The sequence below is a fragment of the Candidatus Binataceae bacterium genome (assembly GCA_035500095.1).
GTDB lineage: Bacteria > Desulfobacterota > Binatia > Binatales > Binataceae > JAKAVN01.
This window is the reverse complement of the sequence record DATJXN010000147.1, coordinates 1-55,764: the sequence shown is the minus strand read 5'-3', so window position 1 is coordinate 55,764 and position 55,764 is coordinate 1. Positions and strand designations below refer to the sequence as shown.

General features: G+C 64.8%; 58 protein-coding genes (1 of these 58 only partly in view). 44 read left to right on the top strand and 14 right to left on the bottom strand.

The window, feature by feature from the left end:
* Positions 1 to 221, bottom strand: the beginning of a protein-coding gene (locus VMI09_16635) for an HAD family hydrolase (GenBank protein ID HTQ26317.1). It extends 436 nt beyond the left edge of the window; 221 of the gene's 657 nt are visible here — the first part of the coding sequence; the start codon lies at positions 219 to 221; its stop codon lies off the left edge, out of view.
* A gap of 139 nt (positions 222 to 360) precedes the next feature.
* Between VMI09_16635 and VMI09_16630 the strand changes: the two genes are divergently transcribed.
* From VMI09_16630 to VMI09_16620, 3 genes are all read left to right on the top strand, one after another.
* Positions 361 to 1,329 carry a quinone oxidoreductase gene (locus VMI09_16630; GenBank protein HTQ26316.1) on the top strand — a complete coding sequence of 323 codons (969 nt, stop codon included), beginning with the start codon at positions 361 to 363 and terminating at the stop codon, positions 1,327 to 1,329.
* Positions 1,330 to 1,367: 38 nt separating this feature from the next.
* Positions 1,368 to 2,096 carry an SDR family NAD(P)-dependent oxidoreductase gene (locus VMI09_16625; GenBank protein HTQ26315.1) on the top strand — a complete coding sequence of 243 codons (729 nt, stop codon included), beginning with the start codon at positions 1,368 to 1,370 and terminating at the stop codon, positions 2,094 to 2,096.
* A gap of 162 nt (positions 2,097 to 2,258) precedes the next feature.
* Positions 2,259 to 2,759: a CAP domain-containing protein gene (locus VMI09_16620; protein ID HTQ26314.1), complete on the top strand. Its 501-nt coding sequence runs from the start codon at positions 2,259 to 2,261 to the stop codon at positions 2,757 to 2,759.
* 27 nt (positions 2,760 to 2,786) lie between these two features.
* Here VMI09_16620 and VMI09_16615 read toward each other — a convergent pair whose 3' ends face one another.
* On the bottom strand, positions 2,787 to 3,494 hold the full coding sequence (locus tag VMI09_16615; protein HTQ26313.1) for a glutathione S-transferase family protein: 708 nt from the start codon (positions 3,492 to 3,494) through the stop codon (positions 2,787 to 2,789).
* Between the two features lie 199 nt (positions 3,495 to 3,693).
* On the opposite strand from VMI09_16615, the gene sufT reads away from it, so the two are divergent.
* The 9 genes from sufT to rsfS all read left to right on the top strand — a co-directional run bounded on the left by sufT (position 3,694) and on the right by rsfS (position 10,825).
* Positions 3,694 to 4,230, top strand: coding sequence for a putative Fe-S cluster assembly protein SufT (sufT, locus tag VMI09_16610; protein ID HTQ26312.1), 537 nt, complete (start codon positions 3,694 to 3,696; stop codon positions 4,228 to 4,230).
* Between the two features lie 141 nt (positions 4,231 to 4,371).
* Positions 4,372 to 4,689: a 50S ribosomal protein L21 gene (gene rplU, locus VMI09_16605; protein ID HTQ26311.1), complete on the top strand. Its 318-nt coding sequence runs from the start codon at positions 4,372 to 4,374 to the stop codon at positions 4,687 to 4,689.
* 64 nt (positions 4,690 to 4,753) lie between these two features.
* Positions 4,754 to 5,071: a 50S ribosomal protein L27 gene (gene rpmA, locus VMI09_16600; GenBank protein HTQ26310.1), complete on the top strand. Its 318-nt coding sequence runs from the start codon at positions 4,754 to 4,756 to the stop codon at positions 5,069 to 5,071.
* Between the two features lie 127 nt (positions 5,072 to 5,198).
* Positions 5,199 to 6,221 carry an LLM class F420-dependent oxidoreductase gene (locus tag VMI09_16595; protein HTQ26309.1) on the top strand — a complete coding sequence of 341 codons (1,023 nt, stop codon included), beginning with the start codon at positions 5,199 to 5,201 and terminating at the stop codon, positions 6,219 to 6,221.
* Positions 6,222 to 6,261: 40 nt separating this feature from the next.
* Entirely contained in the window at positions 6,262 to 7,287 is a 1,026-nt protein-coding gene (gene obgE, locus VMI09_16590) for a GTPase ObgE (protein HTQ26308.1), read from the top strand.
* On the top strand, positions 7,275 to 8,420 hold the full coding sequence (gene proB, locus VMI09_16585; protein ID HTQ26307.1) for a glutamate 5-kinase: 1,146 nt from the start codon (positions 7,275 to 7,277) through the stop codon (positions 8,418 to 8,420). Before obgE ends, proB begins: the two co-directional genes overlap by 13 nt.
* Before the next feature lie 12 nt (positions 8,421 to 8,432).
* Positions 8,433 to 9,686, top strand: a complete 1,254-nt coding sequence (locus tag VMI09_16580; protein ID HTQ26306.1) for a glutamate-5-semialdehyde dehydrogenase — start codon at positions 8,433 to 8,435, stop codon at positions 9,684 to 9,686.
* 19 nt (positions 9,687 to 9,705) lie between these two features.
* A complete protein-coding gene (gene nadD, locus VMI09_16575; GenBank protein ID HTQ26305.1) occupies positions 9,706 to 10,344 on the top strand; it encodes a nicotinate-nucleotide adenylyltransferase in 639 nt (212 codons plus the stop codon).
* Between the two features lie 91 nt (positions 10,345 to 10,435).
* Positions 10,436 to 10,825, top strand: coding sequence for a ribosome silencing factor (gene rsfS / locus VMI09_16570; protein ID HTQ26304.1), 390 nt, complete (start codon positions 10,436 to 10,438; stop codon positions 10,823 to 10,825).
* A 57-nt stretch (positions 10,826 to 10,882) separates the two neighbouring features.
* Here the strand turns inward: rsfS and VMI09_16565 are convergent, their stop codons facing one another.
* Positions 10,883 to 11,710: an alpha/beta fold hydrolase gene (locus tag VMI09_16565; GenBank protein ID HTQ26303.1), complete on the bottom strand. Its 828-nt coding sequence runs from the start codon at positions 11,708 to 11,710 to the stop codon at positions 10,883 to 10,885.
* A 174-nt stretch (positions 11,711 to 11,884) separates the two neighbouring features.
* On the opposite strand from VMI09_16565, the gene VMI09_16560 reads away from it, so the two are divergent.
* Complete coding sequence (locus tag VMI09_16560) at positions 11,885 to 12,721, top strand: class I SAM-dependent methyltransferase (GenBank protein ID HTQ26302.1); 837 nt, start codon at positions 11,885 to 11,887, stop codon at positions 12,719 to 12,721.
* Positions 12,705 to 13,490, top strand: coding sequence for a methyltransferase domain-containing protein (locus VMI09_16555; protein ID HTQ26301.1), 786 nt, complete (start codon positions 12,705 to 12,707; stop codon positions 13,488 to 13,490). The genes VMI09_16560 and VMI09_16555 overlap by 17 nt, the downstream gene beginning before the upstream one ends.
* Before the next feature lie 183 nt (positions 13,491 to 13,673).
* Here the strand turns inward: VMI09_16555 and VMI09_16550 are convergent, their stop codons facing one another.
* On the bottom strand, positions 13,674 to 15,086 hold the full coding sequence (locus tag VMI09_16550) for a THUMP domain-containing class I SAM-dependent methyltransferase (protein HTQ26300.1): 1,413 nt from the start codon (positions 15,084 to 15,086) through the stop codon (positions 13,674 to 13,676).
* 331 nt (positions 15,087 to 15,417) lie between these two features.
* On the opposite strand from VMI09_16550, the gene VMI09_16545 reads away from it, so the two are divergent.
* From VMI09_16545 to VMI09_16510, 8 genes are all read left to right on the top strand, one after another.
* On the top strand, positions 15,418 to 16,476 hold the full coding sequence (locus tag VMI09_16545; protein HTQ26299.1) for a radical SAM protein: 1,059 nt from the start codon (positions 15,418 to 15,420) through the stop codon (positions 16,474 to 16,476).
* A gap of 122 nt (positions 16,477 to 16,598) precedes the next feature.
* Positions 16,599 to 17,603, top strand: a complete 1,005-nt coding sequence (locus VMI09_16540) for an alcohol dehydrogenase (GenBank protein ID HTQ26298.1) — start codon at positions 16,599 to 16,601, stop codon at positions 17,601 to 17,603.
* A gap of 54 nt (positions 17,604 to 17,657) precedes the next feature.
* Complete coding sequence (locus tag VMI09_16535) at positions 17,658 to 18,542, top strand: class II fructose-bisphosphate aldolase (protein HTQ26297.1); 885 nt, start codon at positions 17,658 to 17,660, stop codon at positions 18,540 to 18,542.
* Between the two features lie 92 nt (positions 18,543 to 18,634).
* Positions 18,635 to 19,114, top strand: coding sequence for a DoxX family membrane protein (locus VMI09_16530; protein HTQ26296.1), 480 nt, complete (start codon positions 18,635 to 18,637; stop codon positions 19,112 to 19,114).
* A gap of 16 nt (positions 19,115 to 19,130) precedes the next feature.
* The gene (locus VMI09_16525; GenBank protein ID HTQ26295.1) at positions 19,131 to 19,823 is read left to right on the top strand and encodes a glycosyltransferase family 2 protein; all 693 of its coding nucleotides are present in this window, start codon (positions 19,131 to 19,133) and stop codon (positions 19,821 to 19,823) included.
* Between the two features lie 41 nt (positions 19,824 to 19,864).
* Positions 19,865 to 20,503 (top strand): TIGR04282 family arsenosugar biosynthesis glycosyltransferase, encoded by a 639-nt coding sequence (locus VMI09_16520; protein ID HTQ26294.1) that lies wholly within the window; start codon positions 19,865 to 19,867, stop codon positions 20,501 to 20,503.
* Entirely contained in the window at positions 20,503 to 21,774 is a 1,272-nt protein-coding gene (locus VMI09_16515) for a glycosyltransferase 87 family protein (GenBank protein ID HTQ26293.1), read from the top strand. The genes VMI09_16520 and VMI09_16515 overlap by 1 nt, the downstream gene beginning before the upstream one ends.
* A gap of 107 nt (positions 21,775 to 21,881) precedes the next feature.
* On the top strand, positions 21,882 to 22,604 hold the full coding sequence (locus VMI09_16510) for a hypothetical protein (protein HTQ26292.1): 723 nt from the start codon (positions 21,882 to 21,884) through the stop codon (positions 22,602 to 22,604).
* A 91-nt stretch (positions 22,605 to 22,695) separates the two neighbouring features.
* Here VMI09_16510 and efp read toward each other — a convergent pair whose 3' ends face one another.
* Both efp and VMI09_16500 read right to left on the bottom strand, forming a co-directional pair.
* A complete protein-coding gene (efp, locus tag VMI09_16505; protein HTQ26291.1) occupies positions 22,696 to 23,259 on the bottom strand; it encodes an elongation factor P in 564 nt (187 codons plus the stop codon).
* A 148-nt stretch (positions 23,260 to 23,407) separates the two neighbouring features.
* A complete protein-coding gene (locus tag VMI09_16500) occupies positions 23,408 to 25,162 on the bottom strand; it encodes a hypothetical protein (protein ID HTQ26290.1) in 1,755 nt (584 codons plus the stop codon).
* 132 nt (positions 25,163 to 25,294) lie between these two features.
* On the opposite strand from VMI09_16500, the gene VMI09_16495 reads away from it, so the two are divergent.
* The 9 genes from VMI09_16495 (at position 25,295) to VMI09_16455 (ending at position 32,750) form a co-directional block, all read left to right on the top strand.
* Positions 25,295 to 26,341 (top strand): glycine cleavage T C-terminal barrel domain-containing protein, encoded by a 1,047-nt coding sequence (locus VMI09_16495; protein HTQ26289.1) that lies wholly within the window; start codon positions 25,295 to 25,297, stop codon positions 26,339 to 26,341.
* Between the two features lie 176 nt (positions 26,342 to 26,517).
* Positions 26,518 to 26,661, top strand: coding sequence for a hypothetical protein (locus VMI09_16490; GenBank protein HTQ26288.1), 144 nt, complete (start codon positions 26,518 to 26,520; stop codon positions 26,659 to 26,661).
* Positions 26,662 to 26,758: 97 nt separating this feature from the next.
* Positions 26,759 to 28,312 carry an amidohydrolase family protein gene (locus tag VMI09_16485; GenBank protein HTQ26287.1) on the top strand — a complete coding sequence of 518 codons (1,554 nt, stop codon included), beginning with the start codon at positions 26,759 to 26,761 and terminating at the stop codon, positions 28,310 to 28,312.
* A gap of 30 nt (positions 28,313 to 28,342) precedes the next feature.
* Positions 28,343 to 29,173: an enoyl-CoA hydratase/isomerase family protein gene (locus tag VMI09_16480; GenBank protein ID HTQ26286.1), complete on the top strand. Its 831-nt coding sequence runs from the start codon at positions 28,343 to 28,345 to the stop codon at positions 29,171 to 29,173.
* Positions 29,170 to 30,723, top strand: a complete 1,554-nt coding sequence (locus VMI09_16475; protein ID HTQ26285.1) for an AMP-binding protein — start codon at positions 29,170 to 29,172, stop codon at positions 30,721 to 30,723. Before VMI09_16480 ends, VMI09_16475 begins: the two co-directional genes overlap by 4 nt.
* Before the next feature lie 34 nt (positions 30,724 to 30,757).
* Entirely contained in the window at positions 30,758 to 31,495 is a 738-nt protein-coding gene (locus VMI09_16470) for an enoyl-CoA hydratase/isomerase family protein (GenBank protein HTQ26284.1), read from the top strand.
* 48 nt (positions 31,496 to 31,543) lie between these two features.
* Entirely contained in the window at positions 31,544 to 31,663 is a 120-nt protein-coding gene (locus VMI09_16465) for a desulfoferrodoxin (protein ID HTQ26283.1), read from the top strand.
* A gap of 118 nt (positions 31,664 to 31,781) precedes the next feature.
* Positions 31,782 to 32,420 carry a polysaccharide deacetylase family protein gene (locus tag VMI09_16460; GenBank protein HTQ26282.1) on the top strand — a complete coding sequence of 213 codons (639 nt, stop codon included), beginning with the start codon at positions 31,782 to 31,784 and terminating at the stop codon, positions 32,418 to 32,420.
* 81 nt (positions 32,421 to 32,501) lie between these two features.
* Positions 32,502 to 32,750, top strand: coding sequence for a GlsB/YeaQ/YmgE family stress response membrane protein (locus VMI09_16455; protein HTQ26281.1), 249 nt, complete (start codon positions 32,502 to 32,504; stop codon positions 32,748 to 32,750).
* A 152-nt stretch (positions 32,751 to 32,902) separates the two neighbouring features.
* Here the strand turns inward: VMI09_16455 and VMI09_16450 are convergent, their stop codons facing one another.
* Positions 32,903 to 34,201, bottom strand: coding sequence for a sodium:proton antiporter (locus VMI09_16450; GenBank protein ID HTQ26280.1), 1,299 nt, complete (start codon positions 34,199 to 34,201; stop codon positions 32,903 to 32,905).
* 518 nt (positions 34,202 to 34,719) lie between these two features.
* Between VMI09_16450 and VMI09_16445 the strand changes: the two genes are divergently transcribed.
* Both VMI09_16445 and VMI09_16440 read left to right on the top strand, forming a co-directional pair.
* On the top strand, positions 34,720 to 34,863 hold the full coding sequence (locus VMI09_16445; GenBank protein HTQ26279.1) for a hypothetical protein: 144 nt from the start codon (positions 34,720 to 34,722) through the stop codon (positions 34,861 to 34,863).
* Positions 34,864 to 34,887: 24 nt separating this feature from the next.
* On the top strand, positions 34,888 to 35,091 hold the full coding sequence (locus VMI09_16440; GenBank protein HTQ26278.1) for an STAS/SEC14 domain-containing protein: 204 nt from the start codon (positions 34,888 to 34,890) through the stop codon (positions 35,089 to 35,091).
* Positions 35,092 to 35,411: 320 nt separating this feature from the next.
* Here VMI09_16440 and VMI09_16435 read toward each other — a convergent pair whose 3' ends face one another.
* Positions 35,412 to 36,449, bottom strand: coding sequence for an LLM class flavin-dependent oxidoreductase (locus tag VMI09_16435; protein HTQ26277.1), 1,038 nt, complete (start codon positions 36,447 to 36,449; stop codon positions 35,412 to 35,414).
* A gap of 155 nt (positions 36,450 to 36,604) precedes the next feature.
* Complete coding sequence (locus VMI09_16430) at positions 36,605 to 37,447, bottom strand: radical SAM protein (GenBank protein ID HTQ26276.1); 843 nt, start codon at positions 37,445 to 37,447, stop codon at positions 36,605 to 36,607.
* 100 nt (positions 37,448 to 37,547) lie between these two features.
* Here VMI09_16430 and VMI09_16425 point away from each other — a divergent pair, with 100 nt between their 5' ends.
* Complete coding sequence (locus VMI09_16425) at positions 37,548 to 37,991, top strand: hypothetical protein (GenBank protein ID HTQ26275.1); 444 nt, start codon at positions 37,548 to 37,550, stop codon at positions 37,989 to 37,991.
* An 81-nt stretch (positions 37,992 to 38,072) separates the two neighbouring features.
* On the top strand, positions 38,073 to 38,474 hold the full coding sequence (msrB, locus tag VMI09_16420) for a peptide-methionine (R)-S-oxide reductase MsrB (protein ID HTQ26274.1): 402 nt from the start codon (positions 38,073 to 38,075) through the stop codon (positions 38,472 to 38,474).
* A 50-nt stretch (positions 38,475 to 38,524) separates the two neighbouring features.
* Here msrB and VMI09_16415 read toward each other — a convergent pair whose 3' ends face one another.
* Positions 38,525 to 40,660 (bottom strand): acetate--CoA ligase family protein, encoded by a 2,136-nt coding sequence (locus tag VMI09_16415; GenBank protein ID HTQ26273.1) that lies wholly within the window; start codon positions 40,658 to 40,660, stop codon positions 38,525 to 38,527.
* A 124-nt stretch (positions 40,661 to 40,784) separates the two neighbouring features.
* On the opposite strand from VMI09_16415, the gene VMI09_16410 reads away from it, so the two are divergent.
* Complete coding sequence (locus VMI09_16410; GenBank protein ID HTQ26272.1) at positions 40,785 to 40,997, top strand: dodecin family protein; 213 nt, start codon at positions 40,785 to 40,787, stop codon at positions 40,995 to 40,997.
* 177 nt (positions 40,998 to 41,174) lie between these two features.
* Positions 41,175 to 42,179 carry an MBL fold metallo-hydrolase gene (locus VMI09_16405; protein ID HTQ26271.1) on the top strand — a complete coding sequence of 335 codons (1,005 nt, stop codon included), beginning with the start codon at positions 41,175 to 41,177 and terminating at the stop codon, positions 42,177 to 42,179.
* Positions 42,180 to 42,242: 63 nt separating this feature from the next.
* Here VMI09_16405 and VMI09_16400 read toward each other — a convergent pair whose 3' ends face one another.
* The 3 genes from VMI09_16400 to VMI09_16390 form a co-directional block, all read right to left on the bottom strand.
* Complete coding sequence (locus VMI09_16400) at positions 42,243 to 42,857, bottom strand: hypothetical protein (GenBank protein HTQ26270.1); 615 nt, start codon at positions 42,855 to 42,857, stop codon at positions 42,243 to 42,245.
* 374 nt (positions 42,858 to 43,231) lie between these two features.
* Positions 43,232 to 43,879: an LON peptidase substrate-binding domain-containing protein gene (locus VMI09_16395; GenBank protein ID HTQ26269.1), complete on the bottom strand. Its 648-nt coding sequence runs from the start codon at positions 43,877 to 43,879 to the stop codon at positions 43,232 to 43,234.
* 142 nt (positions 43,880 to 44,021) lie between these two features.
* Positions 44,022 to 46,235 (bottom strand): kelch repeat-containing protein, encoded by a 2,214-nt coding sequence (locus VMI09_16390; protein HTQ26268.1) that lies wholly within the window; start codon positions 46,233 to 46,235, stop codon positions 44,022 to 44,024.
* A 483-nt stretch (positions 46,236 to 46,718) separates the two neighbouring features.
* On the opposite strand from VMI09_16390, the gene VMI09_16385 reads away from it, so the two are divergent.
* The 6 genes from VMI09_16385 (at position 46,719) to VMI09_16360 (ending at position 53,735) form a co-directional block, all read left to right on the top strand.
* Positions 46,719 to 48,194, top strand: coding sequence for an aldehyde dehydrogenase family protein (locus tag VMI09_16385; protein ID HTQ26267.1), 1,476 nt, complete (start codon positions 46,719 to 46,721; stop codon positions 48,192 to 48,194).
* Between the two features lie 25 nt (positions 48,195 to 48,219).
* Positions 48,220 to 49,137, top strand: coding sequence for a hypothetical protein (locus VMI09_16380; protein ID HTQ26266.1), 918 nt, complete (start codon positions 48,220 to 48,222; stop codon positions 49,135 to 49,137).
* A gap of 1 nt (position 49,138) precedes the next feature.
* A complete protein-coding gene (locus VMI09_16375; protein HTQ26265.1) occupies positions 49,139 to 50,026 on the top strand; it encodes a dihydrodipicolinate synthase family protein in 888 nt (295 codons plus the stop codon).
* Positions 50,026 to 51,468 (top strand): 4-hydroxyphenylacetate 3-monooxygenase, oxygenase component, encoded by a 1,443-nt coding sequence (gene hpaB / locus VMI09_16370; GenBank protein ID HTQ26264.1) that lies wholly within the window; start codon positions 50,026 to 50,028, stop codon positions 51,466 to 51,468. The genes VMI09_16375 and hpaB overlap by 1 nt, the downstream gene beginning before the upstream one ends.
* Before the next feature lie 44 nt (positions 51,469 to 51,512).
* On the top strand, positions 51,513 to 52,148 hold the full coding sequence (locus VMI09_16365) for a hypothetical protein (protein HTQ26263.1): 636 nt from the start codon (positions 51,513 to 51,515) through the stop codon (positions 52,146 to 52,148).
* Positions 52,149 to 52,244: 96 nt separating this feature from the next.
* Positions 52,245 to 53,735 carry an outer membrane protein assembly factor BamD gene (locus VMI09_16360; GenBank protein HTQ26262.1) on the top strand — a complete coding sequence of 497 codons (1,491 nt, stop codon included), beginning with the start codon at positions 52,245 to 52,247 and terminating at the stop codon, positions 53,733 to 53,735.
* A 96-nt stretch (positions 53,736 to 53,831) separates the two neighbouring features.
* Here VMI09_16360 and VMI09_16355 read toward each other — a convergent pair whose 3' ends face one another.
* A complete protein-coding gene (locus VMI09_16355) occupies positions 53,832 to 55,136 on the bottom strand; it encodes a M20/M25/M40 family metallo-hydrolase (GenBank protein ID HTQ26261.1) in 1,305 nt (434 codons plus the stop codon).
* Between the two features lie 146 nt (positions 55,137 to 55,282).
* Here VMI09_16355 and VMI09_16350 point away from each other — a divergent pair, with 146 nt between their 5' ends.
* A complete protein-coding gene (locus tag VMI09_16350; protein HTQ26260.1) occupies positions 55,283 to 55,615 on the top strand; it encodes a GFA family protein in 333 nt (110 codons plus the stop codon).
* The last annotated feature ends 149 nt before the right edge of the window (positions 55,616 to 55,764 follow it).

Here is a 55,764-nt window from a genome sequence, read left to right as displayed (position 1 = left end):
AGCATCGCCGCGTCCTCGCGCGCGCGCAGCTCGAAGACCGTCATCGCGGCCATGAAAATGCACGTGCGCTCCTCCTCGAGGTTGAGCGGTGGCTCGCCGATCGCGGAAAAAATCGCGTTGTAGTACGCGACGTTGGACTCCGCCGATTCAAACAAGACGCCGTCGGCGTCAAACATGACCAGTTCGAGTATCGCCAGTTCCTTCGCCCTCCTTTTGCGCAAGGACGGCCCCCAACGCCGCCCGTCAATCAATCATATCGCATGACGCAAGCGCAGTCGCGGTTGCAACACGGAACCCGATTTGCTCCAAGAGAATTAACCGACAGCGGTGTCAACAGATGGTTCGAAAGGAGCGCATCAGGTGAAAGCGATTGTCTTTGAACAGACCGGCGACCCGAGTGTGCTCAAGTACGCCGACCTGCCCAAACCGCAACTCATGCCCGGCACCGCACTGGTCAAGGTGCATGCCGCCGGAATCAACTTTGCCGACACTTTCTTCATCCGCGGCGAGTACATGATCAAGCCGCGGCTGCCCGATACGCCGGGAATGGAAGCGGCCGGAGTGATCGAGGAGGTCGCGCCCGACGTTACGGACCTGAAGCCCGGGATGCGCGTGACTTCGATCACGCTCAAGGCCTACGCCGAGTACTGCCTGATTCGCCCGTCGCAGACGCTCCCGCTACCCGACTTCATCAGTTTCGAGGAGGGCGCCGCCTTTCCGATCCAGGTGCTGACCGCGTGGCACATCCTGCACACCTCGCATCAGACGACTCCCGGGCAGACCGTGGTGGTGCACTCGGCTGCGGGCGGCGTCGGAATCGTCGCGGTGCAGATCGCCAAGGCGGCCGGCGCCCGCGTAATCGGCACGGTGTCGAGCGATTCCAAGGCCGCGCTGGTCAAGGAGTACGGCGCCGACGATGTGATCAACTACGAAAGCTCGGATTTCGCCGCCGAGACGATGCGCCTGACGGGCGGGCGCGGCGCCGATTTGATCCTCGACGCGGTGGGCAAGCCGACATTCGAGGCGGGCCTCAAGTGCCTCGCCCCATTCGGCCATCTGCTGCTCTATGGACGCGCGGGGGGAGCGCCCGACCCGCTTAACGTCTTTCGCCTGTTCGAGAAGGCGACCAAGGTGAGCGGCTTCGTGCTGCCGGTGGTGGTCGGGATGCCCGCGGTGATGCGCGAGGGAATCGAAAAATCTTTCGCCCTGATGCGCGAAGGGAAGCTCAAGCTGCTCGTCGGCAAGAGTTTTCCGCTCGCCCAAGCCACGGAAGCGCTCCGCCTGCTGCAATCACGTCAATCGGTCGGTAAACTGGTGCTCGTGCCGTAAATCGTAAGCATCGGCCGGCGCCGTTGGGGAGATACTTCATGGCCCCGCAAGCAAATCACCCAGGAGTCGCGATCGTGGTCGGCGTCGGCCCCGGCCTGGGCGACGCGCTTGTGCGTCGCTTCGCCCGGGGCGGCCATCCGGTCGCGCTGGTCGCGCGCTCGCGCGAGTTCATCCAGTCGCTGGCGGCCGAGATCACCGCGGCCGGCGGGCGCGCGCTGGCGGTCAGCGCAGACGTCGGCGATGCGGAGGCGGTGGCCCGCGCGTTCGACACGGTGCGAGCGAAACTCGGGCCGCCCGAGGTTCTGCTCTACAACGCCGGCAGCGGCAAGTGGGGCAGGATAACCGAGATCACACCCGCGCAATTCGAGGAATCATGGCGGACCAACGCCTACGGCGCGTTCCTGTGCGCCAAGCAGGTGGTCTCCGAGATGATCAAAAATGGGCGCGGCGTGATGCTGTTTACCGGCGCGACCGCGGGCGTCAAAGCGGGCCCGCTGTCGGCCGCTTTCGGACCGGCCAAGTTCGCGATGCGCGGGCTCGCGCAATCGCTCGCGCGCGATCTCGGCCCGCGCGGAATTCACGTCGCCTACGTCAACGTCGACGGCATGATCGACATGCCGCACGTCCGCTCGCAGATGCCCCAGGTCAAGAACGAGGACCTGCTGAAGCCGGCCGCGATCGCCGAGGCCTACTGGCACCTTGCCAACCAGGACGCGAGCGCCTGGACGCAGGAACTCGACGTGCGCCCCTTCAAGGAGAAATTTTAGGAAGACGGAGCGTGGGGTCGGAGCAACAGCCTTGAGCGGGAAAACGCGATGAGTGTCCATTCGGCAGACGGGCGGAGGTCGGCGCGGATCCCCAAGGGTCCGGCCAAGGTGATTCAATTCCCTGCGGGCCGGCGGCGCCGAAGGAGCTATCGGCGCTCGGCCGTGATTGGCATCGCGTCGATGGGACTGGCGGCAGCAGGCGCCGCGCTCGTATGGATCTATCTCGTGCCGTTCATCGGGCTTGCGCCGGATCTGACCGCCGGGATGAGCGCGCAGGAGGCGGAAATCCTGCGGCTGGTCAACGACGAGCGCAAGCGCGCCGGCGCGCCGGCGCTCAAGTCCTCGCAGCGCCTGATGCTGGCTTCGCGCGGACACAGCTACGACATGGCGCTGCGCAACTATCTCGGCCACAAAGGCCCCGCGGGCGACACGCCCGCCGAGCGCGTGCGCGGCGTCGGCGTCGATTCCGCGGCGTTCGGAGAAAATCTGTACCTGGACCGCGAAGCGGATCGCGCGAGGCTCGCCGAGCGCGCCGTGCAGGAATGGCTGCGAAATCCCGAGCATCGAGCCAACCTGCTCTCGCCCGATTTTGCCAGCACCGGCGTCGGAATCGCGCGCGCGGCCGACGGGACGGCCTACGTTACCCAGGATTTTGCGAGGTAGATTGCGGCCACGCATCCCGCAAAATAGTCAGCCGATAGCCTCAAACGTCCGTGCGAGCCACTTCATCACTTTGGCGTGCGCGTGAATCTCCGCCTCGGCGACTGGCGTGAACGGGATATTGAGCGCGTCAACCTGGGCCGCGACCGCGACGTCCGCGATCGAAAATTCGCCTCCGCAGAGAAACTGTCCGTCGATCATTACCTCCAGCCAGTCGAGCGCCGCCCTGAACTTCCCGCGCTGCTCGTCGAGTCCAAGCCGTCCCAGCCCCTGCCCGCGCAACTGGCCGCGTGTCTGCCGCCCCAAGAGCATCCGAACCATCGGCCGCACCGCCGCCGGCACCGGGCCGAAGACGACCTCGGCGAACCTTGCGAACTGTTCGGGCACTTGCCATCGTTCGTACACGACGTGCCAGTAGAGCGATTCGTCGGCCCAGTCCTCGATCATCAGGGCCATTGCGCGCGTGCGTGGCTCCTGCGGATAGAGGCGCGGCTCCGGATGGCGCTCCTCGAGATGACGGATGATGTCGGTCGACTCGACAAGCTTTACGCCGTCGTCGATCACGACCGGCAGCTTGCCGCGCGGATTGAGCTTGCGTACCTGTCCGGGCGAGGTGGCGTTGATGGTATCGAACTCGAGGCGCTTGTAGCGCATCGCGTTGCGCACCTTGACGCAGAATGGCGACACCGATTCCTGGTCGCCCAGCGGCCCGAACTGGTAGAGTTCGATGTTTCCCATGGCGCGAACCTCCGGCCGCCGGCTTCAGTGAATCGATCGAACTACTCTTTGGGGCAGGGCCGCGGTTCCCAGGCTCGGCTAAATTCCTATCACGGCCGGCGCGTCCGCCCGAACCCGATTCCGAGGCAACTGGCGCTTCGACCCCCAAGCGCTTACAATGGAAGTTTGCGGAAACAGCGGAACGAACAAGGTAACAGCGATGGAACGAGTTGAACTCACCCGCGAATGCGAGGCGGTCCAGGTGCCGCTCGGCAGCCCGATCACGCTCGAGAAGGGCCTCGAGGTCTTCGTCACCCAGGCGCTCGGCGGCAGCTTCACCGTGCAGGTGCCGGCCTACGGAGGCCTCTATAGGATCGCCGGCAAGGACGCCGACGCGCTCGGCAAAAGCTCCGAGGATGCCGTTTCGCCGGCCTCTGTCTCGGGCGACCTTGAAGCGATGGTCTGGGAGCAGCTAAAGACCTGTTACGACCCCGAGATTCCGGTCAACATCGTGGACCTCGGCCTGGTCTATGCGATGGAGGTGGCCCCGCTTGACGGGGGCACCAAGCGCGTCGACGTCAAGATGACGCTTACCGCGCAGGGCTGCGGGATGGGCGCGTCGATCGCTATCGATGCGCGCCAGAAATTGCTTTCGCTGCCCGGCGTCGCCGAGGCCAACGTGGACCTGGTGTGGGATCCGCCGTGGACTCCGCAGATGATCTCTCCCGAGGGCCGCGAACGCCTCGGCCTCGACTGAGAAAGCGGGCAATCCGGACGGCAAGGCCTTTTGCGCGCCGGATCGTTGCCTCGCTTTCGTTGGCGGGGACGATTGTGTGGTCCCCGCGCTAAATTGACATCGCCGCCCCGCTCCGATAGTTAAAAGGGTTCGGACCAGAGCATGTTTGCAATCGTAAGAACAGGCGGAAAGCAGTACCGCGTCGGCGTCGGCGACCAGATAACCGTCGAACGTATCGAGGGCGAAGTCGGTGCGCATGTCGAATTGAGCGACGTGCTCGCGCTCGGCGGCGATGAAACCGTGATCGGCACGCCTACCGTTGCCGACGTGGCCGTGCGCGCGCGAATCGTGCAGCAGCCGCGCGGAACGAAGATCATCGTTTTCAAAAAGAAAAAGCGCAAGAACTACCGGCGCAAGCGCGGGCATCGCCAGGAACTGACGGTTCTGAAGATCGAGGAGATCAAGCGGGGCGCGGCCTAGCCCGGCCCGCATCGTTGATTTTTCGCCGGCCGACGCGCCGGCTTTATGACAGGGAGACAGGCTCGTGGCGCACAAGAAGGGACAAGGTTCAACGCGCAACGGCCGCGACAGTCCGGGACAGCGCCGCGGCATCAAGGTCTACGCCGGCGAAACCGTTCGCGCGGGCAATATCCTGGTCCGCCAGGTCGGCACCCGGGTTCATCCGGGAAACAATGTCGGGATGGGCCGCGATTATACCCTTTACGCGCTGGTTGACGGGGTGGTCAAATACGAGACCTACCGCACCGACAAGCGGCGCGTGCGGATCGAACCGGCGGCGGCGCCGGCGAATGGCGATCGGACCGAAGCGGCGAGCGAGCCGCCGGCCCAGCCACAAGCCTAGGGCCGGCACGGCTTAGAATTTCGGTTTCCAAGCCCCGCGGCCGCGCCGCGGGGCTTTTTGTTTGTCTCTGCCGATAGCTCTGGCGGCCGCGGCAATCGAGGGCCGGGCCACTCGGGAGGAACTCGCGATGCGACTCGGACTGCTCTACGGCTTTTCCCATTCCCACGAATCGCTCGATCTCGTGCTCGAGGCCGAACGCCTGGGCTACGACTCGGTATGGACGGGCGAGGCCTGGGGTTCGGACACTATCGTGCCGCTCGCGTGGCTTGCCGCGCAGACCAAAAAGATCCGCCTCGGCACTGCGATCATGCAGATGCCTGCGCGTACGCCCGCGATGACGGCGATGACCGCGATGACGCTCGACGCGATTTCGGGCGGCCGGTTCATCCTCGGCGTCGGGCCGTCGGGACCGCAGGTGGTCGAGGGATGGCACGGCGTGCCCTACGGCAAGCCGCTCGTGCGCTACCGCGAGTATATCGCGATCCTGCGCAGGATTTTCGCGCGCGAAGCGCCGCTCGAATTCCAGGGCTCCGAGTACCAGATACCGTATCGCGGCCCCGGCGCGACCGGCCTCGGCAAGCCCCTGCGCTCGATCCTGCACGGCCGGCGCGACATGGAAATCTACATGGCTTCGATCACGCCGAGCGGCGTCGCGCTCGCGGCGGAGATCGCCGACGGCGTAATCCCGGTGTGGATGAATCCGGAGCGATGGGACCTGTTCGAGCCGAGCCTTGCGCGCGGATTCCAGAAAGCCGGCGGCGCGCGCAATCCGGACAAATTCGACGTTGCACCCTTCGTAACCTGCGTGATGGGCCCCGAAATTGAAAAATGCCGCGCGCCGATCAAGCAAAATCTGTCCTTCTATATCGGCGGGATGGGCGCGCGCGACAAGAACTTCTACAACGACTACGCGCGGCGCGCCGGCTACGAGGAAGCGGCCAGGAAAATCCAGGACCTGTTTCTTTCCGGCCAGCGCGACGCCGCGGTGGCCGCCGTACCCGACAAGCTCGTCGATGAAGTCGCGCTGGTTGGACCGCGCGAGCGTATTGCCGAGCGCGCCGCCGCCTGGAAGGCCTCGCCGGTAAGAACGATGCTGATCGGGACGCGCCAGGCAGAAGCCCTCCGCGCGCTGGCCGAGATACTGCTCTAGCCGTCCGGCCGCGATCGTCCCCGGCGAACAATGTTGAGCGATGAAATTCGTCGATGAAGCGCGGGTCTTCGTGGCCGCCGGCAAGGGCGGCGACGGCGCGATCGCGTTTTTGCGCGAGAAGTATCGCCCCTTCGGCGGACCGGCGGGCGGGGACGGCGGCCGCGGCGGCAACGTGATCTTCGAGGTCGACGAAGGACTGGCGACGCTGCTCGACTTCAAGTACAACCCGCGCCTGGCCGCGCGCGACGGCGAGTCAGGCCGCGGCAAACAGCAATACGGCCGCGCCGGCGACGACCTTGTCGTGCGGGTGCCGCCGGGCACGATGGTCTTCGACGAGGAGAGCGGCGAGAGGATCGCCGACCTGGTGATGCCGGGGACGCGCGCGATCGTGGCGCACGGCGGGATGGGCGGCAAGGGCAATATGCATTTCGCCACTTCGACCCGCCGCGCCCCGCGAATCGCGACGCCGGGCGGGCCGGCCGAACAGCGCTGGATAAAAATCGAGCTTCGGCTGGTGGCCGACGCCGGCCTGGTCGGGCTGCCCAACGCGGGCAAATCGACGCTGCTCGCCGCGATCAGCGCGGCCCATCCGAAGATCGCGCCCTACCCTTTCACCACGCTCACGCCCAACCTGGGCCGGGTGCAGCTGGCCGATGGCTCCGGCTTCAGCGTCGCCGATATCCCCGGGCTTATCGAGGGCGCGCATCTCGGCCACGGCCTCGGCGTCCGCTTCCTGCGCCATCTCGCACGCACGCGGGTGCTGGTCTATGTGCTGGACCTTGGCGCCGACCCCGAACGCGATTTTCTCATCGTGCGCGGCGAGCTCGCGGCGTTCGATCCGATGCTCTCGGCGCGGCCGGGGCTGATCGTGCTCAACAAGCTCGACCTCGTTGGTGCCGAACGCGCGCAGGAGACGGCGCAGGCGATGACTCGGATCGCGGCCGAGCATGGCATCGGTTCCGTCCTGGTTATCTCAGCCGAGCAGCGTGTGGGCCTCGAGCCGTCGATCGCGGCAATCGCGCGACTGCTCGGCCTTGGCGGGATTGAGGCGCAATGTCCCAGGTAAGTTACAAGCAGGAATTCGTCGGCCGCGCGCGCCGGGTCGTGATCAAGATCGGCAGCGCGGTGGTCTCCGACGCCAGCGGCTTGCGGCCGGAAATTATCGCGCGCCTGGCCGCCGAGATCGACGCGATCGTGCGCGCCGGGCGCGAAGCCGTCGTGGTGACCTCGGGCGCGATCGCGGCGGGGCGCGCGCGGCTCGAAAAGCTCGGCGGCGCGGGCGTCGCGGCGCGCCAGGCGGCCGCAGCAACCGGACAGATCGAGCTGATGAGCGAATGGGCGCGAGCCTTCGGCGCCGCCGGTCGCACCGTCGCGCAGCTCCTGCTGACCCATCAGGACGTCGCCGAGCGCGTGCGCCGCAGCAACGCGATTCACACGATCCAGACGCTGCTCGAAGCCGGCGTCATTCCGATCGTCAACGAGAACGACACCGTCGCGGTCGAAGAGATCCGCATGGGCGACAACGACGTGCTCTCCTCGCTGGTGGCCGGCATGGCGCAGGCGCAGCTCCTCGTGATCCTGAGCGACGTGGCCGGCGTGCTGACCGGCGATCCGCGCAAGCGCCCCGACGCGCAGCTCATCCCGCTTATCACCGATCCCGAGGCCGGGATGCGCGGGCTGGTCGCCGACAGCGCAGGTCCGCTCGGAAGCGGCGGGATGGCGACCAAGCTCAAGGCGGCGCAGCAGGCTGCGCGCGCGGGAATCGCGGTGATTATCGCGCCGGGGCGCGCGCAACGGGCGCTCGCCACCGCGCTCGATCCGGTGCTCGAGTGCGGCACGTTGATCCTGCCGGCGCGCACGCGGCTCAGGAGCCGCAAACACTGGATCGCCTTCGCGCTCAGGCCCGCCGGAGCGCTGACGGTCGATCGCGGGGCCGCCGAGGCCCTGCGAGCCAGGGGCCGCAGCCTCCTGCCCTCCGGCATCCGCGAGGTCGCCGGCGAGTTCAAAAGCGGCGATTGCGTGAGCCTGCTCGATCACGAGGGCGTCGAATTCGGCCGCGGGCTGGTCAATTATCCCGCCGCCGATATACTGAAGGTGAAGGGGCGGCGCTCGATCGATATTTCGCGCACGCTCGGCTACAAGGTTGCCGACGAGATCATCCATCGCGACAACTTCGCGCTGCTCGAAGAGCTGGCATGAACCGCTGCTGACGTGAGCCTCGAAACCGAAACCCTCGAAGCGCTGGGACGCGCACGCGCCGCTTCGCGCACGCTGGCGCTATGCCCCGGTCTGCAAAAGAACCGGGCGCTCGGCGCGCTAGCCGCGATGCTGCGCGACGAACGTGGCGCGATCCTGGCCGCCAACGCCGGCGACCTCGAACGCGCGCGCGCTCTCGGGATGGCCGGGGCGCTGGTCGAGCGCCTCACGCTCAACGACGCGCGGATTGAAGCGATGGCGCGCGGCGTCGAGGAGGTCGCCGCGCTGCCCGACCCGGTCGGCGAAGTGATCGCAAGCTGGCGGCGGCCCAACGGGCTCGAGATTTCCCAAGTCCGTGTACCGATCGGCGTTATCGCGATCATTTACGAGTCGCGCCCCAACGTGACCGTCGACGCGGGCGTGCTGGGGCTGAAGGCCGGCAACGCGGTGGTCCTGCGCGGCGGCAAGGAGGCGCTCAGCTCCAACGCCTTTCTCGCCGGGCTGATCGCCCGCGCGCTCGAAGGCGCCGGTATCGCGCGCGACGCCCTGAGCTTCGTCGGCAATCCCGACCGCGAGGTGATCCAGATTCTGAAGCGCCATCCCGAGGCGATCGACCTGATCATTCCGCGCGGCGGCAAGGCGCTTAAGGAAGCGCTCGCGGGATCGGCCGTCCCGCTGCTGCCCCATTTCGACGGGCTCTGCCATACCTACGTCGATCGCGCCGCCGATCTGAAGATGGCCGAGGAGATCTGCTTCAACGCCAAGTGCAGCCGGCCATCGGTATGCAACGCGATGGAAACCCTGCTGGTGCATCGCGAGGCCGCGCCGCGCTTTCTGCCGCCGCTGGCCGCGCGGATGCAGCGTGCCGGCGTCGAGCTTCGCGGCTGCGAGCGCACGCGCGCTATCGTTCCGGACGTGAAGGCCGCCGACGATACCGACTGGGACACCGAGTTTCTCGACCTGATCCTGGCGGTCAGGGTTGTCGATTCGCTCGACGAGGCGCTCGCCCATATTGCGCGCCACGGCTCCGGCCTGGCTGACGCCATCGTGACCGGCGACCGCGAGGCCGCGCTCCGCTTTCAACATGAAGTCGATTCGGCGACCGTCTACGTCAATGCCTCCACCCGCTTCACCGACGGTTTCGAATTCGGCTTCGGCGCCGAGACCGGAATCTCGACCAATCGGTTGCACGCGCGCGGCCCGATGGGTCTGCGCGAACTGACCATCTACAAGTACCTCATCAACGGCAACGGACAGGTCCGCAATTGAATTCGGACGGCCCCGCCTCATGCGCGTAGGACTCCTCGGCGGCAGCTTCAATCCGATCCACTTCGGCCATCTACGCTCGGCCGAGGAGGTGCGCGAGGCGCTCAACCTCGACCTGGTCTATTTCGTGCCCGCGGCGATGCCGCCGCATAAATCGGCCGAGGGCCTGGCGCCGCCCGAGCATCGGCTGGCGATGGTGCGGCTCGGGACCAAGGGCAACCGCCACTTCATGGTTTCCGACGTCGAGATTCGGCGCGCCGGCCGCTCCTACACGATCGACACGGTGCGCCATTTTCTGGTCACCCTGCGCGCGCCGTCCACGCTCTTCCTGATGATGGGATCCGACGCTTTTGCCGACCTCGACACCTGGAAGGAATGCGACGACCTGGTGCGGCTGTGCTCGATCGTGGTGCACACGCGCGAGGAAAATGACGACGGCCAGCCGACGCGAATCTCGCTTGCCGCCGTCAAACGCTTTGGTTACATTAAACGAGACGATCACTACGTGCATCCGAACGGCCAGAAACTTTCTTTCGTAGCCACGACGAATTTTCCCGTCTCCGCAACGCTCATTCGCGAAAAGCTTCGCCAGCGGCATTCGGTCCGCTACCTGATGCCGAACGACGTGGTCGAGTATATTCAGCGGCACGGGCTGTACTGACGGCGCCAGTGATTTCCACGGCAGCACCCCGAAAAACGATTCGCGCCGTTCCGCCCGCTTTCCAGTGGTCAGCTCTACCATTCCCTTGCGCGTGAATTCACACGAGAAGGCTATCGCCGCGGCGCAAGCGGCGCTGGAGAAGAAGGCGTACGACCTCGTCGTGCTCCAGGTCGAGCATCTCAGTTCGATCGCGGACTATTTCCTGATCGCGACCGGGCGCTCCGACGTGCAGGTGCGCGCGATCGCCCGCGGGATCGAGGAACGGATGGGCCTCGCGGGCGAGCACGCGCTATCGATCGAAGGCACCAATCACGGCCATTGGGCGGTGCTCGACTTCAACGACGTCGTCGTCCACGTCTTTTTCGAAGAAACGCGCGAGTTCTACCGCCTCGAGCGCAATTGGCTCGACGCCACCGAAGTCCCGCTGCCCGAACCGTATCGCACCCAGGCGCGCGATCTGCGCCTGCGCGCGAGCGGCTGAACGCAGCCCCTCCAGTTCGAGTCCGCCGGGGTCGGCGGCGGCGCGACAACGCGCCGCTCAAAGCGCGGCGTCGCGGTGCTCCAGCAGAAACGGCAGTACCGCGGCGTTGAATTCCTGCGGCCGCTCGACGTTCGGCAGATGTCCTGCATTCTTGATGATCGTGAGGCGCGCGCCCGCGATCCGCTCAGCGATCGTACGCGCCAGCGCCGGCGGCGTAAGCAGGTCATCCTCGCCCACTACCACGTGCGCCGGAACGCGGATCTTCCCGAGGTCGATCTGCACGTCCGGTCTGGCGCTGCCCTGGATTGTCTTGATGTAGGACTGCTTGTGCAGCGCGCACATGCTGGCGACCACGCGCTGGAACGCTTCGGCCGGCGCGGACTTGCTGATCAGCGATCGCGCAACGCCGTCGGCGATATCCTTGAGTTCCTTGCCCGCGAGCAACGGTTCCAGGCGCAGCCGGATGAACTCGCGGGCCTGCTCGGGACCGATATGGCCAAACCCGGGCAAGGTGTCGCAAAGCGTCAGCGTCGCGACGCGCTCGGGGAAGAGCGTAGCGAAATCCATCGCGATGATACCGCCCATCGAGAGGCCGACCAGATGCGCCTTGCGCGCGCCGAAGTGGTCGAGCACGCGCGCGAGGTCGCGGGCGAAGTCGTGGAACTCGAGCGGCCCTTCGTAGTCGTCGCTCAATCCGTAGCCGCGCGCGTCCCACGAAGCGGCGTGGAAATGGCGTCCGAGGTCGGGAAGCTGGTCATGCCAGTTGGTACGATTGCCGCCGATCCCGTGCAGACAGATGACCAGTTTGCCTTCACCGATATGATCGACGGCAATCCTGGGCGCGGGCGGGACGAGATCGGTTTTCCACGGCGCCGTCTGTGCCATTTGAGGGCTCCTCTCACGCGCGCGAAAATCGCCAAAGAATCGTCCGAATGTCCAGGGCGCGCGGTACGCGCCGATTGTGCGGCGTCTGCGCCGATGCTGCAAGCTCTTTCGCAGACCATTGCGGTGTCCGCGATTGGCTGTAATCGGGGCGCCCCCGGCGCTAACATCCGCGTCATGAATCCCCGCGAAGCGCCGCGGCCCACCGGCGAACAGTTTCTCCGCAATCCTCAGGCGTTCGCGCGGATGTCCGCGCTGATGTCGTCCAGCGCCGACGCCAAATTTCTTCAATATCTGGTCTCGGTCTCGGGGGTCGCACGGCAAGAGCGCGTGCTCGACGTCGCCTGCGGGCCGGGAGCATGCGCGCGCGCATTTGCCGGGCGATGCCGCCACGTGGTCGGCCTCGATCCGTCGCCGGACCTGATCGCCGAGGCGCGGATCGAGGCCGCACAGAGCGGCGCGGGCAACGCGGAGTTCGTCGTCGGCGAAGTCCAGCGAATGTGTTTTCGCGACGGCGCCTTCGACGCGGCCGTATGCCGCTTCGCGTTCCATCACTTCACCAATCCGGCGCGCGTGTTCGCCGAGATGGCGCGGGCGGTCGCACCGCGCGGCTGGATGGTGGTGGTGGACGTAACCGCCTCGGAGGATCCGGCCAAGGCGGCAGCGCACAACGAACTGGAGCGGCTATGCGATCCGATGCATGTGCGGATGCTCGCCGCTTCGGAGTTCGAGCGGATATTCGCAGCCGCGGGTTTCAGCGTCGCGATGAAGATCGCGCGCCAATCGACCAGCACGGTCGAGGAATGGACGCGCTTCGGCGATCCGCCGCGCGAGAATCTGCCGGTTATTCGCGCGATACTCGAAGACGCGGTTGACGACGACCGTCCGGGGCTCGCGCTCCAGCGCGACGCGGACACTATCCGGCTGATGCATACGAGCGTAAGCTTCGTGCTCGAGCGCTCGGCGCGAAAATCCTCCCGGCCGAGGAAGCGAACCGATGGACGACCAGGGTGACAATCTAACCTCGGTGCAGCGCCAGTTCCGGCGCCAGGCCGAGGCCTACTCGACCATGAAAGTGGTCACCGACCCGCGCATCCTCGAGCACATGGTCGAGATTTCCGCGGTGCGGCCGGATTCGCGCGTACTCGACGTCGCATGCGGCCCCGGATTCGTCGCGATGGCGTTCGCGCCGCGCTGCCAGAGCGTGCTCGGAATCGACGCCACCGACACGCTCGTCGCGCGCGCCCGCGCCGAGGCGGCTCGCCGCGCAATTTCCAACCTGAGTTTCGCGCTCGCCAACGTCGAGCGGATGCCGCTTGCATCCGCCCGCTTCGATCTCGCCACCTGCCGCTTCGCGTTCCATCATTTCGCCCATCCCCGGGCGGTGCTGGCCGAGATGACGCGCGTGCTCAAGCCGGGCGCGCGGATGGTGATCGTCGATATGACGACTTCCGAAGATCCGGCGAAGTCGGATTACCACAATCGCCTTGAACGGCTTTGCGATCCCTCGCACGCGCGTGCGATTCCGGTCTCCGAATGGGAGCGGATGATCGCCGAGACGGGACTCGAAGCCGTCTATCGCGGCGGGCGCGAGACCAGCTACGACCTGGAGGCGTGGATGGCGCATGGAGGCCCGCCGCCCGAACGCCGCGCACAGATAATCGAAATGATGGAAGCTTCGCTCGCCGCCGACCGCTCGGGACTCAAGGTGCGCCGCGACAACGGTCAGATCTGGTTCAGCCACACCGGCGTGACCTACGTGCTGGAAAAACCGATGCGCTAATGTGGTGCCCTGGAAATAAGTTTCATCCCAAGATCTCAAGGCTGTCGTTCCGAGCGCAGCGAGGAATCCCGGGTTCTACGAATAAAGATCCGGGATTCCTCGGTCGCTGACTCCCTCGGAATGACACCTTGACGCCTTTCCGGATGTAAGTTATTCGCGGGACATCACACCAGCGGGCGCGCGCTACGCCCGGCAGACATAGATCGCGGCGGGAGCACCGAGGATCGTAACCCGCCGCACCGACTCGGCACGTACGAGGCCGAGACCCAAGACCTCGCGCATCAGCATCCGCTCCGCCGTCAGCATTATCAGCCGTCCGCCCGGACGCACTACGCGCGCGAACTCCTCGAGCAGCCGCGGATAGAGCCGGCGGTTTTCGCCGTGCGAGCCATATTTCGTGCCCCACGGCAAATTGGTCACGAGATGGGTCGCGGCGCCGCTCCTGAGCGGCAGGCGCAGCGCGTCGCCCAGCGCGATACCGATCGGCCGGTAGCGCGGGCCGATATTTTCATGCGCGGCGGCGATCGCGCCGGTGTCGCGGTCGAACCCGGCCAGCATCGCATAGCGCCCGAGATGCGCGCGTTCGATCAGGATCGTCCCCGCACCACACATCGGATCGACCACACAATCGTCTGCGCCCGGCCCGCTCAGCCATCCCAACGCCGCGGCGACTGAAGCGCGCAGCGACCCGGGCCGATGCGCGACCTTGTATTCGCGGTGTCGCATCCGCTCGTCGACGAGGCGCACGGCGAGAAACATCTCGCCGCCGAGCAGCGTGGCCCAGAACTCGACGTCGGCATCGTCGCCCGCGGGACGCCACGAATGGTCGATGCGGTCGGCGATCCCGCGTTCGACCGCGCGCTGAAAATCGAGCCGGCGAAATTCATGCGCTCCCGCGATGCGCGCGATCACGCGAAAGCTGAGTCTTCGTCCCGCACGGCTGCCGGGGGTCATCCGCACCCGCGCCTCCAGAGCCTCTTCGACATAGGGCGCGTCGTGCGCCGTCCTGCGAACCTTCTCCAGCGTCGCGGGCGCCGTGCCGAGGCCGTCGCGATAGCCGGCCAGCGCGAACAAATCCTCTATCGTTCGCGCGGCGGCGAGCGGGTCGGGGCGCGGCGCGCTGAAGATCGTCATCCCGGCGCGTTCGGGCACGGTCCGCTGGCCCAGTTCACGGATTGCGGGTGCGCGGCCGGCCGCCCCTGCGGCCGCGGCCGCGCAGCGCGACGTTATCTCCTCCGCCGCGACGCTCTCGAAGCCGGGCTGCGTGTGCGCGATGTAGATGTTCGGGGTAAGCCGCAGCGCGGGGCCTGACGGGATTTCAGCGGGGCGCTCGGCGAAGCCCGCGGCCTTACCGGATCTGACGAAGCCGCCGAGCTTGACCGTCTGCTTAATCGCATTTTTGGCCGCTGTGTCGAATTTTTCGGGCTTCTCGAAGCGGCGAAAGTTGGCGGATTTGACCGGCCCCGTCGAGCGCGGGTTGCGCCCGTGCGCGGGGGCTTTGGGACTGTCGCGTCCGCGCCGGCGCTCGCCAGCGGCGCTCGAATCGCTTTTCGGCGGAGAAGGACGCCCGCGGCGGGAGTTAGGCGTGCGGCGCACCTACTTGGCGCGCGCCAGCCTGCGTGCGCGCCTCCTCATCGTGATGTCCCCAGGTCCATAGATTTCTTCAGCTTCCATGTTTCGCTGCCGGGATTTTCAAGGACCGGCTTCCAGGAGCCGGGTTTTCAAGCGCCGGATCGGGCCGCGGATGGTTCGGCCTGAAGAATATCAAACATAGCTGAAAAAAGGCGTTTGGCGGCGCAGCCGTTTTTAAACTCTGCCGCGGATGCATGAATGGTTAAGGTAGCGCGCATCCTCGCATCCGCGGTAATGAGTGAAGCAGGGCCGGCGGATATTCATGTAGAGCGCATTGTTTTTGCGATGAGGCTTTATGCCCGACGATCGTGAGATCGACACCGGCGGAAATCCGGGAGGCGGCGGTTTTTCGATCGGTCTCGGTCTGACCAACGACTGCAATTTATCCTGTGCGCACTGCTACCGCGACACGGATCGCATCGATCGTCTTACGCTCGATGAGGTTCGGAGGATTTGCGACAGCGTGCCGGTTCGCTCGGTAAACCTGGGGACCGGCGAGAACGGGCTGCATCCGGACTTTCGCGCGATCCTGCGCTATCTGCGCGATCGCGGTATCAGGACCGCGCTCACTTCGAACGGGTACAGCGCGGCGGTACTGAGCGATGAGGAGCTTGGATGGCTGGCCGACCTCGAATTCTCGCTCGATTTCGCAACCGAGGCGGAACAGGATTCCTGGCGCGGCGGCGGCAACTGGCGGCTGGTCGTCGAGCAAACCGCGCGGGCGCGGCAGCTGGGAGTTGCGGTCACGATCGTGGCCGTCATGATGCGAACCAACTATGAGAAGCTGGCCGACCTTGGCTCGCTTGTAATCAGCCTCGGCGCCAACTTCCGCGTAAATGTCTATCAGCCGGTCAAAACCGACGCGTTCTCGCTCAATTACGATCAGTTTTGGGCGGGGTTCCGGCGGCTGTTCGAGTCCTGCCCGCTCGCCGTCTGCAGCGAGCCGATCGTGCGCGCGCTCCTCGGATTTGAAGTTCCCGCGGCCGGCTGCGGGCGCACGACTATCCGGGTCACGCCAAAAGGCGAAGTGCTTCCTTGCGTGTACTGGAAGAAGCGTGTCCTGGGACTGGCCGAGCTGGAACGATTGGGCTCCGCGGTTATCGACTCGCCGGCCTTTCGGGAACTGGATTCGGTCCCGCGGTTCTGCCGCGATTGCCGTTTCGTTGAAGTTTGCCGCGGCGGCTGCGCCGGCCGCCGGCTGTTGCGCGGAGGATTGGAGATGCCCGACGAATTCTGCCCGTTCGTTAACGGAAAGCCGCTGCCCGATCTGGCGAGCCGCTCCGGAAGCCGTCGGCAGTTCTCCAAGAGTGCGAGCGCCTGCACCACCGTGTTCAGCGCGCAGGAGCAAAGCTGAGCCGACGGTCGAACTGAAGATCAGGGTCTTTCAGTCCCGCCTGGAACGCAAAACGAGACGAATGGTTCGTGTGTTGGATGTCGGATTCTCTCACGTCGAAATCTGACGAGGGGTTATCGCCAATGAAAAAAATCATCGTGAGCAGCGCCGGTGGAAATTTCGCGCCCAAGGACGCGCCCATTCCCGACCCGGGCCGCGGCTGCGCGAGAATCAAGGTTCAGGCCTGCGGCGTCTGCCATAGCGACGCTCTGACCAAGGACGGCTCGTTTCCGGGAATAATCTATCCTCGTGCTCCCGGCCACGAGATCGCCGGGGTCATCGATGCGCTCGGGCCGGATGCCGATCCATGGAAGATCGGCGACCGGGTCGGAGTCGGATGGCATGGCGGACACTGCGGGATATGCGAGTCATGCCGGCGCGGCGATTTCATAACCTGCGCGAAACTGCAGGTTCCGGGTATCAGTTACGACGGCGGCTATTCGGAGTATGTATCCGTGCCCGTCGTGGCGCTGGCCCGTATTCCCAACGCGCTGAGTCCGGAAGAGGCGGCGCCCCTGATGTGCGCAGGCATCACCACCTTCAACGCCCTGCGCCACAGCGGCGCGCGCCCCGGCGACCTTGTCGCAATCCAGGGCATCGGCGGCCTCGGCCATCTCGGAATCCAGTTCGCGAGCAAATCCGGTCTGGCCACGGTCGCGATCAGCAGAGGAGAAAAAAACAGGGAGCTCGCGCTGAAGCTGGGAGCGCGCGTGTATATCGACGCCAGGTCGCAGGACGTCGCCAAGGAATTGACCGCATTGGGCGGCGCGCGCGCGATTCTCGCGACCGCTCCCGACGGCAAAGCGATGGGAAGCCTGGTCGACGGACTCGGCGTCGATGGCACGTTGGTCACCATCGGCGTCAGTTTCGAGCCGATGTCGGTGTCGTCGTCGCAGCTCTTGATGGCGCGCAAGTCGATATTGGGCTGGCCGTCCGGGACTGCCAAAGATTCGGAGGACACCCTCAACTTCGCGGCGGCCAATGGGGTGCGCGCCATGATCGAAACCTTCCCGCTGGAGCGGGCCGCCGATGCCTACGAGCGCATGATGTCCGGCAAAGTGCGGTACCGGGCGGTTTTGCAGATGTGATGGCCGCGAGTTCCCCACGTTATAACGAATGCCATTGGCGAGTGCAGGTGCTCTATGCAGATGCTCAAAGACGTCCTGCAACAGGCGGAACATGACGGGGTTGCCGTCGGCCATTTTAATTTTTCGGACCTGACGGCTTTCAATGCGATCGCGGCAGCCGCCCGCGCATTGAATCTGCCGGTGATGGTTGGAGTATCCGAAGGCGAACGCGCATTCGTCGGCGTTCGTCAGGCGGCCGCGCTGGTGAAAACTGTCAGGGCGGAATACGGTCAGGCGATTTTCCTTAATGCAGACCATACTCATTCGCTAGCGAAGGCGGAAGAAGCGGCCAAAGCGGGATTCGACGAAATCATCTTCGACGGTTCCGCGCTGCCCTTCGAGCGGAATGTCGCCGAGACAAAACGCGCGGTCGAGGCGATCAAATCGCTCAACCCGGCGATCCTCGTCGAGGGCGAGATCGGATGGATCGGCGCCTCCTCGGAAATCCTCGAGAAGGCTCCCGAGGGAACGGGCGTGCTGACCACTCCCGAGGAAGCGCGGCACTTCGTCGATGCGACCGGCGTCGATGTGCTCGCGCCGGCGGTCGGCAATATGCACGGGCTGCTGGAGAGTATGGTCCACGGCGAGGCCGAGAAGCGTCTGGATATTCGGAGAATTGCGCAAATCAAAACCGCGACCGGCATCTTCATGACTCTGCATGGAGGTTCCGGAACCCGCGATCAGGATTTTCAGCAGGCAATCAAGGCAGGTATGACAATCGTCCACGTCAATACCGAATTGCGTCTCGCCTGGCGACGTAGTCTCGAGAACGCCTTGCAGGCTCATCCGCGAGACGTCGCACCCTATAAACTCCTGCCCGAAGTGGCTGCAGCCGTCGGCGGCGTAGTACAGAAGCGCTTGCGCCTGTTCAGTTCCACCGGCGACGAGCAGCCAGTATGAGGAGGACGTTGAAACGTGAATCCACTCCGGTTGCGAAGGGGGCGAGCGCGCGGATGCGCAATTTCGCAGGTTCGTGATTCCGGTGCCGAGCCATGCTGATCAGGTCAAAACTTCCTGCCGCCGGACCCGGAGTCGTGCTGACGATTTTGAGGATCGCCCTCGGCGCGCTCTTCGGGTCAACGTTCTTCGAAAACCTTGGGAAGGATTTATATACTCCCCAAGGTTATGCATCGCTGATTCACTCGTATATCAAGTACGGACACGCACCGGCGGTCTGGAAGGCGGTGATGGCATCTGCCGCAGCGCACGCGGCCGTGAGCGCGCCGCTGCAGGGAGTTCTCGAGTCGAGCCTCGCGATCTTACTGATAATAGGCCTCTTTACCCGGCCTGCCGCATTTGTAGCCTTCGCCTTTCTCACCGGGCTCTGGATGTCGGAGTGGGGACTCGGATGGATATGGGAACTGCTGATGCCGATGATCGTCGCGGCTTCGCTGGCTCTCGGACCTTCGGGTGAGTATCTGGCCGTCGATGCGGCATTGGCGAAGCGATGGCCGCGCCTTGTAATCTGGTAGGGCCGTGCGCGTCTCGGTGGTCATTCCCACTTACAACGAAGCCCAATCCATCGGCCGGGTTCTGGCCGACATTCCGCCAATGGTGGAGGAAGTGCTGGTCGTCGATAGCGATTCGAGCGACGGAACCGCCGCGCTCGCGCGCGAAAAGGGCGCCAGGGTTTTGCGGGAGCCGCGCCGCGGCTATGGGCGCGCATGTCTGACCGGGCTTGCCGCGGCGAACGCTCCGGACGTGGTCGTTTTTCTCGATGGAGATTACAGCGACCGGCCCGCCGAGATGCCGCTGCTCCTCGACCCGTTGCGTCGAGGCATCGCGGACATGGTAATCGGCTCGCGGCTCGCCGGTGAGCGAACGCCCGGTGCGCTGCCCTGGCATGCGGTCCTCGGTAATCGCCTTGCGGCGTGGCTGATCGCGCTTTTGAGCGGCGTGCATCTGACCGATCTCGGTCCTTTTCGCGCGGTGCGTTACGACGCGCTGATCGCGCTTGGACTGAAGGAGTCCACCTACGGATGGCCGGTTGAGATGATCGTAAAGGGCGCGCATCGAGGCCTTCGAATCGTCGAGGTGCCGGTCAGCTACCATCCCCGGATCGGCTCGTCGAAAATCAGCGGCACATTGCGGGGCAGCATCGGCGCGGCGTGGGGCATCTTGAGCGCCATCGTGAAGTATCGATTTTTCGACGGCACCTACGCGCGAGAGGAAACCGTTTGAAGCAAGCGCCGGGACTTGGCGGAGAGCGCGCGCTCGTCATAATGGCGAAGGCGGCCCGGCCGGGCCACGTGAAGACACGGCTCTCGGCCAGTTTGCCGGCAGACGACATCATGGACCTCTACAAGTGCCTGATTGAGGACACGCTGCTGCTCGCACGCTCGGTTACAACCGATGCGCTTGCGATTGTTTGCCCTGCCGCCGATGTGGCCGATCTGTCCGGATGGCTGCCCGAAGTGGAAATCGTCGCGCAGGAAGGCAACGGGTTGGCCGCCGGGCTGGCCTCTGCATTCCGGGTCTTTATCGGCCGCGGCTACCGGCACGTGGTCGCGCTCGACGGCGATAGCCCTCAGATCCCGGGTCAGACGCTGGAGCAGGCCTTCCGCCTCCTCGATAGCAGCGACGTCGTAGTCGGCCCGACTATCGATGGCGGATATTACCTTGTAGGCGCAGGCGCGTCCGAGGCCCGGCTCTTCGAGCAACATCGGCTCGGAACCGGTGGCGCCCTCGATTCGCTGATTGCAGCTGCCCGATCGCTAAATCTAAAGCTGGCGCGGACGGACACCGCCTACGACGTGGACGAGCCGGACGATCTGGTTCGACTTGCCGGTGAGCTGGCCCGGGATCCCTCCCGCGCGCCGCGGACGGCCCTCTGGCTGGCGCGCCGGAATATACGCGAGTGATGCAACAGCGGCGGGTCGCGCCGGCCTTGGTCTTCGGATGGGGTTTGGTGATTGCCACCTGCATGATGGCGCTCCCGTTTCTCCGCCGGCCGGAAAATCGCCATCTGTTTCTCACCTGCGTCGCGATCGCCGCGGGCGCATATATACGAACGCTCTTTTTGCTCGATCGGATTGGCTCGAGCAGCGGGCAAGCGCTGCTGCTGAGCCTCGCTCTGGCAGCGTTGTGGCGCGTGCCGCTTCTGCTCAGGCCCGCGACCCTCTCCAGCGACGTCTATCGCTACGTCTTCGACGGAAGAATCCAGCGGCTGGGTGACAACCCATACGTAGTCGTGCCTGCCGATCACCCGGAGCTGCATACGGACGAGACGCGGCTGATGAACCATCCCGGGCTGGCGACGCCCTATCCTCCTGGCGCCGAACTTTTTTTTCGCGCGGTGACGTCGATTGAAGAGTCGGCGCGGGCGATGAAATCGGCGGCGGCGATCTGTGACACGGCCACGGCCTGCGTGCTGCTGTTATGGCTGATCGATTCCGGCCGCAATCCCTGGTGGGTGCTCGGGTACGCTTGGAATCCGCTGGTCAGCCTGGAGGGCGCCGGCAACGGACACGTGGATCTGCTCGGTGCGCTATGCGTGGTGACGGCCGCGTTTTCGCTCTCGCGCGGCAGGCGCACGATTGCGGCGCTCGCCCTGGCGCTCGGCGTCGCGGTCAAGTTGCTGCCCGTGGTTCTGTTGCCGCTCTTCTGGCGTCGGATTGGTATTCGCGATGCGGCTGTGGCGCTGGCTCTGCTGGCGGCGCTCTATCTTCCGTTTCTCGAATCTGGCGCGCTGCCGGTGGGATCGCTGGGCGTGTATCTGGCGCAATGGCACGTCAACGGGCCGCTCTATCGCGCGCTACATCATATTTTTCCGGGACCCGCGCTTGTGATGCTGCCGGTTGCTTGCGGCTTCGCAGTGGCCGTGTGGGCGCGCCGGCATTGGGCGATAGATTCTCCGGCGGCGTGGGCATGGCCGGTCGCGATAGCGCTGTTGTTCGCTCCGGCCGTGTTCCCGTGGTATCTGCTGTGGCTGACTCCGTTTCTCTTCGTTCCATCGACGCTGCCGCTCGCGGTCTGGAGCGTCAGCGTCCTGGTTACCTATTCCTCGCTCTCCGTGTGGGCGGCAGGCGCGATTGAATATGGCGCAGTGGCGATCGCAGCCGGCCTGACGATCTTCGGGCGATCCCAACAAGGTATCGTTCCGCGCGGCTTCTCCGGTCAGCGGAAACAATAAAATGCGGGACATTGTTTAGTAACATTCATAGAGAAGATAATCACCGGAATCGATCGGAAATTGATCGGTGGGATTCGGCCACCGGGGAGGGAACGTTCGTGACGCACTTGGGCTGGCTCGATCTTATCCGCCTTCTCCTCTTCGGCATGTTGCCGATTCTGCCCGCGGCCGCCGGCGCGCAGCAGCTGCCGCCGCTCGCCGAACAGATGGCCAAGACCTACGGACTCGATTCGTTCGGGCAAGTCGAGGGAATCCGCTATACCTTCAACCTGGACCTGCCCGGCCTCACACGTTCCGAGACGTGGGAATGGGATACAAAAACCAACACGGTTACCTACGAAGGAAAGGATAAGGACGGCAAACCCGTGAAGGCGATCTATCAGCGCTCGCAACTGAGCAGTCAGAGCGACGCCGTAAGGAAGACCATCGATCCGGCCTTCGTCAACGATCAGTACTGGTTGCTTTTCCCGTTTCACGTCGCATGGGACGGCGCGAAGGTGACCGATGAGGGTATGCAGCAACTACCTTTGGGGGGTGGTTCGGCAGAACTAATCAGGGTCAAATACCGCTCGGATAGCGGCTACACGCCCGGCGACACCTGGGATCTCTATGTCGGCCCGGACAAGCGCGTCAGGCAAATGTTCTACCATCGGGGCGGATCGACGAAACCCGCCGCCGTGATCGTAACGTGGGCGGGCTACAAGAAGGCCGGCCCGCTGCTTTTTTCGACCTATCATCGCGGGACAGCCGACGGAAAGCCGGTGCGGCTTACCTTTTCCGATGTGTCGGTCAAGGTGGTTGGATCGGATACTTGGATAAAAGCGCAATAGCCATCGAGCGCTTCGGACGGCCCGGCGTGCGATGGTGCACGGTGGAAGTTCGCTTACTCTCGGCGGGTCACGCCTCATCAACTATTGGCGCCTACTTGGCGCGCGCCATGTACTCGCGCGTCTCGGTGTTGATCGTGATCGTCTCGCCTTCCTGGACGAAGTGCGGCACCTGCACCACCAGCCCGGTCTCCATCGTGGCCGGCTTGAGCGTATTGGTCACCGCCGCACTCCTCATCCCGGGGTCCGTCTGCGCAACTTTCAGATTGACGGTCTTGGGCAGCGAGACGTTGAGCGGTGTGGTCTCATGAAATTCGACTTCGACCTTCAGATTGGGCATGAGAAAACCGACCACGTCTTCGATCAGCTCCTTGGGGATCGTTATCTGGTCGTAGGTCTCGGTGTTCATGAAATGGAAATCGTCGCCCTCCTGGTAGAGGAACTCCATTTCGACCTGATTCAGGATGATTCGCTCGACGCGATCTTCAGAGCGGAAACGGTTTTCGGTCTGGGTTCCGGTTTTGACGTTGCGCAGCTTGGTCTGGACCATCCCGCGCCAGTTGCCCGGCGTGATGTGACTTATCGCCATCACCCGCCAGAGCCCGTTGTTATACTCCAGGATCATCCCAGGGCGTAGTTGCGTCGCCTGAATCAGCATCGTCGGTGCACTCGCGAAGTATCGATTGGTTGGAAAAGTCTTGGTCGAACCCGGAATTTTAACGGAATAGCGCCCGACGCGGCAAGTAAGGCCTGTTCCGGCTACCGGGCCGCCGGCGCGCTCATCGAGCCGCAGCGCCAGAGCCTGCTTAGCGCCCGTCGGGGCCCATCGGATGGGCGGTATTGCCGTACGGATTGATCGGCGCCGCATACGGATTGACGGCGTAGGGAGCCACGCCATATGGGACTGCACCATATGGAACCGCGCCGTACGGGCTTACCGGAACGGTCGTGATTCCGTGGGGGCCGATATTAATACCGTAAGACGGGCTCGCGCCGAAGGGCGTCCCGTATGGCATGCCATATGGACTGCCGTAAACACCTCCGTACGGTTCCATCCCGTAGGGATTCATGCCGAACGGACTATAGGGGCTCGCCCCATAAGGCGCGACCACGATCGGCGGCGCCGACGCCAGCGCTGGCGGCATCGTGATGGACGATTCCACGTACTGGTTGCCCCTGCCGAACGCGCGGATCGTCGCCGTCCCGCCGCTCATCATGAAGTTCGTCGAGAAATTGTTGACGGTGCCGTGGCCGACCGGGATTCGCGTGGCGAGCCGCCCATCGACATAGATTCCCGCGCGCCGCACTCCCTTGCCCACGATCTGCCCTACCACCTGGTAGGAACGCGATAGCGAATTTACCGGGTTGACAGCCTCGATGTTGATCTGGATGTTGCCCATCGGCGCGCCGATTCCGCCGCCAAGGCCTCCAATCGGTCCGCCGACGATCCCGCCGCTGGGTCCCGCGCTGCCAACGCCCTCATCCGCACCCGGGGCCGATTCTTCAAGGTCGCCTCCCGAATCGAGTCCCGTGGACGGCGCGTTCGCGCTCGGAATCTCGGCCGTGTTGGTTCCGGCGGTGGAACCGGTGCCGCGGTCAACGTCGACTCCCGACTCTCTGCCCGTGCTTGCCATGGCGTTCGAATCCTCGCCATACACCGACGCGGTCGCCATACGCCCGGCCTGATCGAGGACGCGTAGGTTGGTCGCAATGTCGGCGTCGCGCAGCTTTAGGCTGAATTCGACCTTCTGGCGGCCGAGCACGCGGCCTACGTCTATCGGCTTGACCATCTGCTCGCCCTCGTAAATCCCAGCCGAGCTGAGCGCCGAGCCTTCGAGGTAACCCTGAACCTGCGTGACGTTGCCGACGACCCGGCGCGACTCGATCCTGATCGTCGGTCCGCCGCTATCCGCGGCTCCGGATGCGGCCGGGCTCTCCGCCCCCGCGCCGGCCGCGGCGGCGGGGGGCGGCGGTATCGCGGCGCCTCCGGGAGCGGTAACACCCGGAGCGGAAGTGCCCGCACTCGCCTCCCCGCTCGACGCGCCCGGCGGGGCGGCCGCCGGCACAGCCGATGCCGCCGTGGGCGGAACGCTCTTTTCGATCGCGGCCAGTTGATTCTTCAACGCGTCCCATCGATCCGCCTTGAGCGCGCCACGATGGGTCTTGAGCGCGGCGTCAACCGATGCCGCGTCGGCGTCGAGCGAGGCCGTGGTGCGCCGCGCACTGGCGGTATCGCGCGCGCCTAGCGCCTGGCTTAACGTTTGCGCGTCGCCCGCAAAGCTCGCTACAGGGCCCACCATCGCCTTGGCGTCCGGGCTCGTCTTCCCATCGGCGTCGGGCGCGTTCAGCGAATTCAGCAGTGCGAAAGCCTGGTTGCTCAGCTCGGCGGATGCCGCCGCGGCGTCGCCGGCGGCGCGCGCCGCGGGAGCGATCGCCCACAGCGCCGCGAGCAGCAGAGCGGCGCCAAGCGCCGCTTCGCATCCGCGCGGCCGGCGCGCCGGCCGTGCTCCGGGCGCCGGCGCGTCTGACTGCGGGACCGTCGAAGTCTTCCGCGAAGTCATAGGCGAAGTCATGGGCGAAATCATCCGCGAAGTCACCCGTCTCACCGACCAGTATACGAAATCTCCGGTGATGATAGAATTGCAATCGTTGGAGCCGATTTAGGCTGTATCGTCAGGAGTCGAACCTAAAAGGTGAACTACACAAGCCTCACGAACCCCGTGGAGGCCCGGCAGCCGGGCGGCGGCGGCCTCGAAGCCGGCTATCGCGCGCTCACCGAGACTGCCGGCGTGCGGCTTTGCGCCGAGCGCCTGGTTATACGGATGAGCGGCGACGACCGCGCGTCTTTCCTGCACGGGATGTGCAGCAACGATATCAACGGGCTCAAACCGGGCTATCTTGTTCCGGCGCTGTTCCTGACCGAACGCGCCCATCTGATTGGCGAAGCGAACGTATGGGCCGTGGCCGACGCACTGCTGCTCGAAATGGATCGCGCGCTGTGGCCGGCCGTGCGCGCTCAGCTCGAACGCTTCCTGGTCGCGGACGACGTCGAACTGGAAGAGGGCGGCGACGCTTTCGATTATCGCGTAATCCAGATTGACGGGCCGCGCGCCGCGGCAGCGGTTGCGGCGGCCTTCGGCGAGCCCGCGGCACGGCCGGGCGCGTGGCGATTCGGCGCGGCCGAAGATGGTGCGACAGAGGGCGCGCTGGTTGCGCAGCTAACGCGATGGAACGCGCCGGCCTTCACCATCCTCGCCGGCCGCGAGAGCGCGCCAGCGATCGTCGCGCGGCTGACCGCGGGCGGAGAAATCCGTGAGGTCGATATCGCCGCCGCCGAAATCGTGCGCGTCGAGAGCGGCACGGCGCGGGTCGGCGTCGACGTCAACGACAGGACGATCGCGCTCGAGGCGCGGATGCAGCCGGCGATCTCGTTCAGCAAGGGATGCTATGTCGGGCAGGAAACGGTCGAGCGCGCGACTGCCCGCGGCGCGCTGAAGCGCCGCCTCATGGGACTCAGGATCGGCGGCGCACGCGTTCCCGCCGCCGGCGCTCGCTTGATGCTTCAGGGCAAGGAGGTCGGCCAGCTCACGAGCCCGGTACGCTCGCCGCGGCTGGGCGTGCTCGCGCTTGCCGTGCTGCATCACAGCGCCTGGGAGCCGGGGACGGGGGTGACGCTCGATGATGCGGAGGGCCAGGTTCGAGCCGAAATCAGCGAGCTGCCGTTTGCCGCGCACAATTGACGCGCCGGCTCATTGAAGAAATGCGCGCGATGCTTTAAAAAAAGTTGAGGCCGCGCGCGAGTTGGGTGGATGCGGTAGTCGCCAGCCGATCGATCCGCGCCCTGGACGAAAGTTTCGCGGCCGGATCGGCGGCCGCCAGCCGCGGCCACGAAAAATATCACGGGAGTTATCGAACGATGGCTAACCAGTTGGGCAAGCGTTACATGTGTGAAAAGTGCGGCACCGAGGTGCTCTGCAACAAGCCGGGCACCGGCGCGATCGAGTGCTGCGATGCCGAAATGAAGATCAAGGAAGCCAAGGCGCTTCCGTCCTCGGACTAGGCAAGACTCCGATCGAGGTTTTTAAAGTGTGTAGCGCGCGCGACGGCGCCCCCTCGAGCGCGGCGTCGCGCGCGAAGCTTTTGCGCTTTATACCCTGATGGCCTTCAAGGCTGACCTGGTTCTGCATGAAGGGACGATCCTGGGCTATCCGGCCAGCGATTCGATAGCGATCGCGGCTGGTGCGATCCTCGCCCTCGGGCCGTATAGCGAGCTCAAGTCGCTGGTCGGCCCGCGCACTCATCTGATTCGGCTCGCCGGTCGCGTCGTCGCGCCCGGCTTCATCGACTCGCACATCCATTTTCTCGAGGCCGCCTCGGCGGCGTCGGGCCTCAGCCTCTGGCGCTGCCGACAACTCGAAGATCTTATGGCGGAACTGCGGGTGGCCGCAGGCAAGACGCCGCCCGGCAACTGGCTCCGCGCTTTCGGCTGCGACGAGGCGCTGCTCGCCGAACGGCGCGGACCCACGCGGGCCGAACTCGACGCCGCGGTGCCCAAGAATCCGCTGCGCCTGCGCCATCAGACGCTCCATGCCTCGTGGCTCAATTCGCGCGCGATCGCCGCGCTCGGCCTCGAAGCACCCGACTTCAAGCCGCCCGAGGGCGCGGTTCTGATGCGCGATGCGACGGGTCGGCTTAGCGGCCTGGTGGCCGGGATGGAAACCTATTTCTCGCGGCGGCTTCCGCGCGTGACACCGGCCGAGCTCGAGGCGCGCGCGCGCCTGTTCAGCCGCGAACTCGCCGCAGCCGGCGTGACCGCGTTTACCGACGCGACCGTGCGCAACGGGCCGGAGGACATCGCGGCGATGGCGCGGATGGTCAACGGGCGGGCGGTGGCGCAACACGTCGCGATGATGCTCGGCGCGCCCTACCTGAACGCGCTCAAAGAGGCAGTGCGCGCCGCGCAGCCCGCCGGGATTACCCTGGTCGCGGTCAAGTTCGTCGAAAGTCCGCGGACCGACTATCGCCCGATCGCACGATGGGTCGCGCGGGCGCGCGACGCCGGCCTCGATTCGGCCTTCCATTGCACCGAGGTCGAAGAACTCGAACTTGCGCTGAACTCGCTCGAGACGGCCGTGCGCGGGGCCCCGCCGGCGCCCGACGGCGGTCCCGTTTTTCGAATCGAACATGGCGGCGTGATCACGCCCGACCATCTCGAACGCCTCAAGGCGCTGGGCGCATGGGTGGTCACCAATCCGGGCTTCGCCTACTACCGCGGCGCAAAGTACGTGACCGAGCCGGGGCTGCTGCCCTATCTCTATCGCGCGCGCAGCTTGCTGGAGGGCGGGATCGAGCTTGCCGCCGCCACCGACGCGCCGGTCACCCCCGCCCGTCCGCTCGCCGCGATCGGCGCCGCTGCGATGCGCTATTCGCTCGAGGGCTACGAGATCGGCCTTAACGAACGAATTCCGCTCGACCAGGGTTTCAGGCTTTTCACCACGCAGGCGGCGCGCCTCGCGCGGCTCAACGCAGGGGCGATCGAGCCCGGCCGTCTCGCCGACCTGATCGTGCTGCCGCGCGATCCGATGGCGCTCAAGCCGGCCGACTTGATGAACCTGCCGGTCGATATCACGATCATCGGAGGACGCGTGGTTTTCGAGCGCGGGCGGCCCGAGGTCGCGGCCAGCCCCGGCGCCGACCTGTTTTCGAGCTGAGGGCGCCAAACCGCAAGCTCCGTCGCCGCCATGGCGCACGCATCACAGACGATCCGTTCATCGCCGCCCTCGCCGGGCTTCAGCACGATCCGCTTTGCCAAGCGCGGCGGGATCGCATGGATAACGCTCAACCGCCCGCGCCAGCTCAACGCCTACAACGTCGCGATGCGCGACGATCTGTTCACGGCGCTCAGCGCCGTCCATGACGATTCCGAGGTGCGCGCGATGGTGCTCGCGGGCGCGGGCTCCGCATTTTCCACCGGCGGCGACGTGAGCGAATTCGGCACCGCGCCTTCGCCGACGACTGCGCGGTGGGTCCGCTTTCGGCGCGACGTATGGGGCCGGCTGCGCGCCCTCCCGGTTCCGACGGTCGCCGCGGTTCATGGCTATGCCGTCGGCGGAGGTCTCGAGATGGTCCTGCTCTGCGATATGGCGGTCGCGGCCGACGACGCGTCGTTCTGCCTGCCGGAGACGGCGCTGGGCATGATCCCCGGAGTGGCGGGAACGCAGACCGCGGCGCGGCGCCTCGGCCTGGGCCGCGCCCTTGATCTCTGCCTGACGGGCCGCTGGATTGACGCGAAGCAGGCTTTAGCAATAGGTTTGGTCGCCGAAGTAGTGCCTGCGGCGAGCCTGGTTCGCGCAGCAGGCGCGCTGGCCCGCCGGCTCAGCCACCTGCCGCGCGAGCGCGTCGCGATGGCGAAGCTGGCGGTCTGGGGCGGCCTGGATCTGCCGCTCGGCGAGGCGCTTGCGATGGAGCGCCGGCTCGCCCGCCGGCTCGAAAATTTTGCGCTCGATAGGCGAGCGTCGGCGGCCGCTGCCCCGAGGAGGGCGCGCCGCCCTGGAGGAAACGGAGTACCGTGAACACCGTCAGTTTCATCAGCATCCCCGGTTCGATCGCTCCCGACCAGGAAATCCTGGTCTTCGGCGATCGCAGGCTGAACTACGCGCATCTCAACGACCTGGTGGGACGCCTCAGTTCGGTTTACAAAACGCTCGGGCTCAAGCCTCGCGACGTAATCGCCGCCCTCGATACCAACTCCGACCATTACATCGCCGGCTACTACGCCGCCGCCAAGGCCGGTCTGACCTGGCTCCCGCTCAACTACCGCGCCAAGGACGCCGAGCTGGAATACATGATCAATACCGCCGGCGCCAAGGTGCTGCTCGCCGGCGATCGTTACCTCGATCTCGTCGGCCGCGTCGGGCCCAAGCTCAAGACCGCCAAAGTGGTCGCCTGGGGCGACGGCAAAGCCGGGATGCCGCGGGTTACCGATCTGGTCAAGGCGGCCGAGCCCGACGAAATCGAGTTCGAGGTCGAGGACGAGGACGTCTCGGTGCTGATGTACACCAGCGGCACGACCTCGCTGCCCAAGGGCGTGATGCTGCGTTTTCGCGATTTCGCCGCGTACGTCACGGCCAATGTCGAGATGGCCGACGGCAGCGATCGCGGCGTCGCGCTGGTCTGCGTGCCCTTCTACCACATCGCCGGAACCACCGCGATGATGACCAATATGTGGACGGGCCGGCGGATGGTCATAATGCCGCAGTTCGAGCCGAGGACCTGGCTGCAGCTGGTCGAACGCGAAAAGGTCACCCACGCTTTCGTCGTGCCTACAATGATGAAGCAGTTGCTCGACGAGCCGTCCTTCGCCAGGACCGATTTCTCGAGCCTCACCAATCTCGCCTATGGGGGTGCGGCGATGCCGATCCAGACCATCCGGCGCGCGATCGAAGCCTTCCCCAAGACTGTCGGCTTCGTCAACGCCTACGGCCAGACCGAAACCACCTCCTCGCTGACCGTGCTCGGCCCCGATGACCATCGTATCGACGGCGACGCCAGGACCGTCGAACTCAAACTCAAGCGGCTCAACTCGATCGGCCGTCCGTTGCCCGACGTCGAGGTCGCCGTCCGCGACGACGACGGCAAGCTCCTGGGCGCGGGCGCGGTCGGCGAAATCCTGATCCGCACTCCGCGTATCATGAAGGGCTACGCCGGACGCGAGGACGATTCCCGCCTGCCCGAAGGATGGCGCGCGACCGGCGACCTCGGATGGGTTGACGAAGAGGGTTACGTGTTCTTCGCCGGGCGCAAGGACGACATGATCATCCGCGGCGGAGAAAATATCGCGCCCGCCGAAATCGAGACCGTCCTGATGAGCCATCCGGGAATCGACGAGGCGGCGGTTATCGGCGTGCCCTCGGTCGAATGGGGACAGACGATCAAAGCCTTCGTCGTCCCGCGTTCCGGGCAGAACGTCACCGCAGCCGAAGTCACCGAGTTCTGCCGCACGCGGCTTGCGAGCTTCAAGCGGCCCGAGGCGATCGAGTTTATCGACGCGCTGCCCAAGAATCCGCTCGGCAAGATCCTGCGCAAGGAGCTGCGTGACAAGGGCGATACGCCGAAGCCCTGAACGCGTGCGTCCGGCGCGAGCTATGCCGGGCCGGGTGGAAGTCGCGCGCGCGAGCGGATGCGTCACCGCGACGCTGGTGCGGCCGGGCGCGCACAATCGGCTCGATGTCGCGATGGCGCTCAGGCTGATCGAGCTTGCCGAAGAGGTCGAAGACGACGCCGACGCGCTGATCCTCGTAATTCGCGGCGCCGGCGGCAGCTTCTGCTCCGGCTTCGACGACGCGATCTATTCAGACGCGCCGGGCGTGGTCGAATCGATCTCCGTACTCTCCAAGCCGACGCTCGCGATCATCGAAAGCGTCGCCGCCGATGAGGGGCTGGAACTGGCGCTTGCCGCCGACCTTCGGGTCGCCGCGCGCTCGGCGCGGTTCACGATGGGCCAGCTTAAGCGCGGGCGGATGCCGAGCTTTGGCGGTACCCAGCGCCTCCCGCGGCTTATCGGCGCCGCCCACGCGCTCCGCATGCTCTTGACCGGTGCGGCGATCGACGGCGCCGAGGCGACACGTCTGGGGCTCGCAACCTATGTCGCGCCGGAGGCGGGACGTGCCGCACTGAATCGCGTCGCGGACGAAGTCGTGAAGGCGGTCCGAAGCCGCGGCCCCATTGCCGCGCGGCTTGCCAAAGAGGCCGTGCGCAAGGGATGCGACATGACTCTGGATCAGGGTATAAGGCTTGAAGAGGATCTATACGCCTTGCTACAAACCACAGCCGACCGCGCCGAGGGCGTCCGGGCCTTCCTGGAAAAGCGCAAGCCGCTCTTTCGGGGCGCCTGACGCGGCGCGCGGCTAACCACATCAAACTTAACGGAGCGACCAACAACGATGGCCAATCAGCTTGGGAAAGTTTACATCTGCGCAAAGTGCGGCTCGCAAGTGATCGTCACCAAGGGCGGCACCGGCGCGCTCAAATGCTGCGGCGCTCCGATGGAACAGAAGAAATAGGCAAAGCGGCCCAGGCCGAGGCCGCAACGCGTCGCCCCACTTCACGCCGCGCGTGGTGCCGGGTGCGGGCGCCCTTGCGGACGGACGCCAGGAGAGGTCGAACTGAAGCGAAACTGAAGTGAAGATCACGCTCAGCTTCGACAACGGCCCCGAGCCGGGAGTGACCGATCACGTCCTCGACGTGCTCGGCAGCGAAGGTGTGCGCTCAACCTTCTTTGTGATCGGTCGGAAGCTCGCGGACCCCGAGCGCCGCGCGCTTGCCGAGCGCGCCCGGGCCGAGGGTCATTGGATCGGCAATCACAGCCTGACCCATAGCAAGCCATTAGGCCGGCGCGAGGATCGCGACGGCGCCGAGGAGGAAATCGGCCGCGCGCAGCGGATGCTCGACGCGCTCGCCCATCCGGACCGCCTCTTCCGCCCCTTCGGCGGCGGCGCGCTCGACTCCGGCCTGCTCAACCGCAAGGTGGTGGACTATCTGTGCACAGGTGGCTTTACCTGCGTGTTATGGAACTGCGTGCCGCGCGACTGGGAGGATCCCGCAGGATGGGTCGAGCAAGCGCTCAATCAATGCCGTGCGATTCCGTGGAGCCTGGTCGTGCTGCATGACCTTCCGACCGGCGCGATGTCGAACCTCGGGCGTTTTATCGCCGACCTCCGCAGCGCCGGCGCGGAGATCGCGCAGGAGTTTCCACCGGGCTGTGTGCCGATCCTGCGCGGCCGCGTGATGTTTCCGGTCGATCGCTACATGGCGGCCTAGCCGGCAGTACTTGGCCGCATAAGCCGGGCGAGTGGTTTCCAGAAGCACAGAAAATCATCTCCAGGGGGAGGCCTTGATCGCATGGTCGGCGCAATCGTCATCGGACTTATCGCGGGATGGCTTGCCGGGAAAATTGTGCGCGGGCAGGGCTACGGCATGCTCGCCGACATCCTGCTCGGCCTCGTCGGCGCGGTCATCGGCAGCCGTATCTTCGACGTCTTCGATATCCGGGTTTACAGCGGAGTGGGGCATCTCGCGATGGCGACGGTGGGCGCAGTCGTGCTAGTCGGGATCGTCCACCTGATTCACAACCCCTCGGCGCTGCACTAGCTGACGCAGGACAGCGGTTTCGTAGAGGTCAGCAATGGCCGCTGCGGCGCGGCTCTCGAATAACCAGCTTCAGTCGAAGACTTTTCTTTTGCTCACCCGATGGTCACCAGGAGCATCGCGTGCTGAGAAATCATTTTTTCCGTAACGATGCTTCAGCCATCGGACGCGGACCGCAGCCCAGGGGGCGCTACGTTACGACGGATTGCGGCTCCAACGAAGTGCTCGGTGAGCTTTCCCACAGTCAGTCCCTGAACGATGATTGAAAAGATTACGACGGCATAAGTCATTGCAACGATCGCGTTCCTTTCGTTCATAGCTGGTAGTGAAAGTGCCAATGCGACCGAGATTCCACCACGCAAGCCGCCCCAAGTGAGAATCGGGATAGTCCCCGGCGCGGTGGGCCGGAACAAGGAGAGCGCGGCGACCACACCAGCCACACTGATCCACCGTGCCAGGAGCGTGATCGGTATCGCGGCAAGGCCAGCGATCATGAATCCCCAGTTGAAGGGGATGATCAGCACTTCGAGCCCAATCAGGACGAACAGAACGGCATTCAGGATCTCGTCGATAAGTTCCCAGAACGTGTCGACGTGCTCCCTGGTCTCTGGCGACATCGCGAACGCGCGTCCCTGGTTGCCGATCAGCAACCCAGCGGCCACTACGGCTATTGGCGCCGACAGCGGAATCGGAACTGCCTCGGCCAGGGCGTAGACGCCCATCGCCAGTGCGAGAGTCACAAGAATTTCGACTTGGTAGTGATCGATTCGCTTAAGCATCAGGTAGGCGAAGTACCCTGCGCAAAGCCCTAACAGCAAGCCACCTGCTGCTTCTTCAGCGAACAAAAGCGCGATCGCGATTCCCGAGATCCGTGATTCACCGGTTGCGAGCTGAAGAATGATCAAAAAAACTACCACCCCGATCCCATCATTGAACAGCGACTCGCCGGAAATCTGAGTCTCCAGGCTCTTTGGGGCTCGCGCATTCTTCATTATTCCGATAACAGCGATTGGGTCCGTGGGTGAAATCAGCGCGCCAAACAAGAACGCGGAGGTAAGACTCATGTGAATTCTAACGAGACTCACCATCAACCACGTCGCCACCCCCACTAGCGCGGTGGAAAATACGACACTCACAGTGGCCAGCAGAACGACGGCGGCCTTTTCGCGACTCAGATCGTTGAGGTCTAGATGCTGTGCTCCCGCAAATAAAAGAAAGGCGAGCATCCCGTGAAGCAGCGCCCGGTTGAAGTCGATTCCGTGCAGCACCTGGGCCGCCTGCTCTCTTCCATCGGCGATCCCGAGCCATCCGCTGATCAACAACGCCAGCGACAGCGCCAGTGCAATCGCCATAACGCCAATCTTCGCTGGCATACGAATGTACTGGTAATTCACATAGCTAAAGACCGCCGAGAGGGTTATGAGCACAGTGGCGATCTGAAAAAGGTCCATCATTGGTTTAAAGCTCGATCTGCGTGCGGGACAAAACGTGTGGATGAACTTTCACTGATATCCGCGCCCGAAAAGTCGCGTCCCGGTGAGGACGTATTGACGGTCGTGGCTGAAAACCCAACGACGATCGCGCCGAACTTGCCATAGAGCGGTCGGTATAGGGCAGTGTTGCAGACAAGCAACTGCAGTCCTAGACTTTTCTCATCGACATCTGTTGCCGGCGGCAACGAAAAGATAACAGAAAGCTGATCCTTGACGTCTGGGCTCGTCTGGGCCCGTGCTTTCTCCGCTGGACGCTCGTGAGCGCTGGCTATTGGAAGGCTTCAGAGACGCGACTGTTTTCCACCTTAGGTTCCCGTGTTCTTTGGTACAAAGTTTAACTCAAGCCTGAATGATTTCGCAGGCGAGAAAATGTTCGATTGACGGAAACTAACCACTTCGATCTACCTCGCCTGTTTGCTCCGCACCGAAGTATGCCTCGGCAAATTAAGTGAGTCGCGAAGAATTATACGGAGGATGAGATGCTCGAGATTCTTTCCGATTTTCCCGACAATGTGGTCGCCGCGGCGGCCCGCGGCATTGTAACCCGACGCGATTACGAGGACATCCTCGTGCCACGCGTCGAGCTAACGCTCGAGCAACATCCGACAATCCGCTGCTACTAGGAGCTGGGATCGCAATTCTCGGGAATGGAAGCTGGCGCGATGTGGGAAGACTTCAAAATCGGGGTCGAACATCTTTCGCGATGGGAGCGCGTCGCCGTCGTGACTGACGCCGAGTGGATCAGACATGCGGTCAACGTTTTCCGCTTGCTGATGCCGGGCGAGGTCCGCGTGTTTGCCACCTCCAACGCGTCAGCTGCCCGCGAATGGATCACGGCAGCGCACGCATAGTCAGATTCCGACTCCCTGCGTGGGCGATGAGGTGAGCGTTGCGCAAGAGCCGCCACGCTCGTGCGGATCGTTATCTCCCATCGTGGGGAAGATACAACACGCTGATCGGTCCCTGCCTGGGAACGCTCGTACCGGTGTCTCCAACGGTCGCCTCGTAGGCGCAGCCGGATGCGTCTTTGCCAAAATTGGTGACGCTCGTCTGCAGCGCTCCGACCTCCGTATTCAGCGTTGCGACCGACGTGGTTATAGTCGCAACTTCCGAAGTCGGCGTCGCAACCTCGCTAATCACGGTCGCTACGTAGCCTGGATCGAGCCTTGGCTCAGCGCACGCGCGGCATCACTTCCTTCGCAAACAGTTCCATCGAGCGGCGCGCCTTGTGCGCCGGCATCCCCGGCAGCTGCATCCACATCACCAGGTGCGTCACGCGGCCCGCCTTTTCGTAGTTTTTCAGGTCCTGCACCACGTCGTCGGGAGTTCCAACCGCGAGCGGCGCCTGAAAGAAGCTGAGCCCGGGCGTATTGCGCATCTTGCCCGGAGGGGGGACTGAGGATTGCGAGAAGACCGCCTCGCTCCACGGCAAATCGTTGGCTTCCTTAAAGCGGCGATCGTACGCGGTCATCATGTAGTAGAGATGCTCCTCGGCGTCGTCCCACGCCTGCTTGCGCGTCTCGGCGACATAGACCGCACGCAGTTGCGCGATGTAGTGGCTCCCCACGTCGTGGCTGTGAGCGCGCAGGCCGGCGTCGTACATCTGCTGAAGGTCCACTCCGCCGCTGCCGGCCAGGTGATAGCCCGTCCGGGCCACGCGCGCGACCGACTTCTCGGCCATCGCCGCAATCCAAATCGGCGGAAAGGGCTTCTGCACCGGCTTGGGTGTGAGGTTCACGTTTTTCATCTGGTAGTACTTGCCTTCAAAGGAAAAATTCTCTTCGGTGAAGCATCGCCGGATCAGCTCCACACCTTCCTCGACCCGTCCGCCGCGCTCCTTGCGCGGGACGCGGAAGCTGTCGAACTCGCTCACTACGTAGCCCTGGCCGACGCCGAGGTCGAGCCGGCCTTTAGACAGGATATCGACCGTCGCGGCGTCCTCGGCGACGCGGACCGGATGATGAAAGGGCAGGATAATGATGAAAGTTCCCAGGCGGATGCGGCGCGTGCGCTGGGCGACGGCGGCGAGGATCGGCAGGAGCGACGGCGACCAGGCATCGTCGTAGAAATGATGCTCAGTGGTCCAGACGTGATCGTAGCCAAGCTCTTCGGCGAGAACGGCTTCCTCGAGATGTTCATCGTAAACCTCGGTTATCGGCCGGTTCCATTGGAGCGGATTTCTGAAGGGCAGAAGGATTCCGAAGTCCATGGGCAAAGTCTCCTTGTTCCCGATATGGCGCCCGGTTGCCGGGTGCGGCTTTCGCCCTTATGCCACAGGCGATGCGCCGGTGAAATGTCCGCCGGCAAATCTCTGGACAAATCTCTGCGCAGATCTCCGGCGGACAAGCTCGGGCGAGGCAAGTCTCAAACCGCGTTGAAACCCTCGCGGCTGAAGAGCACCCGCGCCGCGCCGAGGCGCGCGCGCATCGCCGCCATCAGCTCGCGCTCGGCGCCCGGCTGGAACCATCGCTCGTAGCCGAGCCGCGCGTACAACTCGCCGATCATCAGCGCGCGCGAGCGCCGGCCGCCGGAACCGTCGCCGTCGAAGTAGGTATCGACCACGACGCGGTCGGCTGCGGCGTCGGCAAGCTCGGCCAGGCGCTCGGGATTATTCGGCATCATCGGCGCCACCGCCAGCTGGACGAATACGCCGGCCGCGCGCAGCCGGCGTGCGGCCGCAAGCCGCCGCGCGATCGAAGGCGAGGTCGGCGTCAGCGCCTGGCGCACTCGGTCGTCGTCGGTCTCGACGGTTATCGAAGCGATGAGCCGCGGTCCTAGCCGCATCAGCAGGTCGAGGTCGCGTTCGATCATGGGGCTGCGCGTCTGCAGCAGCACGCGGCGCGGCGGACGTTTTGCGAAGAGCTCGAGCGCGCCGCGCGTGAGCCTCATCCGCCGTTCCATCCCCTGGTACGGATCGGTCGCGCTCGACATGAAGACGGCGGCGCGATCGAGCTTGCCGGATTTTTCCAGCGCGCAAAGCTCGCGCCCCAGCAGTTCGAGCAGGTTGGACTTGGCGATCACCCACGAACCCCACGGGCCCGGCTCGGCCCGCGCCACCGGCAGCGCCCGCACGTAACAGAACGGGCATCCGCCGTTGTCGCCGAAGGCGCATCCGACGTACGGATTGAGCGAGTAGGCGAAGCCGTCGAGGAACCCGCCGGTCGGGGTCAGCGCGCGGGTCGCCGGCGCAGCCGAATAGTTGCGCAACCAGGCCTCCAATAGACTAGACGCAGAGCGCGCGGGCCTCGGGCTCTACCGATTTTCGCAGCCATTGACATAAGCCGAACCCGGGGGAAAGACTATTCTCATGCGAAGGCTAACGTTCTGTACAGTCATGGTCCTGGCGCTCGGGATGCCGGTGATGGCGCTTGCGCAGCAGGGCCCGTACAACGACAAGCAGAATCCCTACGAATATACCGACACCGAGGACGGCCAGTTGCTCAAGGTGGTCAGCTACTTCATCGCGCCCCTCGGCTATGCGCTGGAGTGGGGCGTGACGCGCCCGCTGCACTACCTCGCGACCAAGACGCCCCTTGCGCCGGCCATGAGCGGCGACACCGAATACAGCGAGATGTATAACCCCGGCCCGACCGCCCAGCCGATAGTACCGGCCCCGCCCGCCAATACCGCCTCGAGCGGCGAGAGCGCGGCGCCGCAGACCTATATCGAACGGACGCCGGTCGGCCCGGCAAAGGTACCTGCGCCGCTCGCACCGCTTACCTCGCCGTCCGAGCAGCCGGTGCTGCATTGATATTTGAGCTGTCGAAGGATTGCGAACGGCCGCGGAGGGGAAGCCTCCGCGGTCTTTTTTTTGGCCGCAAGGAGAGCCATCATGGCCGACAAAGTCGTCAAAACCGACGAGGAATGGCGGAAGATCCTCACTCCCGAGCAGTACGAGATCACGCAGAGAAAGGGCACCGAACGTGCCTTCACCGGCCAATACTGGGATTTCCATGACCAGGGCGTTTACCTCTGCATCTGCTGCGGCAACGAGCTGTTCAGCTCGGAGACCAAGTTCGACTCGGGATGCGGATGGCCTAGCTTTTATGCGCCCAAGGACGAGAGCAGGGTCGATAATTCGGTCGACAGGAGCTACGGGATGGTGCGCACGGAGGTCACGTGCAGCCGCTGCGGCGCGCATCTGGGGCACGTCTTCGACGACGGGCCGAATCCGACGGGGCTGCGCTACTGCATGAACTCGGCGTCGCTGAAGTTCGAAAAGAAGGCCGACTAGCCGACCTCGAAGGGACCTCAAACCGCTGGGTTTGGCCACGGCCGCGGCGATCAGCGGGTCACCAGACCCGCGGCGCGCGCCCATTGGTATTTCGCCCCCAGCACGATGACCGGCTTCTCGGTCGTGTACGGGTAGGCCGGGATGTTGTGCTCGAACAGCATCCGGCATGCATCCTCGACCTCGACGTCGCCGACCAGCGACGCCACGATCGGCTTGTCGATCCCCTTGCCGCGCATCTCTTCGACCACCTCGGTCACCAGCTTCGCGAACACCATCGGCGGCGTGATGATCGTGTGCCAATAGCCGAGGATGAGCGCGTGAATGCGCGGCTCCTCCAGCCCCAGCCGGATCGTGTTGCGATAGGTCGTCGGCGGCTCGCCGCCGGTGATATCGACCGGATTGCCGGCCGCGCCGAAGGGCGGGATGAACTTGCGGAAGGCTGCGTCGAGGTCGGGCGGCATCTCCATCAGCTTAAGTCCGTTATCGACGCACGCATCCGAGAGCAGCACGCCGGAGCCGCCGGCGCCGGTGATGATGAGCACGTTTTCGCCCTTGGGCGCGGCCATGATCGGCAGGCAGCGCGCGAACTCGAGCATGTCGTTGAGCGCGCGGGCGCGCACCACCCCCGATTGCCGCAGCACGTCCTCGTAGATGCGATCGTTGCCGGCGAGCGCGGCCGTGTGCGAGCGCGCCGCCCGCGCGCCGAGCGCGGTGCGTCCGGCCTTCAGCACGATCACGGGCTTTTTGCGCGACACGCGTTTGGCGACCTCGGCAAACGATCGCCCATCCTTCAAATCCTCGACGTGCATCGCGACGACTTGCGTATCGTCGTCCTGCTCGAAAAACGTGAGCAGGTCGTCTTCGTCGAGGTCGCATTTGTTCCCCAGACCGACAATCGCCGACACGCCCATCTTGGTCGAGCGGCTGAAGCCGACGATCGCCATCCCGACGCCGCCGCTTTGCGAGGACAGCGCGGCCTTGCCCAGGACGTCATACGGCGTGCAGAAGGTCGCGCACAGCTTGCGCGGCAGATAGTAGAAGCCGTAGATGTTCGGGCCCATCAGGCGCACGTTGTATTGCCGTCCGATCCTGACGATCTCCTCCTGCAACTCGGCGTTGCCGGTCTCGGCAAAGCCCGACGGAATCAGCACCGCGCCGGGAATTTTTTTCTCGCCGCACTCCTTGAGCGCGCCCGCAACCAGTGGCGCCGGAATCGCGAACACTGCCACGTCGATCTCTCCCGGCGCGTCCTTGACGCTGCGATAGGCCTTGCGCCCCATCACCTCCGGCAGCTTGGGATGGATCGGGTAGATCGCGCCCTCGAAGCCGCCGTTGATGAGATTCTTCATCACCGAGTTTCCGATCTTGCCGTCCTCGGCCGACGCGCCGATTACCGCGATCGCTGCCGGCCGCATGATCCGGTTCATCGCGCGCAGAATTTCCGCGCCCGCGGGCCGGAAACGTTCGCGCGGCGGCTTGAAGTCGAGCAGCACGCGCACGTCGAGCGCCATGGCGCCCGCGGGCCGCGCGAGCACCGGATTGAGATCGAGTTCGGCGATTTCGGGAAAGTCCGCGGCCAGCATCGAGACCGTCTCGATGATCGCGGCGAGCGCGGCCTTGTCCACCGCGGGCGCGCCGCGCACGCCACTTAGAATCTCGGCCGCCGCGATTCCCTCGATCATCGAGAGGGCGTCGGCGCGGCTCGCCGGCGCGAGACGGAAGGTGATGTCCTTGAGCACTTCGACCAGCACGCCGCCGAGCCCGAAGGCCACGACCTTGCCGAAGCTCGGGTCGCTGACGGCGCCGACGATCACCTCCTGGCCGCCCGCGAGCATCTGCTGGATCTCGACTCCCGCGACTTTGGCGTCGCGCCTGTACGCGTGGGCGCCGGCGACGATTTTTTCGTAGGCCTTCTCGGCCTCTTCGGCGCTGCGCACGTTGAGCACGACGCCGCCGGCTTCGGTTTTGTGTAGGATGTCGGGCGAGACGACCTTCATCACCACCGGAAAGCCGAGCGCGGCGGCGGCGCGGCCGGCCTCGGCGGCGGAAGACACCATTGCCGCCTTGGGCAGCGGGATCGCGCATGCCTCGCAAAGCGCCCTGCACTCCGCCGGCGAGAGCCCGCTTCGCCGCTCGGCCCGCGCCCCTTCGATTACCGCCCGCACCGCCGAACGATCGTAGCTCATAGAGGATTCTGCCTTGTCTTTGCGTTTCCTGTGTGACGTAATGAGCGCGCAGGGCTCAACCCTAACGCCGCGCGTGCGCGCGCGTCAAATTGCCGTGCGCGGCGGCCGAGGATCGGAAATCGCCATGGTTGAAAAGACTATCGAGCTGACCGGCAGCTCGACCGAATCGATCGAGCACGCGGTGGAACTGGCGGTGGCGCGGGCCGCAGTGACGATCTCCGGCGTCCACACCGCGCAGGTAACCAACGTCGCCGCCGAGATCGCGCACAACAAGGTGTCGCGATGGAAGGTCACGGTAAAACTCACTTTCCAGGTAAAGGAACAACTCCACGAATAGGCAGCTAACCGTTTAATGGGTCTAATGATTCCCGGCGCCTCCGGCTCTGCGATCGGCGATTTTGCCGGCGCGTAAGACGCGGGCGGGATTCGACAGGGCGCCGGGCTATGGCCGGGCGGCCGCGGGCCGACGCTTGATGCGGCCACGCGCAAGGGCCGCCCAGTGAGCCTTCAAGTGATGCCAGCCAAAACCACAGCCAAGATCGCAGAGGTCCAGCGCGGAATCTACGAAATCTTTCTACCGCTGCCGATGCGGCCGACGATCGTCAACGTCTATCTAATCGACTGCGGCGGCGGTCAATGGACGCTCGTCGATACCGGGATGAACACCCCCGACAGCGTGGGCACGCTCGAGGACGCGTTTAAGCAGGCTGGAACCCGGCTCGAAGATCTCACCGTCCTCCTCGGCACTCATCATCACATCGATCATTTCGGCGCCTCGCGGACGATCAAGGGGGTGAGCCACGCGCGCACCTACCTGCACGACCTCGAGGTCGAGCGGGTCAACCGGATGCTCAACCTGCCGGCGCCTTCGTCCAATCCTGAGGTCTTTGCATTTTTCACCGGCCACGGCTTTCCGATCGATCGCTATCCGATCGAAGGGATGCGGCCTGCGTGGATGGGCACCGATCAGTACAATCCGGTCCCGCAGCCCGACGCGTTCCTGCACGACGGCGACGTGATTGCGGTGGGCGAGCGGCGTTTCGAGATCATCTGGACGCCCGGCCACGCCCCGGGTCACAGCGTGATCTATCTGCGCAAGGAGAAGGTGATGATCGTCGGCGACCATCTGCTGCCGCGCATCACCCCGCACGTCGGCATTTATCCCTCGGGACCGAGCAATCCGCTGAGCGATTTTATCGATTCGCAGCGCAAGGTGCAGAATTTCGAGGTCGAGCTGGTGCTGCCCGCGCACGGCGCGGTTTACCAGGACCATCGCCATCGGGCCAACCAGCTAATCGAGCACCATCGCTACCGCGAAGCCGAAATGCTCGACCTGGTACGGCGCACGCCGCTCACCGCCTTCGAGGTCGCGCAAGAGATTTTCGGCGAGGAGGACCGGCCGATCTTCCACGTGATGGCAGCGACGTTCGAGACCCTCGCGCATATGGAGTATTCGCGCTCTGAAGGCCGCGCGCGCCGAATCGAGGAAAACGGGCGTATCAAGTGGCAGGCTTCGTAAAAACCACCTACGCGCGAGGCGTGAGATAGGGAAGACCTTCGCCGCCCGCGACCCCGAGCGGGACTATCCGAGGGCAGCTTCCTGCATCGGCGCCGAAGCGCCGACTTCGGCGTCGAGCGCGACTTCGTCAACGCTTTGGACGCCCCGATCATCGGTAACGGCATCGTAGGCGGGCTCGCCGTGCGCAAGACCGCCGACCCGATGGACGGCCCCGCTGCCGAGGCTGTCGCCCTCAAAGTTGACGGCGGCCGCAAGACCCTGATTTTCGAGGGACGCCTGGGAAGCCTTGCCGCGCCGCCGCCGCCTGAGCGGCGCACTGATGCGGCCCGGACGGGTCACTGGCGAACGGCGAGCCAAACGCCGCGGGTTCATCCCGTCGAGTAACTGCAGGCGCCATCGCCGCAGCCCCTCGCGCAGGTACGTCGGATCGATTCCAAGAGTCTCGCAAACGGTCGCGAAAGAGAACACGCTGTCGGCCCGGCGATCCATCAGCCAGGCCTCGGCCTCGATAAACAGCCTGCGATGCGCGCGGCCGCGTGAGTTGGCGTAAGTCTGGTAGCAGCGCATCGCGTCTTCGAGCACCGCCAGCATAAGACGCTTGATCGGACGGACGGAAGCATCATCGGCGCGGACGCCGTCGTAATACTGGCCCGGAGTCAAAACGTCCGGAACCATCATTCCTGCGATCGCACTACCTTCCAATTTTGAATCCCTTGTCCGTTTCCGCGCTATCGGACGATCTTGCCGTTCCTTGCATTTTGGATGAGCAACGGTTGTGCCGAGAAATGACGAAGCCCCGTCGAACGTACAAGTGCGGGCCAAGGCGCCGTTAGATGCCCACTTCATTGGGCATTGATGGTGGGTCTGCTGACTCACACGGAAACAGGCGCCGCTTCCCCGTGTCCGTTTGCGAGCCAGCTGGGGAATTTTGGGACTTCGGGCCTGGAAAAAAACGGACAGGCGCTACTTAATTAATTGGACATCTGCACGAGAAACTCGGACCTCGCCCTCGGGGGAGCGATCACCGCACCACGACTTAAGTACTATAGGTGCTAATTGACCGAACCGCTTCCGCGCGGACCCGGGCCGAGTTTGCGCTCTTCTATCTTGAAGGTGAGCACGTCGAACAGGCAGGCGAGACGATCTTCCAGGGCCTCGAGCAGAGTCTGCTTCTCAAGCGGCGTGACGTCGAGATGAAAGCACAGGAAATTGATCAGGTCGGCGTCGCGCAGGCCTTGCTCGTCGACCAATCCGCGCCAGGCCGTGTCGGCAGTCTCGCCGAGAAATCCGACCAGCAGGTCGCGCAGCGAGTTCATCTCGGAGGGCTCCATGCCCAGCAATCTGCGGCCCGACGGACACCATCGGACTTCAGCCTTGCGGTATGAGTGTGAGCGGATTTCGCGTCCGATCTGAAATTCGCTGATTCCTTCCAGCTGGAGGTTGTAGCGACCGTCGGCAAGCTTTTCCAACGAGGCGATACGGCCGGCGCATCCGATGGTGAAGATATCGGGATAGGCGTAGTAGTCGCGCTCCCAGTCACCCTTGAGCATTATCATCCCGACAATTCCGTGATCGCCGGCGACGTCGGCGACCATCTCGCGATAGCGCGGCTCGAAAATGTGCAGCGGCACCGTCACGCCGGGAAACAGCACGAAATTGGGCAGCGGAAAGATCGGAATGATGTCCGGCAACTCGGCCATCGCGGCTCTAACGTTATGGCCGCGCCGCTGACCGGTCAAGGAGAGGGTCTGGAGGACAAAGAAACGGCCGGACGGCTGCTGCTTTTACAGCCGTCCGGCTGACTTGAGGGTTGGAGCGCGCGCGGCGGATTCCGGGCGCGTCTTACGGCTTATAGAGGTCGCCGTTGGTCAGGTTGTTGTCTCCGTCGTCGCCCCCGGCGATCAGCACTATACCGTTAGGCAGCAGCGTCGCAGTGGGGTACTCACGCGGAGAACTCATGGACGCCGTGGACGCAGCCGCGGCGAACGTATTGCTCACAGGATCGTAGAGCTCCGTGCTGGCCAGAACGCCGGAACCGCCGGAGCCGAAGAGCCATCCGCCGGCGATGAGCACTTTGCCATTCGGCAGCAGTATCGCATTCGCGGTTTCTTCGCGCCCCATGTTCATCGCCGGTCCGACGGCAAACGAGTTGGCCGCCGGATCGTAGAGTTCGGTCGTCGTTGGGTAGCCGTCGTTGTCGTCGCCGCCCGCGATCAACACTTTTCCGTTGGGCAGCAGCGCCGCGGTCGCCGACTCGCGCTCGGCGTTCAGCGCCGGGCCTGCGGAGAACGAGTTGGTCAACGGATTGTAGATGTCGGTGCTGCTCAGGATGCCGCTGAAGTTGGAGCCGCCCGTAATCAGCACCTGGCCGCTGGTGAGCAGCGTGATGGTCGGGAGATAACGGGCCTCGGTCATGCCGAGCGGCACGGCGGTAAAAGAATTGGCCACCGGATCGTAGAGCTCGGCGGTGCTCTGAACGTTGCCGCCGGAGAATCCGCCCGCGATCAGCACCTTGCCATTGGGCAGCAGCACCGCGCTCGCGCTGTCGCGCGGGTAAACCATCGCTGGCCCGGCGCTGAAAGAGTTCGCCACGGGATCGTAGATATCGGCGGCGGACACGTCGCCGTGTGGCCCGAGGCCGCCGGCTATCAACACCTTACCGTTGGGCAATAGCGTGGCGGTCGCGAATTCGCGTGCGAAGCTCATCGTGGAAAGAACAGCGGTGAACGAATTCGCCGCCGGATCGTAGAGTTCAGCAGTATTCAATATGTCGGCGCTGCTATCCTCGCCCCCGGCGAACAGCACTTTGCCGTTAGCGAGGAGTGTGGCCGTGTGATATTCGCGGGCCGTGACCATCGTGGGCAGATTCGCCGTGGCGAATTGGTTCACCGGGACCGGCGCGGCCAGGCTTATGGCGCTATCAATGGTGGCGAAGGCCGCGGTGAGCAGGTCAGGGGCGACCGGAGGAACCTGATTGATCAGCACGTTCCCGGCTGGGCCGTAGCTGCCGCCGAAGCCGAAGCCGACGGTCAGCAGTTGCAGTTGCTGGAGTCCCGCCAGCGCATCCTGGAAGTCGCTGGTTCCCGCAAGCGCCGCCAGACTCCCGCCGCAATAAGGCACAGGCGTGCCTGCAGCAGACCCGTCGAAGACTCCGTCCGCTATGTCCGCCGACAGTGCAGTAACCAATCCGCCCGGTGCGGCTGAACACAGCGCCTGGTCTTCGTTGATCAAGGCGCCCAGCGCAAGCGCGAAGTTCCCAGCGTCGCTGCCGACGCCAGCAACCGTGAAGTTCGGAGTCAGGGTCGCCGGATCGCTTTTGAGTCCATAGTCCCCCTCGATTGCACTCGTCGCCGAGGCGAGCGCATCCGCCAGTGTGGGCGATGAACCGCCATTAAGCTTTGCCAGAGCAAGCGAGTTTACGAATTCGGTGAGAGGGTTGATCGAGATCCCGGATTGGTTCGCGGTCACACCGGAGAGCAGAACCGAAATGCTGCCCGATGGGTTGATGGTTGCGCCGTTCATTTCGCTCGCGAAGGAACCGCCCGTCGCGGTCAATCTCACCGGCCCCGAAGGAACACTTGCGAGTTTGAGGGTGAAGTTGCCGCTGCCGTCGCTGGTCGTGGTCGCCAGCGCTGCGCCGCTGTTCGATCCGTCGCTGGTGCTAACTGCATAGAGGCTTACGGTTGCCCCGCTCGTTGCCCCGCCCTGCATCGCCGTACCCGATATCGTCACCCCAGCCGAGGCGGTACCTATTCCAGTGAGCAATACAAACGTGCCTGAATCATCATCGCGGTCGGCCACCCGAACGATCAAGGCTCCGATCCTTTCGCCTTTCATGGTTGGACTGAAGGTGACCTCAACTTTGCAGCTTGCACGCGGTTTCAGGACCGCGCAGGTGTTACTCTCGCCAAAGCCGGCGGTCGTACGCACTCGTACGATCGTGCGGACCCTGTCGCTTCGATTGGTGATGGTCACTGGCTTTGCGGCGCTCGTGCCGCCCACTGCCTCCTTGCCAAATTCCACCGAGAACGGATTCGCACTCAGCCCAGACCACACTCCCACGCGTCGGCTCTTGCCGACGCGGCAGCGACCAAGGCATATCCGGCGAAAGCCAGGATTAGGAGGCTGCGCACTGCTTCAGATTTGAACAGTTTCGAATTTCTGGATGGCAGAGTCATGGCCGCTTTCTCCTTGCTTAATTCACGGTCCTGTGTCCAAACGAATCATTTTGTTGCGTTATATAACATTATAAGATGTCTATATTAAATAAGAAGTTTTCTGAGCTTTCTGTTCCAGTTTAGAATAGATTTTAGCTTCTATGACCAGATAATGGCCCGAATCCGGAATTGTTCAATCAAAATAAAGACTTTTCCTGATGAGAAGGCGGCTGCTCCATTCGTAGAACGCCGCCGGCTCCCCTCGGATGAGAGGGCGGTGCGGTTGGTTGTCTTGCGGGGGAAATTCGAGGAAATTCAGGTATGACTCACCCCTTCGCGGCACTTCGTGCGCCGGATCGCTGCGACAGGCCAGGCAGCCAGGATGGAAACCAAGCTGTTCATCGCGAATCGGTACGTTGAGGCGGCCAGTGGTGCGCGCTTTACCGATGTCGAGCCGGCAACGGAAGGCGAGCTTGCCCAGGTGGCCGATGCCGGCGCGGAAGATATCGATCGAGCGGTGGCCGCGGCGCGCGAGGCGGCCGACCATGGTCCGTGGCCGAAGATGAGCACCGAGGCGCGCGGCCGAATCATCGGCCGGATGGCGGAGGGCATCGAAAAGCGCGCCCGCGAGTTGGGCAGGTTCGAGGCGCGCGACGTCGGCAAGCCGGTCAGCGAATGCGTCAATCACGATATCGCACGCGCCGCGCGTAATCTGCGCTTCTTCGCGAACGCGGCCGAGGCATGGACGCAGGAGGCAAGCTACGGTGATGCCAAATTCCTCGGCGCCGACCTCAAGCTGGTGAGCCTCACCGAGCGGGCGCCGCTCGGCGTCGGCGCCATCATCATCCCGTGGAACTCTCCGCTGATGCTCGGGACGTGGAATCTCGGGCCATGCCTCGCCGCCGGCAACGCCTGCATCTACAAGCCCTCGGAACTGGCGCCGCTGACCGCCATCGCCCTCGGCGAAATCGCGATCGAGGCGGGGCTTCCGCCGGGCGTGCTCAACATTCTGCCCGGCCAGGGCGCGGCGGGCGCTGCACTGGTGTCGCATCCCGGCATCGACGGAGTTGCGTTCACGGGCGGCGTCGCCACGGGAAAGCGCGTGATGGCGGCGGCGGCCGAGTCGCTAAAGCGGGTGACGCTCGAGCTTGGCGGCAAATCGCCCAACCTGGTTTTCGCCGACGTGGACTTCAAACGCACCGCCGCCGGCGTCGCCCGCTCGATTTTCCGCAGCCAGGGACAATCGTGCGTCGCCGGTTCGCGGCTGCTCGTCGATCGAAAAATCGCCGATGAGTTCATCGCGATGGTCCTCGACGAGATGCGCAAGCTCAAAATCGGCGACCCGCTCGACGAGGGCACCGAATACGGGCCACTGATTTCGGCCGCGCATCGAAGCCGCGTCGATTCCTTCGTCAAGGAGGCGGTCGCCGGCGGCGCCGAGTTGCTGGCCGGCGGCGCGATTCCCGAGCGTCCGGGCCGCGGCTACTACTACCTGCCGACCGTGCTCGATCGCCTTGCGCCCGACGCGCGCGCGGTGCGCGAAGAAATCTTCGGCCCGGTGCTGAGCATCGAGCGCTTCGAGGACGAGGAGCAGGCGGCGGCAATGGCCAACGGGACGCGCTATGGGCTCGCCGCGTATATCTGGACGCGCGACCTCGAACGCGCGCTGCGCGTGGCCTCGCGCCTTAAAACCGGTATGGTGTGGGTCAACAGTTTCTTCCTGCGCGATCTGCGCACGCCGTTCGGCGGTTCGGGCCAGAGCGGCGTCGGCCGCCAGGGCGGACGCTTCAGCCTCGAGTTCTGGACCGAGCCGAGGATGGTCTGCCTGACCTATCCCGAACTTCCGGCAGAGCGATGAACCGCCGCGCCAAAGGAGGACCGCGATGGGCGAGATCGTAGCCGCAATTTTTACCACTCACGTGCCGCGCCTGATGATTCACGATCCTGAGGCGCGGCGCGCCTACATGGGCAAGAACGTCACCACCTTTTACGACGCGATGGAATCGCTCGAGCGCGAGCGCCTGCGGGCGCTCGAGTTCGACACCTTCGCGCTGATCGACACCCACTGGTTCACCACGCTCGAATATGTGCTCAACGCGCAGGAGCGGCTGCACGGCCTCTACACTTCCGAGGAGCTGCCGCAGATGATCCATGAGTACGCCTTCGACTATCCGGGCGATCCCGAGCTCGCCGCGGCGATCGTGGAGGCGGTTCGAGCCGGCGGACTGCGGGCGATCGCCCCGGGCTACCCTACCCTGCCGCTGCACTATCCGACGCTGAACGTGATGCACTACTTCAATCCCGGCGCGAAGCGTCGCGTGTTGTCGATGGGCGTCTGCCAAACGGCACGCATCTCCAACGATGTCGCTTTCGGCGTCGCGATGGGCGCGGCGATCCGCGCCTCCGGCCGCCGCGTCGTGCTGGTCGCAGCGGGCGGCATGTCGCATCGCTTCTGGGACTACGACAACGTGCTGCAGCACGCTTCGGCCTCGCCCAACGACATCAGCTCGCTCGGCAATCGCCTGTTCGACGAGAAATTGATGGAATGGTTCCGCGCCGGGCGCCATGACGAAGTCCTGCGCGCCGCGCCCGAATATCGCGCCGAATGCTCGCCCGAGGGGCGATTTTCGCACTACCTGATGATGGCGGGTGCGATGGGCAGCGCCGAGTGGAACTGGCGCGGCGAGCAATTCGGACGCTACGAGGCCGCGCTCGGCACCGGACAGGCGATTTTTTATTTCGCCCGGCCCGCCGCCGCGGCCCATCAGGGCGCCGCGGCGCCGGCGGGAGGAGCAAAGTGAGATGAAACTCGTGCATGGCATTCACGCGATGCTGGTGACGCCGTTCAACGCGGACTACACGCTCAACGAAGAGGCGTTGCGCAAGGAGGTGCGCTGGGCGCTCGACAACGGCGCCGACGGCATCGTCGCCACGCCCAGCATCGGCGAGTTCCTGCATCTGAGCGAGGCCGAACGGCTCCGCGCCTTTGAAGTTACGCTCGAAGAAACCCGCAAGCGGCCCGGCGTCCCGGCGACCGCGATGACCTCGGGCGCGACCACGCTCGAGGCCCTGCGCTTCGCCAAGGCCGCGGCCCGGATGGGTTACGACGCGCAGCAGGTTATTCCGCCTTACTACTGGCGCTGCGGCGAGGCCGAAGTCGAGCGCCACTACCGGATGATCGCGGAGGCCGGCGACCTGCCGCTGGTGGTCTATCACAACCCGGCGCTGAGCAAGTTCAATATTTCGCCCAAATTCGCCGCACGCCTGGCGACAATTCCCGGCGTGGCGGCGATGAAAGAAGTGCTGACCGACCTCCAGCATCTGGAGGAGCTCTATGACCAGATTGGCTCGCGCATCGAGATCTACAACACCTTCCGCGCGCTCTTGAGCGGCCTGATGCTCGGTGCCGCCGGCGGCTTTATCAATATCTTCGCCGTGCCGGCCTCCGCCGCGCTGCTCAAAGCCTACCGCGCCGGCGACATCATGCGCGCCCAGGAGATCCAGCGCCGGCTCAACCGATGCTTCCCGCGCGGCGGCGAGGAGGCGCTCGGCCATCTCGGTGTCACCAAGGTTACGGCCTCGGTCGCAACCGGAATCGACATGGGGCCGGCGCGCCCGCCCTACATGGCGCCGCAAGACGCGGCCGAACGGCTGCGCAAGCGACTGCCGCAGCTGCAGGAGATCCTCTGATGGGGGCGCGCTCGGGCAATAACTATTTGAGTGCGATGCGCAAGCTCAGGAGCGAAATCTGGCTCGGCGGCGAGCGCGTCGCCGACCCGACGACCCATCCGGCGCTCAAACCCGTAACGCGCTCGCTCGCCTCGCTCTACGACATGCAGATCGAGCATCCCGAGGCGATGACCTATCGCATCGAGGGGGGCGAACGCGCCGGCCTCTCCTTCATCCAGCCACAAAGCGGCGAGGAAGTGCGCAAGCGGGGCGCAATGATGCGGCGTTGGGCCGAGTTCAGCGGCGGGATGCTAGGGCGCACGCCCGACTACCTGAACGCGAGCATCGCGGCGATGGCGGCCGCGCGCGAGTTCTTCGCCGCTGCCGACAAGCGCCTCGGCGACAATATCGTCGAGTACTACCGCGAGGCGCGCCGCAACGACTGGTGCGCCACGCATACGCTGCTCAACCCGCGCGCGAGCCGCGCCGCCGGATGGGCCGGCCAGACCGACGCCGACCTGGCGCTCCGCCTCGTCGAGCAGACGAGCGACGGGATCGTGGTCAACGGCGCGCGGATGCTCGCCACGCTCGGCCCCGCCTCCGAGGAATTGCTGGTCTTTCCTTCCACCGTGCTCAAGGAGGACCCCAGCCAGAAGCCATTCGCGCTCGCGTTCGCGGTGCGATGCAACGCGCCGGGGCTCAAATTCATCTGCCGCGACCCGTTCGAGGCCGAGCGCTCGCATTTCGACCATCCGCTCGCCTCGCGCTTCGAGGAGATGGATTGCGTCGTCATCTTCGACAACGTGACAGTGCCGTGGGAGCGGGTGTTCGTGTGCGGCGATATGGCGCGATGCAACGCGCTCTACGCCGAGACCGGGGCCGTGGTCAACATGATGCACCAGGTGGTGGTCAAAAATGCGGTCAAGAGCGAGTTCCTGCTCGGCCTCGCGACACGGATCGCCCAGGTGAGCGACGCGATGAGCCTGCCGCACGTGCGCGAGCGCCTGGCCGAGATGATCGTCACGACCGAGCTGATGCGATCATGTCTGCGCGCCGCCGAGGCCGATGCTGCAGCGGATAAGTGGGGCGAGTACATGCCCGCACGCCCGCCGCTCGACGCCGCGCGCAACCTCTTTCCCAAGCTGTATCCGCGGCTGGCGGAAATCATCCAGCTCAACAGCTCGTCGAGCCTGATGGCGACGCCGTCGGAGCGCGACTTCAAAAGCCCGATCGCGCCCGAGATCGAGCGCTACTTCGGCCAGGCCGACGCCGCCGCGCGCGAGCGCGTCGCGCTTTACCGCCTCGCCTGGGACGTGGCGGGAAGTTCGTTCGCCGGCCGCCAGGTGCTCTACGAGCGCTTTTTTTTCGGCGACCCGGTGAGGATGGCGAGCGCGCTGGTTGATAACACCGACCTTGCGCCGCTGGTAAAGCGAATCAAGGATTTCATGGCGCGCACGGACTAGGCCGCGCGCCGGGACTGACGTACGCACGCCGGACGCCTCTGACGATGGCACGTTTGCGCAAAGCGGCGCGCATGTGGCGCGACCCGGACAAGCGCGCGCTCGCGACGCGCGTGCTGGTGGCCGAAGACGGACCCGTGTACGCGATCGACGCCGAGCGGCTGTTCGGACGCCGCGCGCCGCTGGAGGTCGAACTGGGCGCGGGGCGCGGGGACTTCATCATCGAATACGCGGCCCGGCGTCCCGAGCGCGACTTCCTTGCGGTCGAGCTTGCGGCCTCGGTCGCGCGAGTGCTGGCACTTCGCGCCGCGCGCCGCGGGCTCGGCAATCTGCGGGTGGCGCAGATGGACGCGCGCACACTCATCAACCTGATGCTGCCGGCCGGAAGTCTGAGCGCCTGCCACGTCTATTTTCCCGACCCCTGGCTCACGCTGTCGCAACAGAAGCATCGGATGTTCTCGCCGGGATTCGCGCGGCGCTTAAGACGCGTGCTCGCGCCCACGGCGATCGTCCACGTGGCGACGGACGTCGAACCGTACGCGGCGGAGATGTTCGTGATGCTTACGGAGGCAGGCTTTCGCCGGGTCGATACCGCGGCGCCGGGCGCGCGCGCCTCCGGCTTCGGCCTCAAGTACCTGGCCCAGGGCAAGGCCGTATTTTCGGCCTCTTTCATGCCGGTTTAGCGATCTTTTTGCTCGCCCGCCGCTGTTATCATTCGTGATGAAGCAAGCTTGCCTTGAGCACAGGCAGCGTCTAACCTGTCTGAAGTCTCTTTTATTATGCGGCGACTGTTTTTCGTACTGGCGGCGAGTTTCGCGCTTGGCGTGTCGGCCTGCGCTACGCATCAGCAGACCCCGACTGGCGAGAACTATTATGTGCTGGGGCAAAAGGCGTTCGCCCAGCACGACTACAAGGGCGCTGCCATCTACTTTCAGAAACTGATCGATCAATACCCGTTCAGCCCCTACGCCGAGGACGCCGAGCTCAAGATCGGGCTCGCCGCATACCAGCAGAAGCACTATGCCGAGGCGATCTCTTCGCTGGGCGACTTCGAGAAAATGCATCCGACGAGCAAGGAGATCGAGCTCGCGTCGTATTACCTGGCGATGGCGCACTATGATCAGATAGGCCGCCCGGACCAGGATCAGAGCAACACCGAGCAGGCGCTGGAGCAATTCGAGGTAATCGAACGGCGCTATCCGGAGACCGGCTTCGCTGCCCTGGCCCATCAGCAGATTGCGATCTGCCGCGAGATGCTTGCGCGTCATCAGCTCCTGATCGGCGATTTTTATTACAAGAAGGCAAACTTCCGCGCCGCCGAATCGCGCCTGGCCGAACTGATGCAGAAATGGCCGGACACGCCGGTCGGGGACGAAGCGCTCTTCCAGCTCGGCACCACGCTGGAAAAGGAAGGCAAGAAGTATTCCGCCGCGCAAGCCTTTACCGCGGTTGTGCTGCACTATCCCGGCACGACTTACGCAGCCAAGGCGCAGTCTGAGCTCAAGAAACTCCATCAGCACGTCGATACCGAAGAGGACCCGCTACACCTGGTGCTGACCGAGAGCGGATTCGGCGATGCCGACCAGGTCAGGGTGCGCCAGGGCGACGCAACCACGTTGGCCTCCACCGACGCCTATCCGCCGCTGCCGATACTCAAAGCGCCATCCTCGACACCCGCGACGCCCGACGCTGCGGCTCCTTCGGATACGGCCGCTCCAGACGCCGCGGCTGCCGACGCGTCTCCTGCTCCCTCGAAAAGTTCGGGATCGGCAGGCGGGGCCGCCGCCGGGGCTGCTCCTGCCGGCGCTATCACTGCTGACGCAGCGACTCCCGCGTCGATTGCGGCGGCCGCCAGCGGGCTGAGGACGCTCGCACACACCGGTCCGGCGACGCTTAACAAGGTCAGGCTCTCTTCGGCCGATCCGCCGCTCTCGGTGATACTCGATCTGACGGGCCCTGTCGCATACGAGAACCAGCTTCAGGGCGGCTCTGATTCATCGACGTTAACGCTCCATCTCAAGGAAACCAGGCTGGCCAAGGGCGCGCCGACTCACCTCGTGTTCGACCGGTCGATCTTCCACGATTGCGATATTCAGTCCGACGCGGACGGCACTACGATCACCGTGAACACCTCGCCGGTGTCGCGCTTTGCGGTGGTGCCGCTCAATGCGCCTCCGCGGCTGCTGGTCACGTTCACGCCGGCACAGCAACCGGCGGGCGCAAGCGAGCCCGAACCGCCTGGCGGTGACGGCGAACCTCCAGCAGACTAGGTTTTCTAACCGGCTCGACCGATCTTGCCCCTTCCTTTACCAGGGAGAGTTCGCCGCAAGCATCGCGAGCGGCGCGGGAGAAACGGGCCGGCTCGGTTAATTAAATACCTGCTCGAGGCGCAGGCCGAGAAAGTTCAGCACCACTTCCGCATATAGGCGCAATCCCCACATAAAACCCTCGACCGGGATCCGTTCGTCGTTGCCGTGGTACAGCGCGCCGTATGGCATCCGCGGACCGATCCGCACGGGTGCAAACCCATAGCAGGTCGCGCCGAGCTGCGCGTAGAACTTGCTGTCGGTCGCCCCGGGCAGCATCCAGGCGATCGCTCGCGCGCCCGGGTCGGCCATCTCGACGTGATGCGCGATCAGCCGAAAGAGCGGCGTATCCGCGCTGCCCTCGGCCGGCGGCGCGCATCTCAACACCTCGAAGATCGGCTCGGGCCCGACCATCTCGCGCAGCTCGGCGAGCAGGCTTTCGGCCGTCTCGCCCGGCAGGGTGCGGCCGTCGAGCACCACCGAGGCTTCGCCCGGGATGACGTTGTCCTTGTAGCCGGCGCGCAGGATGGTCGGGACGACCGTATTGGTCATCATCGCGCGAAAGAGCGGCGGCGCAGTCTGCGACTCCAGGCCGAACTGATCAAGCGTGCGGCGCATCAGCGGCGTCAGCCGCACGCGCATCGGCGTCCGATTGATCCGCACAACGAGTTCCGCCAGCGCCGCGATAGCGCTGTCGGAACGTGGGATCGAGCCGTGGCCGGGCGGTCCGCTGACCGTCATCTTCACCGTGACGTAGCCCTTCTCGGCAACCTGAATCGGATAGTAGCGGCGCCCGCCGAGATGCAGGGTAAACCCGCCGGCCTCGTTGAGCACCCATCCGGCGCGCACCAAATTGGGATGATGCTCGACCAAAAAGCGCGCGCCGAGTTCCGAGCCGGCCTCCTCGTCGGCCACCGCCGCGAGCACCAGATCGCGATTGAGCGCGACGCCGGCCCGGTTGAGCGCAAGCATCAGCCCGAGATCCATCGCGCCCTTGGCCTTCATGTCGATCGCGCCGCGGCCCCACACGCACCCGTCGGCGATCTCGCCGCCGAACGGCGCGCGGCTCCATCGCGCCGCCTCTACCGGCACGACGTCGGTATGCGAGGAGAGCATCAAAGGCGCGCCTGCGCCGCCGCCCTTAAGCCGCGCCACCAGGTTGGCGCGGGCCGGCTCCTTTTCCAGAATCACCGAGGCGATACCCTCGGCGCTCAGCGCGGCGGCCAGAAAATCGGCGGCGATCCGCTCGTTGCCCGGCGGATTGGAAGTGTCGAAACGGATCAGCGTGCGCAGATACTCGAGCACCTCGCGTTCGAAGCTCTCCCACGGCGTCCGCTGCGATCGGTCTTGCGCGATTGCTCTCACCGGACTGGGCAGTTTATCCGATTGCTGGTGCGACTGTGTAGCGCGTGAGCGCACTGCCGATTCGCGCAGAGCGGGGCGGCGCGCTTGCCTGCGCGCGGGCGGGATGCTAGCTGCCAAAGAGGCTGCCGGACTCAGGAGGCTTGGCCATGACTTACCGCGGTGGATGCCATTGCGGGCGCAACCGGTTCGAAGTCGAAGGCGATCTGCAGCAGGTGATGGACTGCAACTGCTCGATCTGCACCATGCGCGGATATCTGCACTGGAGCGTGCCGCGCGAAAAACTGCGGCTGCTGACGCCCGAATCCAACCTTGCTGCTTATACCTTCAAGACCGGCACGGTGAAGCACCATTTCTGCCCCAACTGCGGATGCGCGCCGTTTATCTCGACGTCTAACGGCGTTTACGTGAACGCCCGATGCGTCGAAGGGGTAGAGCCGTCAACGCTTAAGGTCGAAACCTTCGACGGCCGCAGTCTCTAGGCAACCAGCTTCGCTGCGCCTGCGCGCTGCTCCGTTCCAGCGGCGGTCTGCTCCGGCTCCGACCCCGCGGATGCACGCGCCGCCGTCGCCTCGCGGATCGCGTCCAGCAGAACCGCCTTCTTTACCGGCTTGCTGACGTGCCTGTCGCA

What these genes read in the sequence shown, in the direction of transcription:
- VMI09_16435 (HTQ26277.1), bottom strand. Translation starts at nt 36,449, where the DNA reads ATGGACTTCGGAATCCTTCTGCCCTTCAGAAATCCGCTCCAATGGAAC.
- proB (HTQ26307.1), top strand. Translation starts at nt 7,275, where the DNA reads ATGTCCCAGGTAAGTTACAAGCAGGAATTCGTCGGCCGCGCGCGCCGG.
- VMI09_16625 (HTQ26315.1), top strand. Translation starts at nt 1,368, where the DNA reads ATGGCCCCGCAAGCAAATCACCCAGGAGTCGCGATCGTGGTCGGCGTC.
- VMI09_16555 (HTQ26301.1), top strand. Translation starts at nt 12,705, where the DNA reads ATGGACGACCAGGGTGACAATCTAACCTCGGTGCAGCGCCAGTTCCGG.
- efp (HTQ26291.1), bottom strand. Translation starts at nt 23,259, where the DNA reads ATGCTGATTCAGGCGACGCAACTACGCCCTGGGATGATCCTGGAGTAT.
- VMI09_16410 (HTQ26272.1), top strand. Translation starts at nt 40,785, where the DNA reads ATGGTTGAAAAGACTATCGAGCTGACCGGCAGCTCGACCGAATCGATC.
- VMI09_16480 (HTQ26286.1), top strand. Translation starts at nt 28,343, where the DNA reads ATGGCGCACGCATCACAGACGATCCGTTCATCGCCGCCCTCGCCGGGC.
- VMI09_16380 (HTQ26266.1), top strand. Translation starts at nt 48,220, where the DNA reads ATGGGCGAGATCGTAGCCGCAATTTTTACCACTCACGTGCCGCGCCTG.
- VMI09_16450 (HTQ26280.1), bottom strand. Translation starts at nt 34,201, where the DNA reads ATGATGGACCTTTTTCAGATCGCCACTGTGCTCATAACCCTCTCGGCG.
- VMI09_16545 (HTQ26299.1), top strand. Translation starts at nt 15,418, where the DNA reads ATGCCCGACGATCGTGAGATCGACACCGGCGGAAATCCGGGAGGCGGC.
- VMI09_16535 (HTQ26297.1), top strand. Translation starts at nt 17,658, where the DNA reads ATGCAGATGCTCAAAGACGTCCTGCAACAGGCGGAACATGACGGGGTT.
- VMI09_16500 (HTQ26290.1), bottom strand. Translation starts at nt 25,162, where the DNA reads ATGACTTCGCGGAAGACTTCGACGGTCCCGCAGTCAGACGCGCCGGCG.
- VMI09_16485 (HTQ26287.1), top strand. Translation starts at nt 26,759, where the DNA reads ATGGCCTTCAAGGCTGACCTGGTTCTGCATGAAGGGACGATCCTGGGC.
- VMI09_16465 (HTQ26283.1), top strand. Translation starts at nt 31,544, where the DNA reads ATGGCCAATCAGCTTGGGAAAGTTTACATCTGCGCAAAGTGCGGCTCG.
- VMI09_16595 (HTQ26309.1), top strand. Translation starts at nt 5,199, where the DNA reads ATGCGACTCGGACTGCTCTACGGCTTTTCCCATTCCCACGAATCGCTC.
- VMI09_16350 (HTQ26260.1), top strand. Translation starts at nt 55,283, where the DNA reads ATGACTTACCGCGGTGGATGCCATTGCGGGCGCAACCGGTTCGAAGTC.
- VMI09_16520 (HTQ26294.1), top strand. Translation starts at nt 19,865, where the DNA reads ATGGCGAAGGCGGCCCGGCCGGGCCACGTGAAGACACGGCTCTCGGCC.
- VMI09_16395 (HTQ26269.1), bottom strand. Translation starts at nt 43,879, where the DNA reads ATGGCCGAGTTGCCGGACATCATTCCGATCTTTCCGCTGCCCAATTTC.
- VMI09_16565 (HTQ26303.1), bottom strand. Translation starts at nt 11,710, where the DNA reads ATGGCACAGACGGCGCCGTGGAAAACCGATCTCGTCCCGCCCGCGCCC.
- msrB (HTQ26274.1), top strand. Translation starts at nt 38,073, where the DNA reads ATGGCCGACAAAGTCGTCAAAACCGACGAGGAATGGCGGAAGATCCTC.
- VMI09_16445 (HTQ26279.1), top strand. Translation starts at nt 34,720, where the DNA reads ATGCTCGAGATTCTTTCCGATTTTCCCGACAATGTGGTCGCCGCGGCG.
- VMI09_16515 (HTQ26293.1), top strand. Translation starts at nt 20,503, where the DNA reads ATGCAACAGCGGCGGGTCGCGCCGGCCTTGGTCTTCGGATGGGGTTTG.
- VMI09_16425 (HTQ26275.1), top strand. Translation starts at nt 37,548, where the DNA reads ATGCGAAGGCTAACGTTCTGTACAGTCATGGTCCTGGCGCTCGGGATG.
- VMI09_16615 (HTQ26313.1), bottom strand. Translation starts at nt 3,494, where the DNA reads ATGGGAAACATCGAACTCTACCAGTTCGGGCCGCTGGGCGACCAGGAA.
- VMI09_16560 (HTQ26302.1), top strand. Translation starts at nt 11,885, where the DNA reads ATGAATCCCCGCGAAGCGCCGCGGCCCACCGGCGAACAGTTTCTCCGC.
- hpaB (HTQ26264.1), top strand. Translation starts at nt 50,026, where the DNA reads ATGGGGGCGCGCTCGGGCAATAACTATTTGAGTGCGATGCGCAAGCTC.
- VMI09_16385 (HTQ26267.1), top strand. Translation starts at nt 46,719, where the DNA reads ATGGAAACCAAGCTGTTCATCGCGAATCGGTACGTTGAGGCGGCCAGT.
- obgE (HTQ26308.1), top strand. Translation starts at nt 6,262, where the DNA reads ATGAAATTCGTCGATGAAGCGCGGGTCTTCGTGGCCGCCGGCAAGGGC.
- VMI09_16360 (HTQ26262.1), top strand. Translation starts at nt 52,245, where the DNA reads ATGCGGCGACTGTTTTTCGTACTGGCGGCGAGTTTCGCGCTTGGCGTG.
- nadD (HTQ26305.1), top strand. Translation starts at nt 9,706, where the DNA reads ATGCGCGTAGGACTCCTCGGCGGCAGCTTCAATCCGATCCACTTCGGC.
- VMI09_16415 (HTQ26273.1), bottom strand. Translation starts at nt 40,660, where the DNA reads ATGAGCTACGATCGTTCGGCGGTGCGGGCGGTAATCGAAGGGGCGCGG.
- VMI09_16440 (HTQ26278.1), top strand. Translation starts at nt 34,888, where the DNA reads ATGGAAGCTGGCGCGATGTGGGAAGACTTCAAAATCGGGGTCGAACAT.
- VMI09_16375 (HTQ26265.1), top strand. Translation starts at nt 49,139, where the DNA reads ATGAAACTCGTGCATGGCATTCACGCGATGCTGGTGACGCCGTTCAAC.
- rplU (HTQ26311.1), top strand. Translation starts at nt 4,372, where the DNA reads ATGTTTGCAATCGTAAGAACAGGCGGAAAGCAGTACCGCGTCGGCGTC.
- VMI09_16540 (HTQ26298.1), top strand. Translation starts at nt 16,599, where the DNA reads ATGAAAAAAATCATCGTGAGCAGCGCCGGTGGAAATTTCGCGCCCAAG.
- VMI09_16530 (HTQ26296.1), top strand. Translation starts at nt 18,635, where the DNA reads ATGCTGATCAGGTCAAAACTTCCTGCCGCCGGACCCGGAGTCGTGCTG.
- VMI09_16400 (HTQ26270.1), bottom strand. Translation starts at nt 42,857, where the DNA reads ATGATGGTTCCGGACGTTTTGACTCCGGGCCAGTATTACGACGGCGTC.
- VMI09_16365 (HTQ26263.1), top strand. Translation starts at nt 51,513, where the DNA reads ATGGCACGTTTGCGCAAAGCGGCGCGCATGTGGCGCGACCCGGACAAG.
- sufT (HTQ26312.1), top strand. Translation starts at nt 3,694, where the DNA reads ATGGAACGAGTTGAACTCACCCGCGAATGCGAGGCGGTCCAGGTGCCG.
- VMI09_16490 (HTQ26288.1), top strand. Translation starts at nt 26,518, where the DNA reads ATGGCTAACCAGTTGGGCAAGCGTTACATGTGTGAAAAGTGCGGCACC.
- VMI09_16455 (HTQ26281.1), top strand. Translation starts at nt 32,502, where the DNA reads ATGGTCGGCGCAATCGTCATCGGACTTATCGCGGGATGGCTTGCCGGG.
- VMI09_16405 (HTQ26271.1), top strand. Translation starts at nt 41,175, where the DNA reads ATGCCAGCCAAAACCACAGCCAAGATCGCAGAGGTCCAGCGCGGAATC.